Source organism: candidate division KSB1 bacterium (assembly GCA_034506255.1).
Classification (GTDB): domain Bacteria; phylum Zhuqueibacterota; class Zhuqueibacteria; order Zhuqueibacterales; family Zhuqueibacteraceae; genus Coneutiohabitans; species Coneutiohabitans thermophilus.
In genome coordinates this window covers 57672-115342 of record JAPDPX010000003.1, presented here as the reverse complement: position 1 = coordinate 115342, position 57671 = coordinate 57672, and the positions used below count along the sequence as shown (strand labels likewise).

General features: G+C 60.5%; 46 protein-coding genes (2 of these 46 cut by a window edge). 24 read left to right on the top strand and 22 right to left on the bottom strand.

What is annotated here, in order from left to right; all coding sequences use genetic code 11:
- Together ONB52_06685 and ONB52_06680 are read left to right on the top strand one after the other, a co-directional pair.
- Positions 1–2207 carry the 3' portion of a TonB-dependent receptor gene (locus tag ONB52_06685; protein MDZ7415834.1) on the top strand. The gene continues 709 nt to the left of window position 1, outside the view, so 2207 of the gene's 2916 nt are visible here — the last part of the coding sequence; its start codon lies off the left edge, out of view; it ends in the stop codon at positions 2205–2207.
- A gap of 68 nt (positions 2208–2275) precedes the next feature.
- Complete coding sequence (locus ONB52_06680; GenBank protein MDZ7415833.1) at positions 2276–3490, top strand: hypothetical protein; 1215 nt, start codon at positions 2276–2278, stop codon at positions 3488–3490.
- 181 nt (positions 3491–3671) lie between these two features.
- On the opposite strand, the gene ONB52_06675 is transcribed toward ONB52_06680, so the two are convergent.
- Positions 3672–4910 (bottom strand): hypothetical protein, encoded by a 1239-nt coding sequence (locus ONB52_06675; protein MDZ7415832.1) that lies wholly within the window; start codon positions 4908–4910, stop codon positions 3672–3674.
- A 275-nt stretch (positions 4911–5185) separates the two neighbouring features.
- Here ONB52_06675 and ONB52_06670 point away from each other — a divergent pair, with 275 nt between their 5' ends.
- Complete coding sequence (locus tag ONB52_06670; protein ID MDZ7415831.1) at positions 5186–7732, top strand: DUF3536 domain-containing protein; 2547 nt, start codon at positions 5186–5188, stop codon at positions 7730–7732.
- A gap of 174 nt (positions 7733–7906) precedes the next feature.
- On the opposite strand, the gene ONB52_06665 is transcribed toward ONB52_06670, so the two are convergent.
- The gene (locus ONB52_06665; GenBank protein MDZ7415830.1) at positions 7907–8242 is read right to left on the bottom strand and encodes a hypothetical protein; all 336 of its coding nucleotides are present in this window, start codon (positions 8240–8242) and stop codon (positions 7907–7909) included.
- 629 nt (positions 8243–8871) lie between these two features.
- On the opposite strand from ONB52_06665, the gene ONB52_06660 reads away from it, so the two are divergent.
- On the top strand, positions 8872–10215 hold the full coding sequence (locus ONB52_06660) for a glycerate kinase (protein MDZ7415829.1): 1344 nt from the start codon (positions 8872–8874) through the stop codon (positions 10213–10215).
- 370 nt (positions 10216–10585) lie between these two features.
- Here the strand turns inward: ONB52_06660 and tnpB are convergent, their stop codons facing one another.
- Both tnpB and ONB52_06650 read right to left on the bottom strand, forming a co-directional pair.
- Positions 10586–11218: an IS66 family insertion sequence element accessory protein TnpB gene (gene tnpB / locus ONB52_06655; GenBank protein ID MDZ7415828.1), complete on the bottom strand. Its 633-nt coding sequence runs from the start codon at positions 11216–11218 to the stop codon at positions 10586–10588.
- The gene (locus ONB52_06650; GenBank protein MDZ7415827.1) at positions 11215–11472 is read right to left on the bottom strand and encodes a hypothetical protein; all 258 of its coding nucleotides are present in this window, start codon (positions 11470–11472) and stop codon (positions 11215–11217) included. Before ONB52_06650 ends, tnpB begins: the two co-directional genes overlap by 4 nt.
- 57 nt (positions 11473–11529) lie before the next feature.
- Between ONB52_06650 and ONB52_06645 the strand changes: the two genes are divergently transcribed.
- Together ONB52_06645 and ONB52_06640 are read left to right on the top strand one after the other, a co-directional pair.
- A complete protein-coding gene (locus ONB52_06645) occupies positions 11530–12078 on the top strand; it encodes a hypothetical protein (protein ID MDZ7415826.1) in 549 nt (182 codons plus the stop codon).
- Positions 12079–12158: 80 nt separating this feature from the next.
- Positions 12159–12737, top strand: a complete 579-nt coding sequence (locus ONB52_06640) for a DJ-1/PfpI family protein (protein ID MDZ7415825.1) — start codon at positions 12159–12161, stop codon at positions 12735–12737.
- A 493-nt stretch (positions 12738–13230) separates the two neighbouring features.
- Here ONB52_06640 and pabB read toward each other — a convergent pair whose 3' ends face one another.
- Positions 13231–15132, bottom strand: coding sequence for an aminodeoxychorismate synthase component I (gene pabB, locus ONB52_06635; protein ID MDZ7415824.1), 1902 nt, complete (start codon positions 15130–15132; stop codon positions 13231–13233).
- 413 nt (positions 15133–15545) lie between these two features.
- Between pabB and hisZ the strand changes: the two genes are divergently transcribed.
- The 8 genes from hisZ (at position 15546) to hisIE (ending at position 22968) form a co-directional block, all read left to right on the top strand.
- Positions 15546–16529: an ATP phosphoribosyltransferase regulatory subunit gene (gene hisZ, locus ONB52_06630; protein MDZ7415823.1), complete on the top strand. Its 984-nt coding sequence runs from the start codon at positions 15546–15548 to the stop codon at positions 16527–16529.
- Positions 16530–16653: 124 nt separating this feature from the next.
- A complete protein-coding gene (gene hisG, locus ONB52_06625; GenBank protein ID MDZ7415822.1) occupies positions 16654–17316 on the top strand; it encodes an ATP phosphoribosyltransferase in 663 nt (220 codons plus the stop codon).
- A complete protein-coding gene (hisD, locus tag ONB52_06620) occupies positions 17297–18580 on the top strand; it encodes a histidinol dehydrogenase (GenBank protein ID MDZ7415821.1) in 1284 nt (427 codons plus the stop codon). The genes hisG and hisD overlap by 20 nt, the downstream gene beginning before the upstream one ends.
- A 243-nt stretch (positions 18581–18823) precedes the next feature.
- A complete protein-coding gene (gene hisB / locus ONB52_06615) occupies positions 18824–19414 on the top strand; it encodes an imidazoleglycerol-phosphate dehydratase HisB (protein ID MDZ7415820.1) in 591 nt (196 codons plus the stop codon).
- A gap of 210 nt (positions 19415–19624) precedes the next feature.
- The gene (gene hisH, locus ONB52_06610; protein MDZ7415819.1) at positions 19625–20230 is read left to right on the top strand and encodes an imidazole glycerol phosphate synthase subunit HisH; all 606 of its coding nucleotides are present in this window, start codon (positions 19625–19627) and stop codon (positions 20228–20230) included.
- Between the two features lie 130 nt (positions 20231–20360).
- Positions 20361–21092, top strand: coding sequence for a 1-(5-phosphoribosyl)-5-[(5-phosphoribosylamino)methylideneamino]imidazole-4-carboxamide isomerase (gene hisA / locus ONB52_06605; GenBank protein ID MDZ7415818.1), 732 nt, complete (start codon positions 20361–20363; stop codon positions 21090–21092).
- 48 nt (positions 21093–21140) lie between these two features.
- Positions 21141–21914, top strand: coding sequence for an imidazole glycerol phosphate synthase subunit HisF (hisF, locus tag ONB52_06600; GenBank protein ID MDZ7415817.1), 774 nt, complete (start codon positions 21141–21143; stop codon positions 21912–21914).
- Positions 21915–22347: 433 nt separating this feature from the next.
- Positions 22348–22968, top strand: coding sequence for a bifunctional phosphoribosyl-AMP cyclohydrolase/phosphoribosyl-ATP diphosphatase HisIE (gene hisIE / locus ONB52_06595; GenBank protein ID MDZ7415816.1), 621 nt, complete (start codon positions 22348–22350; stop codon positions 22966–22968).
- Positions 22969–23131: 163 nt separating this feature from the next.
- On the opposite strand, the gene ONB52_06590 is transcribed toward hisIE, so the two are convergent.
- From ONB52_06590 to ONB52_06545, 10 genes are all read right to left on the bottom strand, one after another.
- Positions 23132–24310 (bottom strand): hypothetical protein, encoded by a 1179-nt coding sequence (locus ONB52_06590; protein MDZ7415815.1) that lies wholly within the window; start codon positions 24308–24310, stop codon positions 23132–23134.
- Between the two features lie 131 nt (positions 24311–24441).
- Positions 24442–25365: an ABC transporter permease gene (locus ONB52_06585; GenBank protein ID MDZ7415814.1), complete on the bottom strand. Its 924-nt coding sequence runs from the start codon at positions 25363–25365 to the stop codon at positions 24442–24444.
- Positions 25366–25528: 163 nt separating this feature from the next.
- Positions 25529–26578, bottom strand: coding sequence for an ABC transporter permease (locus tag ONB52_06580; protein ID MDZ7415813.1), 1050 nt, complete (start codon positions 26576–26578; stop codon positions 25529–25531).
- Positions 26579–26798: 220 nt separating this feature from the next.
- Positions 26799–28547 (bottom strand): ABC transporter ATP-binding protein, encoded by a 1749-nt coding sequence (locus tag ONB52_06575; protein ID MDZ7415812.1) that lies wholly within the window; start codon positions 28545–28547, stop codon positions 26799–26801.
- A gap of 904 nt (positions 28548–29451) precedes the next feature.
- Entirely contained in the window at positions 29452–29622 is a 171-nt protein-coding gene (locus tag ONB52_06570; protein ID MDZ7415811.1) for a hypothetical protein, read from the bottom strand.
- A 69-nt stretch (positions 29623–29691) separates the two neighbouring features.
- Entirely contained in the window at positions 29692–32358 is a 2667-nt protein-coding gene (locus tag ONB52_06565; GenBank protein MDZ7415810.1) for an SUMF1/EgtB/PvdO family nonheme iron enzyme, read from the bottom strand.
- Positions 32359–32391: 33 nt separating this feature from the next.
- Positions 32392–32640: a hypothetical protein gene (locus ONB52_06560; protein MDZ7415809.1), complete on the bottom strand. Its 249-nt coding sequence runs from the start codon at positions 32638–32640 to the stop codon at positions 32392–32394.
- A 435-nt stretch (positions 32641–33075) separates the two neighbouring features.
- The gene (locus ONB52_06555) at positions 33076–34734 is read right to left on the bottom strand and encodes an amidase (protein ID MDZ7415808.1); all 1659 of its coding nucleotides are present in this window, start codon (positions 34732–34734) and stop codon (positions 33076–33078) included.
- A 172-nt stretch (positions 34735–34906) separates the two neighbouring features.
- Positions 34907–35077, bottom strand: a complete 171-nt coding sequence (locus tag ONB52_06550) for a hypothetical protein (protein ID MDZ7415807.1) — start codon at positions 35075–35077, stop codon at positions 34907–34909.
- A gap of 318 nt (positions 35078–35395) precedes the next feature.
- The gene (locus ONB52_06545; GenBank protein MDZ7415806.1) at positions 35396–38050 is read right to left on the bottom strand and encodes a DEAD/DEAH box helicase; all 2655 of its coding nucleotides are present in this window, start codon (positions 38048–38050) and stop codon (positions 35396–35398) included.
- Positions 38051–38289: 239 nt separating this feature from the next.
- On the opposite strand from ONB52_06545, the gene fbp reads away from it, so the two are divergent.
- The 7 genes from fbp to ONB52_06510 all read left to right on the top strand — a co-directional run bounded on the left by fbp (position 38290) and on the right by ONB52_06510 (position 43162).
- Positions 38290–39300 (top strand): class 1 fructose-bisphosphatase, encoded by a 1011-nt coding sequence (fbp, locus tag ONB52_06540; GenBank protein MDZ7415805.1) that lies wholly within the window; start codon positions 38290–38292, stop codon positions 39298–39300.
- Positions 39301–39502: 202 nt separating this feature from the next.
- Complete coding sequence (locus ONB52_06535; GenBank protein MDZ7415804.1) at positions 39503–39940, top strand: single-stranded DNA-binding protein; 438 nt, start codon at positions 39503–39505, stop codon at positions 39938–39940.
- A gap of 116 nt (positions 39941–40056) precedes the next feature.
- The gene (gene cdd, locus ONB52_06530; GenBank protein ID MDZ7415803.1) at positions 40057–40461 is read left to right on the top strand and encodes a cytidine deaminase; all 405 of its coding nucleotides are present in this window, start codon (positions 40057–40059) and stop codon (positions 40459–40461) included.
- Positions 40454–41098, top strand: coding sequence for a uridine kinase (gene udk, locus ONB52_06525; GenBank protein ID MDZ7415802.1), 645 nt, complete (start codon positions 40454–40456; stop codon positions 41096–41098). Before cdd ends, udk begins: the two co-directional genes overlap by 8 nt.
- Before the next feature lie 109 nt (positions 41099–41207).
- A complete protein-coding gene (locus tag ONB52_06520; GenBank protein ID MDZ7415801.1) occupies positions 41208–41765 on the top strand; it encodes a thymidine kinase in 558 nt (185 codons plus the stop codon).
- A 101-nt stretch (positions 41766–41866) separates the two neighbouring features.
- Positions 41867–42721 (top strand): purine-nucleoside phosphorylase, encoded by an 855-nt coding sequence (locus ONB52_06515; GenBank protein MDZ7415800.1) that lies wholly within the window; start codon positions 41867–41869, stop codon positions 42719–42721.
- A gap of 60 nt (positions 42722–42781) precedes the next feature.
- Positions 42782–43162 carry a co-chaperone GroES family protein gene (locus tag ONB52_06510; GenBank protein ID MDZ7415799.1) on the top strand — a complete coding sequence of 127 codons (381 nt, stop codon included), beginning with the start codon at positions 42782–42784 and terminating at the stop codon, positions 43160–43162.
- A gap of 38 nt (positions 43163–43200) precedes the next feature.
- On the opposite strand, the gene ONB52_06505 is transcribed toward ONB52_06510, so the two are convergent.
- Positions 43201–44163 carry an MBL fold metallo-hydrolase gene (locus ONB52_06505; protein ID MDZ7415798.1) on the bottom strand — a complete coding sequence of 321 codons (963 nt, stop codon included), beginning with the start codon at positions 44161–44163 and terminating at the stop codon, positions 43201–43203.
- A gap of 420 nt (positions 44164–44583) precedes the next feature.
- Here ONB52_06505 and ONB52_06500 point away from each other — a divergent pair, with 420 nt between their 5' ends.
- Positions 44584–44790, top strand: a complete 207-nt coding sequence (locus ONB52_06500) for a cold-shock protein (GenBank protein ID MDZ7415797.1) — start codon at positions 44584–44586, stop codon at positions 44788–44790.
- Between the two features lie 162 nt (positions 44791–44952).
- Here the strand turns inward: ONB52_06500 and ONB52_06495 are convergent, their stop codons facing one another.
- The 6 genes from ONB52_06495 to ONB52_06470 all read right to left on the bottom strand — a co-directional run bounded on the left by ONB52_06495 (position 44953) and on the right by ONB52_06470 (position 54787).
- Entirely contained in the window at positions 44953–45702 is a 750-nt protein-coding gene (locus ONB52_06495; GenBank protein ID MDZ7415796.1) for an SDR family oxidoreductase, read from the bottom strand.
- A gap of 265 nt (positions 45703–45967) precedes the next feature.
- Positions 45968–49114 (bottom strand): efflux RND transporter permease subunit, encoded by a 3147-nt coding sequence (locus ONB52_06490; protein MDZ7415795.1) that lies wholly within the window; start codon positions 49112–49114, stop codon positions 45968–45970.
- Positions 49115–49358: 244 nt separating this feature from the next.
- Positions 49359–50444 carry an efflux RND transporter periplasmic adaptor subunit gene (locus ONB52_06485; GenBank protein MDZ7415794.1) on the bottom strand — a complete coding sequence of 362 codons (1086 nt, stop codon included), beginning with the start codon at positions 50442–50444 and terminating at the stop codon, positions 49359–49361.
- Between the two features lie 185 nt (positions 50445–50629).
- On the bottom strand, positions 50630–52042 hold the full coding sequence (locus ONB52_06480; protein MDZ7415793.1) for a TolC family protein: 1413 nt from the start codon (positions 52040–52042) through the stop codon (positions 50630–50632).
- Between the two features lie 60 nt (positions 52043–52102).
- Positions 52103–52711 (bottom strand): PadR family transcriptional regulator, encoded by a 609-nt coding sequence (locus tag ONB52_06475; protein ID MDZ7415792.1) that lies wholly within the window; start codon positions 52709–52711, stop codon positions 52103–52105.
- Positions 52712–53155: 444 nt separating this feature from the next.
- Complete coding sequence (locus tag ONB52_06470; GenBank protein MDZ7415791.1) at positions 53156–54787, bottom strand: SpoIIE family protein phosphatase; 1632 nt, start codon at positions 54785–54787, stop codon at positions 53156–53158.
- 303 nt (positions 54788–55090) lie between these two features.
- Here ONB52_06470 and ONB52_06465 point away from each other — a divergent pair, with 303 nt between their 5' ends.
- Both ONB52_06465 and rfbB read left to right on the top strand, forming a co-directional pair.
- Positions 55091–56773, top strand: coding sequence for a D-aminoacylase (locus ONB52_06465; protein ID MDZ7415790.1), 1683 nt, complete (start codon positions 55091–55093; stop codon positions 56771–56773).
- 215 nt (positions 56774–56988) lie between these two features.
- Positions 56989–57671, top strand: the 5' portion of a protein-coding gene (rfbB, locus tag ONB52_06460) for a dTDP-glucose 4,6-dehydratase (GenBank protein ID MDZ7415789.1). 322 nt of this gene lie beyond the right edge of the window; only the first 683 of its 1005 coding nucleotides appear in the window; the start codon lies at positions 56989–56991; its stop codon lies off the right edge, out of view.

Sequence of the window (57671 nt, the reverse complement as noted above, 5' to 3'; positions counted from 1 at the left end):
TGGTGCTGATTTCCACCAAGCGCGGCCGGCTGCAGCCGGGCGAGGGCAGTGGTCTTGCCATCGAGTATCGCATCTTTGGCGGCACCAACCGCCAGTCTTTTGAATACAAGGACTCGGATTTCGTTTCCGCCAAGGATGCCAACCGCATCTTCCGTGACGGCGATGTGCTGCAACAGACGGTGAACATCAGCGGTGGCAATGAACGATTGAAATATTTCACCTCCTACGACGACCGCAACGAGCAGGGCATCACGCGCAACAATTCGATGAACCGCAAGAACGTGCGCGCCAACCTGGACATTGTGCCCAACGACAAACTGGTCCTGCGTCTGAGCACTGGTTACACGCTCAGCAAAATTCACCGCCCCAACAACGACAATAACATCTACGGCTATCTGGGCAACACGCTGTTGCGGCCGAGATCCTATCTTTTCACCGACAGCGCCGCCATCGAGGCGATCCGCGATGTCACCAACAGCAACCGCTTTCTGGGGTCGGCGAGCGTCGATTACACGCCGGTAAAAAATCTTTTTGTGCGCGGCACGGTGGGCATCGATGATGACAACCGTCGCCAGGATCAGACCTTTCTGTTGAATTACCGCTATGGCGTGGCCCAAAACGACCAGGGCACCCGGCGCATTTACAACCGCCGCAACATCCAGTACACCTATACCCTGGACGGCCGCTATGAATACCAGTTGTTGTCCAAACTGCACGGCACCGCAATCGTCGGCGCGCAACTGCTCAACCGTCGGCTGAACACCTCCTTCTTCGACAAGTTCAATTTCAGCACCGAGCTGATCACCAACATCGGTGCCGGCGCGAACCTGGCGGGTGGTGACGAGGGCTTCGAAAACCGCCGCGAAGCCGGCATTTTCACCGAGCATTCCTTCAATTACAACGACCAGTACTTTTTCACCCTCGGCCTGCGGCGCGACTATGCCAGCGTGATCGGCAAGGAAGCGCCCAGCATCAATTATCCCAAGGCCAGTGGCGCGGTACGGCTGGATCGCTATGACTTCTTCCCCAACCTGTTCAGCCTGATGAAGCTGCGCCTGGCCTATGGCGAAACCGGCATTCTCCCGGATTTGCTCGACGGCATCCCGTTGCTGTGGCGCGCCGAGCAGGGCGGCTACGGTGCCGGCGCCGTGCTGGCAACCATCGGCAATGCTGCGATCAAACCGGAGCGCGTGCGGGAACTCGAGCTCGGCTTCGAAGCCGAGTTTCTCGAAAAATATGGCGTGGAATTCACCTACTACCTGCAGCGCATCAAAGATTCGATCATCAACTTCCGCAATTCGCCTTCGACCGGCAAAATTGCCTCCGCCGTGCCGTTCAACATCGGTAAAGTCGAGGGATCGGGCGTGGAGCTGCTGCTGCGCGCCTCGCCGTGGCAGTCGCGCAATTTCGGCGTCGATCTCACCGTGATTGCCAGCCACCAGGACAATGAGGTGAAAAGCCTGGGCGGTGCCCAGCCGATTTTCGACGGCTTCGATATCAATGTCATTAAGGACGGCCTGCCCAAGCATGAATTCTACACCCGCGTGGTCACCGGCGTGACCTACGATGCCGACGGTTATTATTCCGGCGCGGAACGAACCACCGATCGCGTCGCGCTCGGCAATCCCGTTCCCAAAAACAACGGCTCGTTCTCGGTCACCCTGCGCCTCTTGAAAAACTTCAACCTCTATGCCCTGGCGGACTGGGCGACTGAGATGAAGATGTTCAACAACACCGAGCTTTTCTCGCGGCGTTTCGGCAATGATCCCGAGTTCAACCGCGTGGCGACCCAGCTCGGCATTGCGGGTACGACCAAGGCGGGCGGTGTGGCCTCCTTCGCGACCCCGGTGGCGGGTGTCACCCCCCTGACCCCGGGTACGCCCGAGTATCGCCAGGCAGCGGAACGCTTTGCGCGCATGGATCATCGCTACAACGCCAACTTCATCGAAGACGCCGACTATATCAAACTGCGTGAAGTCAGTCTGAGCTACAGCTTGCGCGACCTGATCTTGAAGTCCTTTGCCGGCAACTATCTCTCGGACTTGACCGTGGGCATTTCCGCCAGCAACCTGTGGACCAGCACCAAGTACAGCGGCGCCGATGTGGAGATCAACTTCGCGGGCGCCCGCAGCCTGATCCGCGGCCAGGACTTTTTGACGCTGATGCAACCACGCAGCTACTATCTGTTCATGAATTTCTCATTGTAAGGCTCCTCACTGCCGGCACGGAAACGCCGTGCTCTCAGGCATGAGGCCAACCTTTTTGGGAGCATGACATGAAACGTCTCTTCTTCCTGATCGCTGCCCTCGCGGGTGTGCTGGCGGCCTTCACAGGCTGCACCCGCTTTTCCAATTCAGTGGAGCCGGTCATCAACCAGGTGCCGGACGACCGGCTCAACGATCCCTCACAGGTCAACTTTATGATCATCGGCGTGCAGCAGCGCTTTTCCACGGCGCTGGCACAGACCATGGTGCTCGCCAGCGGCCTGTCGGATGAATTTTTCTTCGATCAACGCGTGCCCAACGCCACCTTCCCCACCTTCAATGAGATCGATCTGGGCGACATTCGCACCGACAACAACTCGGTGGATGGTGCCTACAACCCTCTGGGCGAGTTGCGCTTCTTCGCGGATGATCTGGTGCGGCGGGTGGGTGCCATCACGATCACCGACGCGGCGCTGCAGAAACGGGCACTCTACACCGGTTATCTCTTTGGCGGTATCGCCCGCTATCTCTACGCCGGCTACTTCGGCCTGAATCCCACCGAAGGCGGCGGGGTGATCGACAACGGGCCGTTCATTCCCTCAGAGCAGATGTATGACCTGGCGCTGGAGAAGTTGCAGCAGGCTTTGAACAATGCCAGCAACGACGCCGAACGCCGGGTGGTCAACTCTCTGGTGGCGCGCATTCATCTCATCCGCGGCAACTTTGCCGCAGCGAGAACGGCTGCGACCGCAGGCATGATCTCCGGCGATGCCCCGCTGCAGGGCAAATACAACACACTCTCCACCAATTATTACTGGCAACAAGCCGGTTTGGGGCGGCCGCAGTATGTGGCCGATGCCCGTTTTCTGAATTATGTCACCGCCGACCCCAAGGAGAAAAACCGCATTGCCCTGTCGCCGATCACCGGCACCGGCGGTCTGGTGTTTCAACGCCAGGCCAAATATGCCACCGAATCGACACCGATCGATTTCATGAGCTGGCAGGAAAATGAGTTGATGCTCGCCGAGCTCGATGTGCGCGAGGGCAACAGCGCCGCGGCGCTCACCCATGTCAATGCCGTGCGCGCCTCCCATCAGCTCGACCCGCTGACCGCCATCGACCTGGACGGCATCTATGTCGAACGCGACAAGGAGCTGTTCGTGACCGGCATCCGCCTGATCGATCAGCGGCGTTTCAACCGTTTTCACCTGCCCGCCGGCAAATGGCAGTACCTGCCCATCACTGATGATGAACGCAACAACAATCCCAATTTGAAGGGCAAATGAGTGCCGCTCTCGGCAGCCCGACATCAAAACAAAAATGCCCCGTGCATGCACGGGGCATTTTTGTTTCAAACCGGTGTGATTCCGCCCTTTTCACCTGCCAGCAGGCCGGCCGGGGCGCGGCCTGTCGCACATGAGAAACGGCGGGGCGGGAGATTGCTGCGGCAAACTTGGTCAGCGGGACCTAGGGCTTCTCTTCCATCTCCTCGTTCTTCTCTTTGGCGGGTTCGGCAGCCCTGTCCTTTTTCTCTTCCTGGGGTGCAATTGGCGTCTCGCCTTCGTTGTTCAACAAATTGCGCAGGCGCGCCAGCATGGCTTCCATACGTTTGCGCTCGTTGCGAATGCGCTCCAATTCCTCCTCGGCACTGGCGGTTTTCTGCTGCTCGGCGGTGAGTTGCGCTTCCAGCTCGGGCTGGCGTGAGACCAGCCGGCCGCCGGAACTGACGAACAGCGGTTTGTTGTCCGGCGGGGGTGTCTGGTTGAGATTGAGCTTGACACCGAAGTTTACGCGCCAGCCGGGATAGTTGGGAATGTCGGGATGCAGACGCGGCAGGCCGCTGAGGTAGCGTGTGGTTTCCCTGCCCTGCAACAGCCGGAAGTCGAAGCCGACATGGAAGGCAGCCCAGTATTTCGGGCGGTAAATCACGCTCGGGGAGAAATAGAAGAAATCCTCCCGGGCATAGGCGGTGACCGGCGGCCGTTGTGTGAAAATGCGGCCATAAAGCTCGAAGGTGAAGTCGAATTGTGCGGTGGGAATCGCCAGACCGCCGCCCAGTTGAAACTCCTGTGACGGGCTGAGCACCGCGTGGGAATCAATCGCGGCGCCGGTGAGCAGCTTGCCGAGATCGTTGTGATGCAAAAAGCCGAAGTTGACGTGAAAGTTGGGTTCGTTTTCCGGCAGCAGCAAATCCGGGCTGTAGGAGGCGGCGGCCATCAGACCGATTTCATATCCGCCGCCGCTGTACGGCTCGAACAGAATGTTGTGGTGTCTGGCGAAGGGCACGCGTACACTGCCGCTCGCGCCAAATTTCAACGGGCTGACTTTGCTGCCGAGCGAGGCGATTTTGACGCCGAGGTAGAGATCGTCGGGCAGATTGCGCGGCGGGTTGCCGCGATGCGCATCCTGATAGATCACCTGCGTCGCCGCCCATTCCACATGCTTGCCGCTGGCGAAATGCAGGGCGAGCGCGGTTTGCACATTCCAGAAGGTGGTGCTGGTGGGGGGCAGGCCGGGCTTCACCACGGTTTGATAGTATGAGGAACCGAAGCCATGCAGGGTGAATTGCCCTTTGGGCAGCGTCCATGCCGAGTGCAAATGCGGCAGCCCGCGGCCGCCAATCAAATTGAAGGTCTGGCTGTGCGCCGGCAGGGCAACCCAGGCAGCCAGGGCCACCGTCATCGCAGCACAAAGAATTCGCTTCATAAACTTGCGTCCGTCCTATTGGTTTTGGTCAATCGGGTGCAGGGAGAGGCAACCGCGTTGTCCGTCCTCCGGGGATGCCGATGAACGTTCTGTAATCTGTTCCTCACGCAACGTTTTGACTACTATACCCGCAGAGCCCCGAAGCTGCAAGCAAATCGCGGAGAAATTGTCGGGGCCCCAGCGCCACAAAGCGCTTGCGCTTTGAGTTGAAATTCTGTAATGTCACTGCACCGCGACAGCCTGGTGACACGATTGCAACAATTCACCGCCGGTTTATGCCCCGAAAATTTCTGACGATCCACGGCCACTTCTACCAACCGCCCCGTGAAAACCCCTGGACTGAAGTCATCGAACGCCAAGACAGCGCCGCCCCGTTTCATGACTGGAACGAACGCATCGATCACGAGTGTTACACCCCCAATGCCTATGCCCGCATCAGCGATCACGACAACCGCATCACCACCATCGTCAACAATTTCGAGTGGATCAACTTCAATGTCGGGCCGACGCTGCTGAGCTGGCTGGAGAAATTCTCGCCGCGCACCTACCAGCGCATTCTCGCCGCCGACCGCAACAGCCTGCGCCGCCATCCCGGCCACGGCGCCGCCATCGCGCAGGCCTACAACCACGCGATTTTGCCGCTGTGCAACGAACAGGACTTGAACACGCAAATCCGCTGGGGCCTGGCGGATTTTCGCCACCGCTTCGGCCGCGAGCCGGAGGCCATGTGGCTGCCGGAAACCGCCGTCAATGACCGCGTTCTGCGCGCGCTCATTGCTCACCAGATGAAGTACGTGATTCTCTCGCCTTATCAAGCGCAGCGCGTGCGGCCGCTGGCCGGCGGGGAATGGCGCTCCGTCGAACAGGGCGAGATCGACACCACCCAGCCCTATCGCTGGTTTGACCGCACCGCCGGCGGCGAGCGCATCGCCGGCCGGTTTATCGACATCTTTTTCTATCACGGCGCCCTGGCGCGCGGCGTGGGCTTTGAACATCTGTTGCGCGATGCCCGGCACTTTGCCAGCCAGGTGGATGCCGCCTTCACCAACCACAACAACACTCAGCCGCAGCTCGTTTCCATCGCCACCGATGGCGAAACCTATGGCCATCATGAACGCTTTGCCGAACGCGGTCTGGCTTATTTGCTGCACCGCGCCGCACCGGAGCGCAATATCGCCATCACCACCTATGGCGCCTATCTGGCCGAACATCCGCCGCAGCAGGAGGTCGAGCTCAAACCCGGCCCCAATGGCGAAGGCACGGCATGGAGCTGTGCCCATGGCGTCGGCCGCTGGGCGCGCAACTGCGGCTGCCGCGGCGGCGGTCCGCCCGAGTGGCATCAGGAATGGCGCGCCCCCCTGCGCGAAGCCCTCGATCAACTGCGCGACGAACTCAACCGCCTCGCCCTCGAATTCGGCGAACCGTTGTTCAAAGACCTGGCAGCCGCGCGCGACGATTACATCACCGTCATCCTGCAACGCACCCCGGAACGCCTGCACAGCTTTCTCGAACGCCACCTGCGCCAGCCGCTGCCCCCCGAGCAAAGGCTCACCGCCATTAAGTTGATGGAGATGCTGCGCAATGCCCAGCTCATGTACACGAGCTGCGGCTGGTTCTTCAGCGAGATCTCCGGCATCGAAACCGTGCAGATCATTCAATATGCCGCCCGCGCCATCCAACTGGCGGAAGCGGTGAGCCACCGCCCGTTCGAAGAAAATTTTCTCCGAAATCTCGAGCGCGCGCCCAGCAACCTCCCGGCCTACCGCAACGGTGCCGGCGTTTATGACAAACTGGTGCGCCCGGCGATCGTCTCCTTCACGCGCGTGGTCAACACCTACGCCTTTCGCGCACTGTTCTTCGAAGCACCCGAACAGGAAAAACTCTATCATTATTCCCTGCAGCGGGAAGACCTCACCACCGCCGCCGCTGCCGGTGCCGCGCTGCTCACCGGGCTGGTGCAGGCCCAGTCGGGCATCACCACCGAACGCCTGCGCTACGGCTTCGCCCTGCTCAAATACGGCAGCGTCGACACCGCGCAGTGTTTCATCCGCCGCGTGACGGGGAGCTGGAACTACCACGCGCAGCGTGACGCCCTGCTGCAGCGCTTTCATGCCGGCGGCGACCTCGCCGGCTATCTGCAACGCCACTGGGCGGCGCAGGGCTACGGCCTGCAAAACATCTTCTTCGAAGAACGCCAGCAGGTGATCCATCTCATGCTGCAGGATCGCCTGGACGAAATCGGCGAAGCCTATCGCAAACTCTACGAGGACAATCGCAACCTCATCCGCAACCTGCGCGATCTGGGCGCCACCATCCCGGAAGAACTCCGCGTGCCGGCGCGCTACACCCTCAGCCTGGAATTGCGCCGTGAAATCGAACGGCTCGGCGAAACCACCGAGGCGGAAGCCTACCGCCGCTGCCTGGAAATCGCGCGCACCGCCGAAAAACTCGGCATCGCGCTCGACACCAATTGGGCGGGACAGCATCTGCAGGCCATGCTGGAAAAACGGCTGCGCGCTCTCCACAACGACTTCTCCGCCGCCTGCTGCCTGGAAATTCTCAGCCTGATCGACATCGCGCAAAAGCTCAACCTGCATCTGACCCCTGAACCCATCCAAAACACCATCTTCGAGCTGCTGCAGGAGCGCGTGCAACCGCTGATCGACACTGTCGTCGCCGACCCGCAAAACCGCCAGGCCTATGAGCTCAGCACTCTCTTTCTGCAAATTGCCTATCACTTCAATTTCGACATTAAAAACTACAAAGATCGCATGAAAACCCTGGAGGAGCAGTTGGCCGCCGACCCCAGCCTGTGGCCGTAGCGCAAGGTCTGACAATCGCCCTGCCCGGGGAATCCTCACTCCCGCAAGCATTTTGCTGGTAAGTGGGAACTGGAGTCGGGCCTTGCAACAGTTGGGTGGTTTTGCTCCGCCGGAGTTGCTTTGGTCGTGACCCGACCATGTTGTTTTTCCGAGGAGGAAGAGGCAATACCTCGGTTACGTGCGGGGACGTGGCGCAAACATCATCTTGTCTTCAGGCAGGGAGGCCTGCGCTGCTCCACAAGCTGCTGAGGGGATGAGGCTCTTAGGAGTTGACCGGTATGAAAAGGCAAAGATTTTTCCAACGGATAAAATTTCAACAGTTGGGTTCTTCGATCCGCTGGAGATTTTGGTTGTGGCTTGCCCGCGTTGGCTGTGGCCTGCAGAATTTCTCATGATCTGGCGCGGCTTTTTGAGCAGGGTCAGGCAGGTCACTCCTGACAGAGTTTTGAGAAATGCGCTATTACGACAACGTTGGGTTTTAAAATCCGCTCCGCAACCCAAAACTGTCATTCGGAGGAATCTTCCCGAGTACCGGGATTGATGCTTATTCTGACATTATCCCAAGCACTCAGGAAGATTACCACGAAAATGCCGTAGCGCAGGCTTCCAGCCTGCTGCAGACAAAATGTCTGCGCTACATTTTCATTCCGATGGGTGTCCACACGGGCATGGTAAATTCTTACAGAATGACGTTGGGGGGGGTGAGTTACCAACTGAATGTTGTACTACTATGCAGCTTCACCCAAAACAGTTCGCTCCCACCAGAGTAGACAACACGGTTGCCTGCAATTTTTTTTCATGCACCACCCCTTGGATAGCCGGACGTCACGATCAAATCGGCTTTCCCGGCGGATGGGATCATCTGGGTGCAAAATTCAGGAAGTCACAGTGCCCTGGTTGGCAACACCCCACGCCCGGCAGGGACCAGCAAGTGCCTGACCGAAAACAATCCAACCCCGGCAGAGCCGAGCTTGCTCAAAGCCGGACGCTGTTGTGAAGACTGCGAGCATTTTCAGGCGACGGCCAGGCCGCCGCAGGAAGCGTCGTTGCAAAGTGAGCGCTTCAGACGGACACGAGGAAAAAACACCACTGCGGCAAATTGCCGCGCCAATACGCCCGGTCATCGCGAGTCGGAAACCATGCACTCTCCCGAGCTCAAAAAACTGCGGCATCATGCCCGCGAGATTTTTCTCGCCGGCTTGAGTGCCGTGGATCCTGAACGCGCGGTGTTGCGCGCGCTGCGGCGCGACGGCGCCCTGCTGCATCTTGCCGGCGAAACCTTCGACCTCAACAAATTCAACCGTGTGCTCGTCCTGGGTGCCGGCAAGGCCTCACCCGCCATGGCTGCCGCGGTCGAATCCCGCCTGGCCGACCGCATCGCCGACGGACTGATCGTCACCAAGGACGGCCACGGCCGGCCGCTGCAAAAATGCCAGGTGGTGGAGGCTGGCCATCCCGTTCCCGACAGCCGCGGCGAACAGGCCGCACGCAAACTGCTGCAGCTCGCCGAGACCGCCCAGATCAACGATCTCGTCATCTGTCTCATCTCCGGCGGCGGCTCCGCACTGCTGCCGCTGCCCGCCGGTGAAATCACTCTGGCCGACGAGCAGCAGGTCACTGCGTTGCTGCTCAGTCATGGCGTCACCATTCATGAAACCAACACCGTGCGCAAGCACATTTCGCGCTTGAAGGGCGGCCAGCTCGCGGCCGCGGTTTATCCCGCCACCCTTGTCACCCTGGTGGTCTCCGACGTCATCGGCGATCCGCTCGACATCATCGCCTCCGGCCCGACAGTGCCCGATCCCTCCAAATTCTCCGACGCCGAGCGTGTGCTGGTGCTCTACGGCGTCTGGCCCAAGCTGCCGGCGCGCGTGCGCGACTATATCACTGCCGGCTGCCGCGGCCACGTGCCGGAAACGCCCAAGCCCGGCGACCCAATCTTCACGAAAAACCTGGCGCACATCGTCGCCTGCAATGCCGATGCGATTTCCGCCTGTGAAAGGCACGCGCGCAGCCTGGGTTACAACACCATGGTGCTCAGCCACCGCGTGCAGGGCGAAGCGCGCGAAATCGGCCGCTTCTATGCCGCCCTGCTGCACCATGTCGTCGATGCCGGCCAGCCCATCGCCGCGCCCGCCTGCATTCTCGCCGGCGGCGAAACCACAGTGACCCTGCGCAATCCCGGCGGCAAGGGCGGCCGCAACCAGGAAATGGCGCTCTCGGTCGCGCTCGACATTGACGGCCTGCCCAACTGTGTCTTTCTCTCCGCCGGTACCGACGGCACTGACGGCCCCACCGACGCAGCCGGCGCCTTTGCCGACGGCTGGACCATTGCCCACGCCCGCACCCGCGGCATGCGCTTCTTTTCGAGCTACCTGCGCGACAATGACAGTTACAACTTTTTCAACCAACTCGGTGATCTTTTCATCACCGGACCTACCGGGACGAATGTAATGGACGTGCAGATCATGCTGGTGAGTTGAAAAGTTAGGGGCTGTAATGCGTCAACTTTCGGTGTGACCGAGTCATCCGCTTGTCATGCCGCAGGCCTATTTTGCAAACCAGCCGAACGATTTGCTTTGCAGGAAGTCTCTGCCACCGGAGGCTGCCCGTATCCACCCGGTGAACCCATCTTGAAGCTTGCCGCAGCAAGAGGTATTTTCGAACTTTTTTCAGCGCGCGCTTTTGCGGCAACCAGCCGGAAATGGCAACCCAATGGCGATTCAGGCAACGGCACGGTGGCCGGGATAGATCTTCCGAGAAGGTATCTCTCCAGACAGGGAGCGGAATCGCAGTAGAGGAAGTGAACGAGCGACAGTGGGGGAGAATACGCTGCTGGCAGGAAATATCAAATCACCAAGCCTCTTGCGACTGGGGCAGGGCCCAATCGCAAGAAGTCGGCGTGCGCCAGTTTTGCGGAAGCAGCGCGGCGATCTGGGTGATGGGATGGTCGGGTGGGCGGCTGAGAATATCGCGCAGACAAGCCAGGGGGTCCACCTGATGCAACTTGGCGGTAGCCACCAGGGTGTAAATCATCGCGGCGCGTTTGGCGCCTGCGTGCAAGCCGGCAAAGAGATAATGCTTGCGACCCAAGGCCACCGGACGAATGGCATTCTCCACCAAGTTGTTGTCGATCTCCAAGCGGCCGTCGGTGACGGACTGCTCCAGCTTCGGCCACTGGCCCAGCAGGTAGCCAATCGCCTTCTCGTCATAGCGCAGCTCCAGCGAGGGCTGGGTCTCGAGGTTGGAGGGCAATTGCAAGGTGCCCTGCTCCAGGCGCGTGTAGAAGAGCCAGAAGCCGGTGCGATCCCAGAGCAAGAGTTTCATGCGGTCACGGCGGCGATTGCGAAACACGTGGACGTCGCCACTCATGGGATCGCGTGACAGTGCCTGAGTCACGAGTCCCGAGAGGCCATCGAAGCTCTTGCGCATGTCGGTGGTGTGGGAATAGAGATAAAATCTCAGGCCGGGAGAGAGTGCGATCATGGCTCTACTCCGGTGGCGCGCAACAGGCGGGTGAGCAGTTGCACAGCGATGTCGCCCGAGAAATGGACCAACACGCCGCTGGGAAACTCCAGGGTGCAGGACGCGGCGCGGTGCTTTCGCAGCCAGGTGAGAAACGTGGGGTAAGCCAGTTTTTCCCGCCGGCAGAATTGCTTCTGAGTCAGACCACTGGCGAGATACTTTTTGATGAGGGCAAGACGCGCCGCGGGACACACCCGCCGTCTGCGAGGTAACATGGGACTCCTCCTGGTGAATTCTGAGCGAAGAGACGCAGCGATTCACCAAGAGAAAAGATGGGTTCACCGAGGGGATACGATTTTCGCGGAGTGAAAGCCGGCAGCCGGGCTTATGCCCGGGTGTTGCAGGAGGTCGCGGATGCCGTGTCCGATCTGCGCGATGTCGGCAGCGAGCTGTCACCAATTTTCGCATGTCCCCGCTGTGTCGAGCAGGAGCTCAGTCAGGCGGAGGGATTTCACGTTTCCATCATCGACATCTTCTGCCTGGAAAATGGCATTGAGAGAGGGCAGATTTTTGATTCCGAAAAAGCAGGGGCGGGATTGTTTTTCTATCGCGGGGCGCACACGACAACGCCGGTGAGATTCAAGCTGGCGCCCTCCGACATGGCGGTGTTGGGGCCGCGTGCCCGGCCGTTGCTGTGGCGGACGTTCGGCCGGTCGGAGGGGAGAAACGGCGTTTTGAAAATCCAGTTTGCCACCGGCCGCAAGAAACACGTGCTGCTTTACTGGATCAATTATGCCATCGCGCGGTATCTGGAGGCGCGCGTGCGCGAGCTGGCGAATGACTGGGATTTCGAGGTCACGCTGAAAAAGGTGCAGCCCTGAAGCGGAAGCTGTACAACCGCCGGAGCGGGCTGCGATCATCGTAATTTGTGGGTCATTTTTCCAAGAAAGGAGTGCATGCCATGGCAAAGAAAATCCTGCAACTCGTCGGTGACTTCGCGGAGGACTACGAAGTCATGGTGCCATTTCAGGCGCTGCAAATGGTCGGGCACACCGTGCATGCGGTCTGCCCCGACAAAAAGGCGGGCGAAAAGATTCGCACCGCCATTCATGATTTCGAGGGCGATCAAACCTACAGTGAGAAACCCGGACACAACTTCGCGCTCAACGCCACCTTCGCCGAGATCAAGCCGGAGGAGTACGATGCGCTGGTGATTTCCGGCGGCCGCGCGCCGGAATACATTCGCCTCAACGCCCGCGTGCTGGAGATCGTGCGCCACTTTTTCGAGAAGAACAAACCGGTGGCTGCCATCTGCCATGGCGCGCAGGTGCTCACCGCAGCAGGAGTGGTGAAGGGCCGGACGGTTTCGGCCTATCCCGCGGTAGGTCCGGAAGTCAAAATCGCCGGCGCCGAATATGCCAACATTCGCATTGATGATGCGGTGAAAGACGGCAACCTGGTAACCGCGCCCGCCTGGCCGGCGCATCCCGCCTGGCTGGCGAAATTCCTCGAGGTGCTGGGCACGCGCATCACAGCATGAATCGCGGCGCACGGCACCGGGCAATAACGTGTGAGCACAAAAGGGCACAGGGCCGGCAGCCATGTGCCCTTTTCTGTCATCTCGCCTGCGGGAACGGCAGCACGTGAGTTGCGGAACTGGCAATCATCCCGTGCTATGTGATCTTGATTCATGCGAGGGAGGCCGGGTTCATTCCGTCAGAAAGAACGCTACGACGCACTGGGCGCCCGCTGTGAATCATCACCGGATCCTTATCCGGGTTCATCCGTGGCTGAGGCCGTAAGGCGCTCGAAGTCAGAATGGAATTCTGAAAGCCTGTGGCAGAATAGTTTGTCGGCGGAAGGATTCAAAACAATTCTGCCGACAAATCATCCTGCCGAAGTTTTTGCGACGATGCCCGGTGACTTCGGTGCATTTCGCTAGTACTACCCTGGAAAAACTATCACGACCGCGAAGAGGTTGTGGCGCAAGTTGCCGGCTTGTCCTCGTTTGCAGCCTGAAAGATGGCAACCTCTCACTCACCGCCCAGCTTCGCGGGCAGCACGCCGCGCACCGAGTTGCACAGCAGGATCTCATCCGCCGCCAGGAGTTCTTCAAGCCGCAAAACCTTCTCGCTCACCGGCAGGGTTTGTGTTGCGAGCAGATGCGCGCGGTAGATGCCGGGCAGAACGCCGCACGCCAGTGGCGGCGTGAAGTAGCGCCCGCCCTTCCTGATGATGACATTGGTGCGCGCGCCTTCGGTCACCTCGCCCTTCTCATTTTGAAAGATCACATCGAAAAATCCCGCGGCGGCCGCCTGCGCCAATTCACGATCGTAAAGGCCGCGTCGTGTTGTCTTGTGGAACAGAAAGCGATCCTGCGAATTCGTGCGGGTGGCGGCAAGGCGCACGGCAACCGGAACAACCAGCGGGGAGAGCGGAGTGTGGCTGAGGGCAAGCTCACCCTCGCGCGTGAGCGTCAGGCGGACGCGACAGGGCACGCCCTCCCGCCGGCAAATCGCAAGCCGGGCTTCCAGGCGGCGCATGATTTCTGCGGAGTCGCATCTGAAATCGAAATACGCCGCCGAATCCTGCAGCCGCTGCAAATGTGCTGCGAGCAGCAACCAGCCCTGCGCGGGATCCCAGCGCAGGGTTTCGAGCAGTTGAAATTCACCGGCCGGCTCGCCGAGGAAGCGCGCCTTCAGCAGGCATTCGTGATACTCCGCCCGGCTGTCGGAGTCCCACACGATGCCGCTGCCGATGCCCATTTCACCGGCACCGCTTCGCGTGTCGAGCGTGATCGTGCGAATGGCGACGTTGAAAACGGCACGCCGTGAGGGCGCGAAGAATCCGATGCTGCCGGTGTAAATGCCGCGCGGCTCGCGCTCCAGGGCGTGAATGATTTGCATGGTGCGCAACTTCGGCGCACCGGTGATCGAGCCGCTGGGAAACAGGCAGCGCAGCAGCTCCGGCACGGTGACCTCCGGCCGCAGCCTGGCGGTGATGGTGGAAGTGGCCTGCTGCACGGTTTCATAGCGTTCGATTTCGAAAAAGTGCGGCACCGCCACGCTGCCGGTGACAGCCAGCCGGCCGGCGTCATGCCGGAGCAGGTCCACGATCATCAAATTCTCGGCACGGTTCTTTTCGGAATGCCGCAACCACTGGCGCTGCTCTTCATCCTCGGCGAGCGTGCGGCCGCGCCGCGCCGTGCCCTTCATCGGCTTGAGGGTGAGGCGATCTTCTTCCAAACGAAAGAACAGTTCCGGCGAAAAGGAGAGGATGGCATGGCCCGGCAAAGTGAGCAGCGCGGCATAACTCACCCGTTGATTCTGACGCAGGCGGCAATAGAGCGCGGCCGGCGGCTGCGGCCAGGTGAACCGGAGTTTGAAAGTGAAATTAACCTGGTAGGTGTCACCGGCCGCGATGTGCGCTTTGATCTGTGCGAGCGCACGTTCATAATCCGGTTCGGCGAGATTGGGGTGAAGGCCGGCGGCCTGCAATGAGGCCGCCTCGCTCGCCGGCGCCGGTAATCGTTCGAGAATCTGCGGCAGCCACTGCCTGCCCGCGGTGAATTCTTCCGCGGCATGGTCATAGACAAGAGGCTGTTCATAGATGCCGAACCACAGCAGCGGCAGGGAGGCGCCCACCGCGCGCGGCAATCTTTCTTCGAAGGCATAGCCCGCTTCATAGGTCAGAAAGCCGGCGGCGTAATGGCCCTGGCCGAGTGCGTGCCCGACCTCCGCGAGCCTGGCTTCCACCTGCCCGGGCTCGTGGCAGGAGATGATGGCGAGCGGCGCGGTGAAAAGATAGCTGTGCTGATTGTCGGGATCGCGGCGGGCGCTTTCGAGGAACACGGTGTCAGGCCGGCCGGCAAGCCAGTGCACGAAGGCCGGCTGAAACACACCATATGGCGTCACGACACGTGAAAGTGCAGTCATCGCGGCTTTCTGCTGGTCGCATTGTGGGCGTGGCATGATAATTCGGCTTGCAAGCCGCAAGCGAAATTTTTGGACACGGGGAACGCGGCGCGGTGTCGATTTTTTTCTTTGCAATCCGGGGTTCCCTGCGAAAACCCGCGTTCTGAAAATTCCCGCGGTGAGGGTCGTTTTTCGCAAGCCATGCCGCAGGCACGCCTCCCGCCAGCCTGGCCGATGCCGACGGAAGGCCCGCGCGGCAACAGCTCCTCGCAGCCGTGCGGGTTGCGGCGCGGTACTTTTATATCACATCCCGGGCAAAGTTGCAACGGGAGTTTTGCTTGATATTTCGCTGCCGCCGTCCTATTTTCCTGCAGGAATTGCAATGTCCCGGCCGCGGCCCGGTCGCCGCAGCCTCATCCGTCTCAGCAAACTGCATGATGCCTTATCACCTCCGCCAACTGCCCGCCGGTCTCAAAGATTATCTCTTCGAAGAGGCACAGCGCCGGCGCAGCGTGGAACACGAGATCACAGCCGCCCTGCGGCAGCACGGTTATCGCGAGATCATCACGCCGACCTTCGAGCATTGGGAAGTCTTTGCGACTGCAGGCAGGAACGGCTGGCAGGAGAAGATCTACCGCTTCCTTGACCGCGAAGGCAATCTCGTGGCGCTGCGTTCGGATTTCACCGCGCAAGTGGCGCGCCTGGTGGCACAGAAACACGCGGCACTCTCCTTCCCGTTGCGTTTGTTTTACTCCGGAAAAGTGTTTCGTTTTGAGGAGTTGCATGCCGGCCGCAGCCGCGAGTGCTGGCAGGTGGGATTCGAGTTGCTGGGCGACACTGGTTTGCCGGGCGATGTCGAAGCCGTGGCGCTGGTGGCGCAGGCCCTGCGCGCGCTGCAACTCGGCGCGTTTCAGATCAACCTGGGAACCATCGGCTACTTCAACGGCGTGGTGCGGGAAGCGCGGCTCACCCCGGCGCAGCTCGGGGAAATCAAACGCCTGCTCAGCCACAAAGATGCGGACACGCTGGCCGGGTTCCTGCAGCAGGTGGCACCGCCGCCGGCCGTGCAGGAGGCACTCACCGGCTTAATGCAATGGCACGGCGGCCGTGAGATCCTGGAGCAGGCAGGCACAGCCGCGCCCAACGCCGAGACCGCGGCCGCCCTGGATCACCTGCGCCGGGTTTATAATCACTTGGAGGCCATGAACTGGTCGCAACATGTGGTAATCGACCTCAGTGAGGTGCAGGGTATGCACTACTACAGCGGCATCATGATCAAAGCCTATGTGCCCGGACTCGGCTATGAGGTCGGCTCCGGCGGCCGCTATGATCAGCTCCTGTCACAATTCGGCCATGATTGCCCGGCGGTTGGTTTCTCATTCGACGTCGATCGGCTGGTGGAAGCGATCGCGGGGTAGGATTCTCGTCCAACTCTAGCTCTTACTCCTACTCCTACTCCTACTCTTACTCACATTTCCATTCGAGGCGATAAGAGTAGGAGTAAGAGTAAGAGTAAGAGTATAAGAAAGATGACCATCAAAAATGTCTGAGGCCGTGCACATAACCCTTGCTCTTTCCAAGGGCAAATTGTTCGCGCCGGCGGTGGCCTTGCTGCAGCGTGCCGGTCTGATCGCCGACGCCGAGCTGTTCCGCTCACGGCGGCTGCGCTTTGCTTCCGACACCCATCCGGCGTTTCACTTTCTGCTGGTGAAGAACAGCGATGTGCCGACTTACGTGGAATATGGCATTGCCGACGCCGGGATTGCCGGCCTGGACGTGCTGCTGGAAAGCGGGGCGGAGGTGGATGCGCCGCTGAATCTTCAGATCGGGCGCTGCCGGATTGCGGTGGCGGGCCGGCCGGAAGACGCGGGCCGGGGCTACATTCTGCAATCGCAATTGCGCGTGGCGACGAAATATCCGCGCCTGACGCGCGAATATTTTGCCGGCCGTGGGGCACAGGTCGAAATCATCAAACTCGATGGCTCGGTGGAACTGGCGGTGCTGGTGGGGCTCGCGGATCGCATCGTCGATCTCGTTGAAACCGGGGAGACGCTCCGGCAGAACGACCTGCTGATCCACGAGGTCATCGGTGAAAGCACGGCACGTCTGATCGTCAACAAGGCGAGCCACAAGCTCAAACTGGCAGCGATCACCGATCTCATCAATCGTTTGCGAAAGGCGGTGCATGAGAATTCTTCACGCTGAGACGCCACAGGACTGGCAGGAATTGTGCGGGCTCTTCACGGTCGATTATGCCGCTGAGAATCGCGTGGAGGCCGCGGTCCGCGAAATCATCACGGCGGTGCGGCAGCGCGGCGATGAGGCCGTGTGCGAATACACCCGGCGCTTCGACGGCCTCGCTCTGACGCCGCAGGAGCTGGCGGTGCCGCAACACACCTGGCTGGCGGCACAGCAGCAGATCAGCGCGGCAGCACTGGCGGCGTTGCAGACCGCAGCACAGAACATCACGGCGTTTCATCAGCATCAACGCGAAACCGATTGGGAGTTCGAGCGCGAGGGTGTACGACTGGGAGAGCGGGTGGTGCCGCTGGCAGCCGTTGGACTTTACGTGCCAGGCGGCCGTGCGCTTTATCCTTCGAGCGTATTGATGCTGGCGATTCCTGCGCGGCTGGCGGGCGTGCGGCGCGTGGTGATGGTGACGCCACCGCGTGCCGGCGGTCTCGATCCGCATCTGCTGGCGGCTGCGGAACTGGCCGGGGTCCACGAAATCTATCAAGTCGGCGGGGCGCAGGCCATTGCCGCGCTGGCCTTCGGCACACCCACCATTGCCGCGGTGGACAAAATCGTGGGGCCGGGCAACCGCTTTGTGACGGCGGCGAAACGCCAGGTCTTCGGGCAGGTCGGCATCGACAGCCTCGCCGGACCCAGCGAGATTGCGATTCTCGCGGACGACAGTGCCGATCCCGAATGGCTGGCGCGCGACTTGATTTCCCAACTCGAACACGATGTCGAGGCCAAAGCGGTGCTGGTCACCGACGCGACGGCATTGGCGGAACGGGTGAGCACGCGCGTTGCAGAACTTGCCGGACGCGTGGCGCGTGCGCCGATCGTCGCAGAAGCGGCGCAGCGTTTTGGCGTGGCATTCGTGGTGCGTTCGCTGGCAGAGGGAATTGCAGCGATCAATGCGATTGCGCCCGAGCATTTGGAAATCATGACGCGTGCACCGCGGGCAGTGGCGGCAGCGATCACCAACGCCGGCGCCATTTTTCTGGGCTCACATTCTCCCGTGCCCATGGGCGATTATGCTGCCGGCCCCAATCACACGCTGCCGACGGGCCGTTCGGCGCGCTTCGGCTCACCCCTGCGCGTCGCGGACTTTTGCAAACACCTCAGCATGATCGAATACAGTGCCGCGGCTTTTGACCGCGAGCGCGGCGCCGTGGCAACGCTGGCCATGATCGAGGGCCTGCCGAACCATGCCGAAGCCGTGACCGTGAGAAAAACTTGAGGGCCCGATGATGTCGGAATCTGCGGGAGAATCCCGCCTGCTGCGGAACGCAGCCGGCAGGCAACGGTCTGCCGGCCAGTCTCCGTGCGCAAACGTTGCAGCCGGGCCCGGGGCTGCCGGGACAGCATGCGCCACGGGAACTCAACGGCTAGCGCTGCCACCACACGGCCGCCGTGAGAACGTGCCCGTCAAAGTCAGCAATTGCGCACGCACACTCACAACTTCAGCCAACGGCAACCGCAAATGACCCGACACGCTTCACTCACCCGCACCACTGCCGAAACCGATATCGCGGTGGCGCTGCAGCTCGAGGGCAGCGGCCGGCACGACATCAGCACCGGCATCGGTTTCTTCGATCACATGCTCATCCTGCTGGCCGTGCACGGTTTGTTTGATCTCACCCTGAAGGCGCGCGGTGATCTGCAGGTGGATGCCCATCACACCGTGGAGGACAGCGGCATCGCACTGGGAGCCGCCTTCAGCGAAGCACTCGGCGACCGCCAGGGTCTTCACCGCATCGCAACCAGCCACGTGCCGCTGGATGAAGCGCTGGCGCGCACGGTGGTGGATGTCAGCGGCCGCGGCTATCTTGCCTTCGAGGCGCGCTTCAGCAGCAGTCAGGTTGGTGACTTTCCCAGCGAGCTGGTGGAGGATTTCCTGCGTGCCTTGGCGAGCCACGCGAAAATCACGCTGCACGTCACACTGCTCGCCGGCCGCAACACGCATCACCAAATCGAGGTGATCTTCAAATCACTCGGCCGGGCGTTGCGCCAGGCCGTGGCCATCGATCCGCGCCAGCCCGGCATTCCCTCGAGCAAAGGGGTGTTGGTGTAAGAGGCGGTACGGCCAATGCATCTCCCGCCGGCACCCCGGTGAAACGCACCGGCGCAGGCGTGCGGCGTGGGAGTGCCGGTGGCGCAGCCCGGGTTGCCTCCCTTTGATCGCCCCGGGAAGCGAACGCGGGCAAGGCGGGCAACGATTTTTTTGCTGCCGGATCACTGCAGACGAATTTGAAAGCGGGCGGGTTTTGCCCGGGAAACACAGATGGCGGACATCGGCATCATCGACTACGGCATGGGCAATTTGCACAGCGTGCAGAAGGCGCTGCAGGCGGTGGGCGCACAGGCGGAACTGGTCACCGGCGCCGGCCGCCTGACAGAATTCCGCAAGCTGATCCTGCCGGGCGTGGGTGCGTTCGGCGATGCCATGAACAATCTCACGGCACGCGGCCTGCTCCCCGGCATCCATGCCGTGCTGGCGGCCGGCACACCGCTGCTCGGCATTTGCCTGGGCATGCAACTCCTCTTTTCCGAGAGCGAGGAGATGGGGCAGCACGCCGGGCTGAACGTGCTGCCGGGCGTGGTCCGGCGGCTGCGCGTCACCGCCAAAGTGCCGCACATGGGCTGGAATCAGATCAAGCAACGCATGGCGTGCCCGCTGTTCGAAAATGTCGCCGACGGCGCGTTCGTCTATTTCGCGAACTCCTATGCCGTTCACCCCGCGCAACCTGCGGTGATCGCCGGCGAAACCGAGTATGAAACCACCTTCGCCTCCGTCATTTGGCACAACAACGTTTACGGCGTGCAATTTCACCCCGAGAAGAGCCAGCACGTGGGTTTGCAAATGTTGAAAAATTTCGTGTCACTTTGAGGCCGGTCGGGTTGCGGCCCGGCCTGTGTCTGTGCCGGCCTGCCGCCGCCCGGGTGAGTATTTCAGCGCCGGCGGAGGACAGTGCCGGACGGTGACGTTTTTGCCCAAAACCACAATCTTCTGCAAGACGATGCTGCTTTTTCCCGCCATTGATTTGAAGGGCGGCCGGTGCGTGCGTTTGTTGCGCGGTGAAGCGGCCTCCGCAAAAATTTACGGCGATGATCCCGTGGCCATCGCGCGCTCGTTCGCCGCAGCGGGTGCGGCCTGGCTGCATCTGGTCGATCTCGATGCCGCTTTCTCCGGCAGCACCGGCAATCGCACGATGATTCGCCGGATCATCGCAGCGGTGGAGATTCCGGTGCAAACCGGCGGTGGCATGCGCAGCCTGCACCACATCGCCGCCATGCTCGACGCCGGCGCACGCCGGGTGGTGATCGGCACGGCGGCGGTGAGCCAGCCGGAATTGGTCGAAGAAGCGCTCACGCAATTCGGCGCAGAGGCGATTGCCGTCGGCATCGATGCCCGCGACGGCCGCGTGGCCACCAGCGGCTGGACCGATACCTCGGAAATCGAGGCGGTCGCCTTCGCGCAGCAGATGCACCGCCTGGGTGTACGCTGGACAGTTTACACCGATATTGCGCGCGACGGCACCTTACAGGGCCCGAACCTCGCCGCCACCGCGGCCCTGGCCCGCCAAAGCGGGTTGCAGGTGATTGCCGCCGGAGGCGTGGCGCGGCTGGAGGACCTGGTGGCGCTGCGCCACCTGGAGAAGGACGGTGTCGCCGGGGTGATTGTGGGCAAGGCGTTGTATGAAGGCAAATTCACACTCGCGGAGGCGTTGCAAACAATGGCCGCCCCGTGAACGGTTTTTGTGAAAGAGCCGGGGCGGTTAAACTCACAAGAGAGACTCATGCTCGCCAAACGCCTTATTCCCTGCCTGGATGTGAAAGATGGCCGCGTGGTCAAGGGCGTCAATTTTGTCAACCTCCAGGATGCCGGCGATCCGGTGGAACAGGCGCAGTTCTATGATGCCGAGGGTGCGGACGAATTGGTGTTTCTCGACATCACGGCCTCGCATGACAAGCGTCAAATCGTGCTCGATATGGTGCGCGCGGTTGCCGGCCGGGTGTTCATTCCTTTCACCGTGGGCGGCGGCCTTCGCACCGCGGAGGATGTGCGCGACATTTTGCGTGCCGGCGCGGACAAAGTCGCGGTCAACAGCGCCGCGGTGAGGAATCCGGATTTGATTCGCGCCGGCGCCGCGGTATTCGGCAGCCAGTGCATCGTGCTGGCCATCGATGCGAAGCGCAAAGATCGCGGTTGGGAAGTCTATATCAACGGCGGCCGCATTGCCACCGGCCTCGATGCGCCGGCCTGGGCGAAACAGGGCGAGGCGCTCGGCGCCGGCGAGATTTTGCTGACCAGCATGGATCGTGACGGCACGCGCCAGGGCTATGATCTCGAGCTGTTGCGTGCCGTGGCGGACTGCGTGAAGATTCCGGTGATCGCCTCGGGCGGCGCCGGCAACCGGCAGCATTTCTGCGAGGCCTTCACGATCGGCGGCGCGGATGCCGTGCTCGCGGCCTCCCTGTTTCACTACCGCGAGTTGAGTCTGCGGGAGGCGAAGGCATATTTGCAGCAGCAGGGCATCTGCATCCGTACCGCCGTTCCCGGAAACCATTGAGCCGTGCACCCGCAGGCTGTTTCCAATATGGCGCAGAATCTTGTGAATTCCCCGACCTCCTGCGGAATCTTCACACGATCCTTCCCGGATGATAGTACAATCTCAAGTTGGCACTTCCACCCCCGGATGTCACTCTGTAAGAATCTTTTTGAGTGCCCGGGATAATGTTGGAACAGGCTGCGATCCCGGTACTGAAGAAGATTCCCACGAAAATGCCGTAGCGCAGGCTTCCAGCCTGCCTGCAGACATTTTCATCGTAATGGGTGTGCAAATGCACATGGCAAATTCCCTCGAAAATAACTTTTGTAGTAGACCCTTCAGGGTCAGAAGCTTCAGCGGCCCGGGTGGCGCAGGGTGGCTGCCGCCGCCGCGCGATGGTTTCACACATTTGTCAACCGGGATTGTTTGACGATTATTTTGGTGCCAGCACGCAATGAATCTCGACCTCCTGCAATTCGATCAGCACGGCCTCCTTCCCGCCATCGTGCAACACGCCGCAACCGGCGAAGTGTTGATGCTCGCCTATATGAATCGCGACAGCCTGCAAAAATGCCGGGAGACCGGCGAAACCTGGTTCTACAGCCGCAGCCGGCAGCAATTGTGGCACAAGGGTGCCACCTCGGGCAATGTGCAACGCATCGTATCCATGAGATTCGACTGCGACGCTGACGCGCTGCTGGTGCAAGTGCTGCCCGCCGGACCCGCCTGCCACACCGGCGAGCGCACCTGCTTTCATCGTTTGCTGGATGAAGAAAAAAACACTGCACCGCCCTTGCCGCAAATTCTCGCGGAATTGCAGGAGGTGATTCAACAACGCCGGCGCGCGCTGCCGGAAGGTTCCTACACCGCTGCGCTGTTTCGCAAAGGCGTCAAGAAGATCGCGCAAAAAGTGGGGGAGGAAGCGGTGGAAGTCGCGATTGCGGGTGTGCATGAATCCGATGACAGCGTGGCGGCAGAAGTGGCGGATCTGCTTTATCACCTGCTGGTGCTGCTGGCTGCGCGTGAGATTCCCCTGCAGCAGATCATTCAAAAGCTGGCGGAGCGGCGCGGCTGAGCCGGATGCGCAGGGCTGCGCGGCGGGCAAAGCACGCTGGCGGGCCCGGGCGCATTGTCTGTTCCAGCTTCGGTGGGAGGCACCGGCTCCGGCTGCCGGCGATTTCTTTTGAGGGGATCAACCCGACGGACTGCGCCATGCCGCGGGCAACACCCACCCTGCCTCAATTCTCCCGGCCACTGGCCTGCTTCGCCTCGAGCCATTCCACGTTGTCATGATAACGCTCGTTGAAGACCAGCGTGCGGCGGCCGTCCGCCAGCCGGAGTTGATAGCGTTCGCCGTCATCACTTTCGAACCACAGCTTGTCTTCGGCTTCGAGATGATAGCGGCCCCAGGCGCGGCGCACTTTCACCGCCACGGTGTTGCGGTCATAAGTATGGGAGTCGAGATAAACGCGGCCGTTGGCGAAAAAAATCCAGCGCATGCGGTCGCGCAATTCGGCGCCACCGAAGCGATTGCGCGGCCGGTAGTGATACGTCGAAGTCCAGAGATAGATCTGCGTGTCGAGAAAGACGACCGGCGTGATGAAAATGTTGGCGGGCATGGGGTCCTTCAGCGTGTCGCTGGAGGAGATGGCGGGCAGGGGTTTCACCAGCGTCGAAACCGGGAAACGTTTGCGCCAGCGTTCATCCTCCTGCGCTTTGAGCGCCAGCTCACGGCGCCGCTCGGCCGCGACCCGCTGCTCCGAGCCGGGCTGGCGGAGGAAGGTGGTGGCGGCTTCGAATTCGCCACCGCTGAGCAGCAGCCGGTTGCCGGTCATGACGATGGTGTAGACCAGCGGCTTTTGATTGCGCACGCGCAGGGTGAGTTGGGAGCCGGTCACGGCATACTCGCCCTGTTTGCGCGTGGTGGTGCGGCCGGCTTTCACCTCGAAGACGTAGTTGCTGTCGGGATAGAAAGTCAAAATCGCGCGCAGGAATGCCGCTTCGTGAATCCAACGGCCAAACAAGCTGTTTTTTGCGATCTGGGTCGTACTGAGCGCGGCCGGCGCGGTTTGCTTGCGGAATCGTTTCGGCTTTTCCAGATCGCCGGCCGAGAGCGTGAAACGCAGAGAATCGGCGGCGAGCACGAGTTGATAGGCCAGCGAATCATCTGCCAGCACAAGATGCAGGCGATTGTCGCGGTAACGCCACTGCCCGGAATCCGACATCGCGAAGCCGCTGATGACATGTCGGGATTTGAACGTGCCGTCACTTTCGAAAACGAACGTTTGACTCTCATTGAGGCCGGTGTTTTTCCATTCCCCCACCAGCCAGGCGGGGCGCCCACCTTGCGCGAATGCTGTCGCTGCCGGCAACAGCCAAAGCCACAACATGAGCAGAATCTTTGCGGAGTTGTGCATGCGCATCGTTCGCCCGTGGCAGGAAAATTCGGTTTGAATGACGCCGCAACTTAGCCAAATCCGCCTCGAAAGTCAAGCACGGGGAAGACGCTGTGGCGCGCAACACCGGCCGCCTGCCTGCGCCGTCGTGCTCAACTGCGGCGATAAGCTTTGCCCAATGCCGCGGGCGCCTGGCGGCCGCGCGTCGAAAACACCAGCACCAGCAGGGTGAGCAGGTAGGGCAGCATGAGGAAGAACTGATAGGGCAGGTCATAGCCGCGCGCTTGAAACTGAAACTGCAGGGCATTGGCACAGCCAAAAAACAATGAAGCGAAAAACACGCCCAGCGGTTGCCAGCGCCCGAAAATCACCAGGGCGAGCGCGATGAAGCCGCGGCCGGCGGTGATGCCTTCCACGAAGGTGTTGGCATGCGCCAGCGTGAGATAGGCGCCGGCGGCGCCCGCGAGCAGGCCGCTGAACAGCACGCAGCCGAAACGCAGGCGAAACACATTCCTGCCGGCGGTATCCGCCGCCGCCGGCTGTTCGCCGCAGGCGCGTATCGCCAGCCCCAAATGCGTGTGGTTGAGCACAAAAGCCGCCAGCGGCACGAGGCCGAGGGCGGCGTACAACAACACCGGCTGGCGCGAGAGCAGACCGCGCAGAATCGGAATGCCGGCGAAACCGGGAAGCTCGAGTGTGGGAAACGAGGTGGCCGTGAGCGCGGCACCGGTCACGCCGAAGATGTGGCGAAACAAAAAGCCGCTAAGTCCGAGCGCCACGAGGTTGAGCGCCGCACCGGTGATGATTTGATCGGCCTGAAAATGAACAGTCAACACGGCAAACACCGCGGCAAGCAACATCGCCGCCAACATGCCGGCGAGCAGACCGGGCCACGGGCTGGCGCTGAAGTAGCTCACCACCATGCCGGCAAACGCACCGGCCAGCATCATGCCTTCCAGGCCGATGTTGATCACACCCGCGCGCTCGGCATATGTTTCGCCGGTGGCCGTCAGCCAGAGCGGCGCCGCCAGCTTCACGCCCGAGGCCAGCAGATTTTCGATGAAATTGAGGATCATGCCGTCACGTCACGACTGATGAGATTCTCCGGCTTGACAGGATTGGCCGGAAGCACGGGATTTGTTGTTGCGAATCACCGGCGCCTTCTCAAGCCGGCATTGGCAGCGGCCTCCGGGGGCCGGAACGGCAACGGCTCCGGTAGCGCTGCGCGAACCGCTTTGTTCACGTCCTTGCTGCATTACTTTTGAGAGTCACGCCGCCAGCCACCGCCATGGTGAGCACCACCAATCCCTGAATCACATAACTGATCACCGCCGAAACATTGGCCTGGCGCTGCATGGCCGCGGCGCCGTTCTCCAGCGCACCGAACAGCAGCGCCGAGAAAATCACCGCCAGCGGATTGAGGCGCGCCATCAGTGCCACGGCAATGGCGGTGTAACCGTAACCGGGCGAGAAATTGTCATACACGCGATACGTCACGCCCGCCAGTTCGATCACGCCAGCCAGTCCCGCCACTGCACCGGAAATTATCAAACTGAAAAGCTGCACGCGCGCCGTGTCGATCGCAGCAAAGCGTGCGGCGCGGGGATTGGCCGCCGTTGCCTGCATCTCGAAACCGAAGACGGTGCGCTGAATGAGAAGATAACACAACACCGCGATGACCAGCGCCAGCCAGAGGCCGGCATGCAAACGCGTGGGGGGAAACAGGCGCGTCAGTCGCAGCGAAGCATCGAGGGCATCCGATTGCGGAAACTGTCCCGCGGTTTCCATGAGCGGGCCGTGCACGGCATAGCGCACCAACTCGATGGCGATGAAGTTGAGCAGAATGGTGGAGACGACTTCCGGCACGCTACGGCGAGTCTTCATCACCCCCGCCAGGCCGGCCCACAGGCCGCCGGCCACGCCACCCGCGAGCAACAGCAGCGCAATTCCCAAGACGCCGGTCATCCCACCGAAAGCAGAGAATGTCGCTGCCAGCGCACTCGCGGCCAGGGCGCCGGCCAGGAGCTGGCCTTCCGCGCCAATGTTCCACACGCCGGCACGAAACGCCAGCGCCACGGCGGCGCCGGTCAACAACAGTGGGATGGATTTGACCAACGTTTCGGAAAGCGCATAAGCGGAGCCGAACGCGCCTTCGAGCAGGGCGCGAAACGCGAGACTGATCTGATAGCCGCTCACCAACAAGAGCAGCGCTGCCAGCAGCGTGGCAACGGCAAACGCGATGACGGCGGGTGCCAGTTTGATGATCCAGACGCGCAGAAAGGCTCGCATGCGGGAGTTTGAATCGGCAGGATGGCGGTTCGAGTATTTGGGAAAAATCACAAACAAAAATGCCCGGCATGTGCTGCGGGTCGTGCTGTTCCCCCTGTGCTGCCCGTTGTAATGACGGCGCAACGATAGCAGCTTTGCCCGATAATGTCAAGGGTCCGGTTCGCGTTCCGGCGTTTGTGCCGCGCCTTCTGCGAGGGGCTGTCGCGCGGCGGCGGTTTTCTCAGTCCCGGTTGCCTGTCTTGCCCAGCATGAGCGCGCCGATTTCCTCCGGTGAGAGGTCCGGCGGAAAGATGCCGGCAAACCGGCCGCGGTACAACACCCCAATGCGATCCGCCAGCGCATAGACTTCGCCCAGCTCGGTTGAAATCAGCAGAATCGCCGCGCCCTGCGCTTTCGCAGTGAGTATCTCCTGATGAATCTTCGCGGTGGCGCTCAAATCCACGCCGCGGGTGGGATTGACCGCGACCAGCACCTTCGGCCGGCGCGCCAGCTCGCGGCCGACCACGAGTTTCTGCTGATTGCCACCGGAGAGGGTGCTCACCGGCAGGTTGGGATCCGTCACGCGCACCTCGAAGTCACGCACCAGGCGCTCGCAGTACTCCCGCAGTCTGGCCGGCCGCAACCAGCCCCCTTTGTGAAACGGGCGCTCGCGGTAAACCAGGGCGGTGGCGTTTTGCACCACCGACAGCGTGGGAAACAGTCCCATCTCGTGACGGTCGGCGGGAATGTGCGCCAAACCCGCGGCCAAACGGGCACGGGTGCTTTTGCCTGCCAGAGCTTCGCCCTCCAACTCCAGGCGGCCGTCGGTCAGCGGTCGCAAACCCAGCAGCACCTCCGCCAGCTCCGCCTGGCCGTTGCCATCGACGCCGGCAACCCCGAGAATTTCACCGGCATGCAATTCGAAGGAGAGATCAGCGAGCGCAAGCTGGCCGGCAGTGCCGTGCGCGCGCAACGCTTGCGCCCGCAGCACCACGCGGCCCGGCGCGCGGGCGGCAGGCGCGGCGGCAGGCGCAAAATCTTGCGGGGTGATCGCTGCGGCAACGATTGCGAGACTCGCTTCAGCGGTGTTGAACCGTCCGGTGACGCGGCCGCTGCGCAACACGGTGAGACGGTCGCTCACCGCCAGCACTTCGTGAATCTTGTGCGAAATGAAAATCATCGCGTAGCCTTCACTGCGCAGCCGGCGCAACAAGGCAAACAGCTCCTCGACCTCCTGGGGCGCCAGCACCGCAGTCGGCTCGTCGAGAATGAGCAGCCGGCAGTGCCGCAGCAGAATCTTGATGATCTCCACGCGCTGGCGCTGGCCCACGGAGAGCTCCGCGATTTTGCTGTCCAGGCTGAATCCCGCCGATGGTGGGCGGCTCTGGTTGTCTACTTCCCCATCTCTCTCACTTTCATAACGGCCCTTCCGCAGGAATCTTGCCACGTGCTGGATAAATCGGTTATGCTGAAAAAGTCGTAACGCAAGCTTCCAGCCTGCCTGCAGACAAGAGGTCTGCGCGACATTTTCATCGTGGTGGATGTGCAAACGTTCACGACAATCCTTCCAGAACGACCGGCGGCGGGCGGCCTGCACTTCGATGCCCAGGCGCCGGCACAGCGCCAGGACCTCGGCTTGCGCCCGCTGCCGGCGTTTGCCACGCATGCCGAAGCGGGAGTTGCCGAGCAGGAAGTTTTCCATCACCGTGAAGGTGGGCACCAGCATGAAGTGCTGGTGAATCATGCCGATGCCGGCACGGATTGCCGCAGCCGGACCCGCCGGCCGGAAGGGTTTGCCCGCGAGCTTGATTTCGCCGCTGTCCGCCCGCACCAGGCCGTAGAGAATGTTCATCAGCGTGGTCTTGCCTGCGCCGTTTTCACCGAGCACCGCGTGAATCTCACCGGCGTTGACGGTGAGACTCACGTCCGCGAGCGCGAGGGTGTCACCGAAACGTTTTTTCAGGTGGTGGATTTCGAGGAGAGGGGGCATTTTGCGCAATGTTTAGCGAGGTTTGCAGAGGTTTGTCGTGACGCCTTCAGGTGTTCAACCTAATAAGTTTCGACATGCAAGCACGGGAATGTTCAGTCACGGCTTGGCCGGGACTTTGATACAGCAGATGCCACGGCCAAGGCGTGGCAGAGCAAACCGCGGTTACTGATTTTCCAGCACCTTGTCTTTCGCTTTTGCATTTTGCCCGTTGGGCCAATTTGTCTGTGCCGTAGGATTCAACTTGACATATTATCTAGTAGTACAACGTTAAGTTGGCACCTCCACCCCCCACTGTCATTCTGTAAAAATCTTCTTGAGTGCTTGGGATAATGTCAGAATAAGCATCACTCCCGGTACTCGGGAAGATTACCACGAAAATGCCGTAGCGCAGGCTTCCAGCCTGCTGCAGACAAGATTTCTGCGCTGCATTTTCAAGATCATCCGACTCAAGCGTACCTGGCCACATGACTGTTCTTTGCATCTGATGAACTCCGCCAGGCGTGAGAGGTATATAGCCAGGTGCCGTTCGCCGAAATGAAACCCCGGCGGGGTGACATGTGTATCGTGCCTCCTCATTGATCTCATCTTGAATTGAAGGCAAACGCCGTTACATGTCACTCCTAAAGGAGTTTGAAGTTGGAGGTGTTGGCAATTACTCTAAACATTTCACCCCGGGCGGGGTTGGGCCGTTCGCTATCAAGTTGGGGCATGTGGCTCTCAGCAGAGAAGGCACGGAACTGATTTTGCGATTCTTTTCATCTTGTTGTCGCAAAATGTACGCACAATTCGGATGATCCCATTTTCATTCCGATGGGTGTCCAGACGGGCATGGCAAATTCCTCCGGAATGACAGTTCTGGATTGCGGATCGGATTTTAGAACTTAACGTTGCAGTACTAGTTTGGCTACGATTTGACGCCTGCAGGCGCTACTACGAACGCAACGCTGGCATTCTCCAGTTTTGCCGCCACGCTGAAGCGGTAACTTTTGGGAAATTTGCCGGTGTGCTGCAGCAGCCACTTCGAAAAATCATAGCCGCGCTTAATGGTTAAAAACTCTTGTGTTTTGGTGGGCACGAGACCTCCTGTAATTTCCAAAAAAATTTTCGAGGTTAGGCGATACCAACCTTTCAGAGTAACAGATGGTCAGAGTTTCAGAGTATCAAAAGAAGACTGGACGGCGACAACGCGGAACCCGACGCTGTCCCAATTGCCGTCGGGATTGACGCCGTTGCGAGCCGCGCAACGCAGATTCACTGTGGAATCGCGCCACGAGCCGCCACGAAGCGCCCGCCAATCTTCATCTTTGTCATACCAATTCTCCATCCATTCCCAAACATTGCCGGCCATATCCATCAATCCCTCTGGCGTTGCTCCGGCCGGGTAGGATCCCACCGGCGTGGTTTTGCCAACTTTTTCGTCATAATTTGCGCGGGTGTCATTCGGCTCTTCATTGCCCCAGGGATACTCTCTTTTGCCGCCGCCCGCGGGCCACTCCCATTCTTGCTCAGTGGGCAAACGATAGATCATTTTTTCATCTTGCCCCTTGCTCCCTGCCCCCTGCAACTCGCTCAACCAATAACAGTAAGCCCAGGCGGCAAACCACGTGACGCCCACCACCGGTTGATCATCCCCATTAAAACGCTTGTCATCATCGAGGCTGGATTGCAAGTTGGCTGCCCATCGCGAGGCATCACTGCCAAGATATTCCCGGAGACCTTTGATTTCTGCGGCTTGCGCCCACAGGCGATTGCCAAACTGCTTGAGCGGCAAAACGGCGAGAACTTCCGCCATGCTTTTCTCATCATCAAGATAGGCGATAAAGCGGCGATAGAGCCTGTTGGTCACGGGATATTTGGCGAAGTAGAGCGGCGGCACTTCAACTTCTTTTTTGGTCACAAAATATTTGTATTTGCCGCCGGGAATGAGAATGTATTCCGCCTGCAACTCGAAGGGATTGCGGAAGCTCTTGGCTCCCACGGCAACCGGCGCGTCCCTGGCAGCAAGCGCCGCCGGGCGAACCAGCTTCCATTCAATGAGAATCTCTTCGGCTTTCTGCCGCAGCCGCAACAAGCCCTCGGCTTGCTTTGGCTGTGCCGGCACGGCCTGGGTCTGCAGTTGTTTCCAAACTTGCTTGACCAGTTTCCTGGCCGGGTCCGAGGCGATCAGCCGCAGGCACATCAGGGCATTGTAGCGTTTTTGCCAATCCTGCCGGGGATCGCACAGGAAGCGTTCAAAGGGATCAACGGATTTTTGCCGCGCCTCTTTGATGATCAACTCGAGCAGCTCGGGGAAGCCCTCGCCATTTTTGGGATGGGGCAGAAAGAGCTGAAAAAAATCATTGAAGATGACGGGCTTGGACAGGCTCAGGCTGAACAGAATGGTTTCACGCCACCAGCCGTCCGGGGCGTTGAAGTTATCCACCAGCACCCGGCAGCGGCCGGGGTTGCGGGTGATCTGCTCGGCCAGCTCCGTCGCGGCGAGAAATTCCCGAAAGGAACCATGGCTGAAGACATATGGCCCGTCACCATAAGCCTTGAGCAAGCCGGCGCGATCGCACAGATGTGTGACGAAGTCCTCCGGCGTCAAGCCGGGCTTCACCTCTTGCAGCGGTCGTGTCATGCGTTCCGCCATCTCGGCCGCCGGGATTGCCGGGCTGCGCAACATTTCCTGCATGAACAACGCGAGCGGGCGCAGCACGATCTTGGCCCGATCGGCGGGCAGGGGCGGCGGCAAATCGCGTAGGCGGTCGCGCCGGTCGAGCAGATAGTCGGTGCATTTTTCATAGAGATTGGCGCGGCCCTCTTCGAGCGAACCATATTCCTGCCACAAGACCGCCATGATTTGCAGGAGCACCGGCGTGCCGGCGAGCTGGCGCAAGCTTGCGTTTTCTTTGCGGCCGAGATAGTCGCGCACTGCCGCCGCCACTTTCTGCGCCTGCCCGGCCCTGTCGGCGCCATTGCCTGCGGCGCTGCTGTAAACGGCTCGAAACCACTTTTGCAAAAACACCTGCTGCTGTTCGCCATTGAGCGCGAGCACATCGGCGCGCACGTGATCGCGGCGCAACTCCACCCCATCACTGACGCGATAGCCGGTGTAACGCGAGGTGATGATGAAAAAGGAGGCGCGATAATCAGTGCAGGCCTGCTCAATCCAACGGCAGACGCGGATACGCTGCTTGACTTCGCTGATCTCGTCCAGGCCGTCGAGCAATACCAGACAGCCTGGCCGGTCGAGCCAGCGCTCGAAGGATTCCGGCGGAACGGGCTTGTTCGGGCTGCAGACCTTCTCGCTCAAAACGCTGCAGAAGGGCTGCTTCTCGTCGATGTCCTTGAGCAGGCGCAGGGGCACAAAGACCGGCAGGAGGCGCCGGGGCAGGCCCAGCGTCCGCCGGCCGGCACGGTCGAGGCAGGACATGGCGTAATACTTCATCAGCGTGGTCTTGCCGGAGCCGGGGTCGCCGAGAATCAGCAGCAGACGCCCGGGGTTTTCGCTGAAAAAAGCGTATTGCAACAATTCACCGGGGGAAAACCGCTTGCTTTGCGCAGCAGCTTCGGGTGGCTGAGGCGTCCTGTGGGAACGGCGCTTTTGTTTGTTGGCGCCGGTCTGCGTGTGTGCCCCCATTGGGGCCTGCCACTCTTCCCCAAGCCGGTGATGATATTCCGCAAGCTGCAGTGCGACGAAGACATCGAGCGTGCGCACCGGGATATTGGCGTTGGCCTGAAAACCCAGCAGATTGATGCGCTCATGCTCTTCGCGCAGGCGGTGCAAGTGGCGGCGGCGTGCCAGGCGCCGCGCCAGCCATTGTTTCACGCGGGGAATTTGGCCTTGCCCGCTGAGCAGCCGCTACATGAGCGCAAGAATCGGCAGCAGGATGAAGGTGACCAGTACCGGGTGTTTTTCGATCCAATCGAGCAGGCCGTTCGAAGTGGAAACGGTATCCGGTGCCGCTGCTTTTGCAGCGGCAGGCTGTTGAGTGGCGTCTCGCGCAACACCGGCAGGCAATATGAAGGAATCCCGACTCTGTGATGACTCGCCGAAGAGCGTCGTTGCAACAAAACCGGGCAAGATTAGCGACAACGCAAAGGGTTTCATTGCGAGCACCGGAAGTTTGCCGGACTGTTTCCTGGTGTTTTGTGCGAATATAGCTCATCCCGCGCGGGAAGGCAAAGCCATTCACGCAGCAACGATCCCCACTCTTTCAGGGGAGGGTCATTCTGCAGGATCGCGGGATAACGCCACGGTCAAACCCTGCCGGAACGGTTATTCTTTGCCGAGACTCTGGCCTTGCATCTGTTGTCCCCGTTCCTCGTGGGCGGCTGTTCAAAAATGAATTTTGCTACTTCAGCAGCGACGCACAAGCGATCGGGGCTGCAAAAATTAACGTAACCGTGCACCAGGCGGTGGCCGTGAGGCAAAATCGAAAAAATTTTTCGCGGGATTGCATTTTCGTGGCAGAAAAACTTCTTGCTGCCGCATTGTATAGTGCAGGCATCCTGCCTGCATTGGTTTGCAGACAAGTTGTCTGCGTTACGGAAACAGCGGCGGATGCTTCTTATGAAAATCCGTTGCGTCTTGATAAGCCTTGGCAACAGCCAACGTGAGCGCTTCGCCGTACAAATTGCCCATGAACGTGATGCTGGTGGGACTGCCTTTGTCGTTGAAACCGTTGGGCAACGTCACGCTGGGATGGCCGGTGAGATTGGTGAGCAAAAGATTCCCGTCGAACGAGGGCGCGACGTAAACATCGATACTCTTCATCATCTCCGCCATGGCTTGAATGACGAGATGGCGCACGCGGTTCGCCTGAATGTATTCCACCGCGGGAATGAAGCGCGCGCTGCGCAAGACATTGGGCCAGGCGTTGCGAATCTGGCGCACCAGCAGATCATCCCTGCCCGAACGCGTCAACTCGTCAAAGGCCGCCGCGGCCTCCGCGCTCAAAATAATCGTGAGCGCGTCGACGGGAAAATCCGGCAATTCCAGGGGAATCAGCTTCGCGCCCAGTTCGCGCAGCTTCGCCAGCGTGGCCTCGTTGGTGGCGCGATTGGTCGAGTCTTTCTCAAAGGCGCTTTTGAGATAGCCGATGCGCAGTTTGCCCAAATCGATTTTGGGGTTGTAGTTGAACGGCAGATCAACGACGGTGGCGTCGCGGCCATCGGGGCCATAAATGGCATTGAACACCAGCGCGCAGTCTTCCACAGTGCGGCAGATCGGCCCGAGTTTGTCCATCGACCAGCTCAATGCCATGGCACCGGCGCGACTCACGCGGCCATAAGTCGGGCGCAAACCCGTCACCCCGCAGCGTGTCGAGGGCGAAACGATCGAGCCCCAGGTTTCGGAACCGAGGGCGAAGGCCACCAGTCCCGCGGCCGTGGCGGCCGCCGAGCCGGCCGAAGAGCCGCTCGAGCCCTGCTCGAGATTCCAGGGATTGCGTGTTTTGCCGCCGAACCACACGTCGCCCCAAGCCAGCTCACCGAGAGTCAGCTTCGCCACCAGCACCGCACCCGCTGCTTCGAGCTTTTTGATGACGGTCGCATCTTCGTCGATCACCTGGTCTTTGAAGGGTACCGCACCCCAGGTGGTTTTGTAACCCCTGGTGGCGAGCAAATCCTTGACGCCGTAGGGAATGCCGTGCAGCGGGCCGCGATATTTGCCCGCGGCGATTTCCGCATCCGCGCGTTGCGCCTGCTCGAGCGCCAGCTCTTCGGTGAGGGTGATCATGCATTCGAGTTTGGGTCCGTATTTTTTCAAACGGCTGAGATACATCTGCGTAAGCTGCATCGAGGTGACTTTGCGCGTGCGCAACAGTTCGGCCAGCTCACCGACCGGGGCATATGCCAGGTCTTCGAGATTGACAGGCACGGCGATTTTGGCGGGCGCGCTCCACACCGGCGGCCGGTGTTGCGTCTCGAACGTCATTCCCACCGGCACAGGATTGAAAGCGAGCGCCGGCGGCACGCTGTTGGGCAACGGTACCCGCCGGATCTTTTCATAGTTTGCGCGATGCTCCTCGAGATCGCCGCGCATGGAATCGCGCTTGGCTTCGTTGAATTGCAGGCCGAAGAGTTTTTCAGCGGCGGCGATGAGGGCCGGGGTGAGCGGCTCGGCATTTGGGGAGGGCAGCAACGCGCCCAACGCCGCCAAACCGCCAACACCAACAGCGACTAAAATCATCTTGAATCGCATGCTGAACTCCTGATGCTGGCGAGGGGAGTATGAAGAAATGAGCGTCACAGCGGTAAGAAACAGGTGAGAAACGCAGAGACAGGATGAGGCCTGCAGGGAAATCCGAAGGCGCATGAGATTACGGGGAAGGGATTGCTCCCCGCAAGCCTCAACCGCAGCGAGCCCCAGCGACCTAGACCCGCTTGTACATCGTGCCGACCGCCAGCAGGGCAAAGCCAGCGGTCACCAGCCAGAAGGCATTCTTTGTGACGAATGCGATGGTGGTGAAATTTCCCAGGATGCCGAGCACACCGAGAATCACAGCGAGCAGCCAGACGACTTGCGTGGGGGCGTTGAATTTCATTTTCCATGCCTCCGTTTCAGGGAGTGAAGGATGAGAGTGAGTTGACGCTCCTCCTGGAAAATGCTTCACCGGACAGACTGGCCGGCGGGGTCATTCCTGAGATTCTGCTGATGCCGGTCACGGCGGGTGTTAATATGTCAAAGCCAGCCGCGAGACGCAAGCAGAGTTTTGGATCGTGAACCCAATCGCACTTACTGCTTTGCGGTCATGCCGCCGGAATGATCTGCCGCCTGGCTGCCGTGCCCGTGCTGGGGAAGAGCCCTGGCAGGGGGACAGGAAAGGCTTTGGGCTCACGGCCCAACCGGACAGTGATTGGTATCACCCTCTTTGCGCGCGGTAGAACTTCCTCATCTCCTCGAACACCTGCGCTGCGGGCGCTGCCACGGTGCGGCATTCCGGCAGGGATTGCAGAAACACCCGGCCGTAGCGCTTGGTCACGATGCGATTGTCGAATATCACAATGGCGCCGAAATCGGTTTTGCGCCGGATCAACCGGCCGAAGCCCTGTTTGAGTTTGATCACCGCCTGCGGCACGGAGTATTCCATGAAGGAATTGCCGCCACTCTTGTCGATGGCTTCGACGCGCGCCTCGATGATCGGCTCGGTGGGAACCCGGAACGGCAGCCGCGGAATGATGACACACTCCAGCGCCTCGCCGTGCACGTCCACGCCCTGCCAGAAGCTGTCGGTGGCGAACAGCACCGAGCCGACTTGTTTGCGGAAGCGCTCGAGCAACTGGTGGCGGCCTTCGGTGCCCTGTTTCAACGCGAGCATGCCCCTGGCCGCCAGGTCGCCGGCGAGCGCGTCATACATTTGATTGAGCAGCCCGTATGAGGTGAAGAGAATGAAGGCACGGCCCCGGGAAATCTCCAGCACGGTGACCAGGCCTTGTTGCAGGGCGCGGCTGTAACCCGTCTGATTCGGCTCGGGCATGTCGGTGGGAATGGCGAGCAGCACCTGGCGGGCATAGTCGAACGGCGAGCTGAGCTGCACAGTGCTGCGCCGGGAATCCCTCAGGCGGTTCAACCCCAGGCGTTGCTCCAAAAAGCGGAAGGAATCACCGACGGCCAGCGTGGCAGAGGTGAGAATCACGGTGGGAAATTTTTCGAAAACGGCTTTGTGCAGGATGGGCGCGATGTCGAGCGGGGCGCTGCGCAGGCGGACGAGATTGCCGTGGCGCGAGGCTTTCATTTCCAGCCAGCGAATCAGGCCCTCGTCCTGCGACAGCAGCACCTGTTCAATCTGCCCAGCCATGTCGTTCAGCCTGTGCGCCTGCGCCTGAATGTCGACCGCCAGCGAGGCGGCTTCGCTGCCGAGATAATTTTCCGCGAGATCGCACAGCTTCACGACTTTGAGCACGGCTTCGACGCAGTCGCGCAGTTCCTTGAGGAAGAGCGGCGCCCGGCTGTGAATGATTTCGTGAAACTCCCGGTCGCGCGCCACCGCCGGGGTGAGGCGGATCTTGATTTCGTCATACTCGTTTTGCCGGCGGCCGGCGCCCCAGGCAAAGAGACGCTGCATCAAGGCGCCGAGTTGGTGCTCGAGATTTGCCAGCGCCGGCGCGCACACCTGCTCGATTTGCTCGCGAAAGCGCTCGAGCAAAGAGCGTGTCACGAGACCGGCGCGCTTTTGCAGCTTGGCAAGAGTGAAGGGCAAAACGCCGGTCTGTCTGCCGTCCTTGTTGCGGTAGAGTTTGTGAATGGTGCGCAACAGGGCATGGTAACTGGCAGCGGCGCCGAAATAGGAGGAGGCCACTTCTTCGAGATCATGCGCCTCATCGAGAATCACCCGCTGATACCTGGGCAGCACCGCCACTTCCGAACCGCCATGCTCGTCGCGCACGGCGAGATCGGCGAACAGCAAATGATGGTTGGCGATCAGCACATCGGCGGCGGCGGCGCGGCGGCGGGCATTGTAGAAGAAGCATTCATTGTAGTAGGGACATTTGGCGCGCAGCGTGGTGTCGCTCTCCGACTGGATCTTCTCCCACACCGCTTCGCCGGGCAGAAAGCCGAGGTCAGACTTGCTGCCGTCCGCGGTTTTGCGCGCCCAGTCCAGGATGCTTTGCAGCTCCGCTTTTTGATTCGCCTCGGCGAAGAGATCGGGCTGGGACTGCACCTCCAGCAACTTGCGCCGGCAGGCATAGTTGGTGCGGCCTTTCACCAGTTCGGCGCGAAATTTCACCGGCATCACCGCCTGCAACAGCGGAATGTCCTTGTTGACGAGCTGCTCCTGCAGATTGATGGTACCGGTGGCGATCACCGTGCGCTCGCGATTGCGCACACTCCATGCGATGGCGGGCACGAGGTAAGCCAGGCTCTTGCCGATGCCGGTTCCGGCTTCGATCACCGCGACCTTGTTGTCGTTGAAAGCCTCCGCCACCTGTGCGAGCATTTGCTGCTGCGGCGGGCGGGATTCAAAATTGTCCAGCCGCTGTGCCAGCGGGCCGGCGGGGCCGAGGAACGCCTGCAAGCGCGCCACTTCCAGGCGCACGAATTGCTTTTGCTTCTGCGGCTCAACGACAACGTAAATCTCGGTGACCTGGTTGTTGACAATGTAAAATCCCACCGCCTCATTGCCCAGTTCCGAGGCCAGGCTGGCATCCGGGTGGGAGGGGTGCAGCACACCGGAGGGGTGATTGTGAATGACGACGTCGCCGGCATGCACCAGGTGAACGATGGCCGGCACCATTGTTTGGTTGCCGCGCGCCACCACCTGCACGCTTTCCACCAGGCCGTTGGAGTTGGCTTTGCCGACAAAGAAGACCTCATTGCCGCCGGCCTGCTGGATGTGATGCCGCATGTAAAACACGGCCTCCTCGGCGAGATAGTCTTGCAGTTTCATGACGGACTTGGACATGGCGGCAATCGGTTGCGGTTTGAAGTTGGCTGCCAGCGTGCCGTGCGAAGCGGCTTCGGAACGAGGCAGAATATAAATCAATTTTGTTTGAAAAAGAAAAACAAACATGAACATGAGTGCAGTCCGACTTGGGCGCGGCGAGTTTTCGAATTTCGCCAAATCCGCTGCCCAGGTCGGACTTCGCCCTTTCGTTACGCGACGCACAATATCCTGCTTGACTTTTCAGCGGTGCGCGGCTAAATTGCGCCGCATTCAAGTGCGCGAAGCTTCTTGCGAAAAATCCGCCGAACGTGCTGCCTTCCCACCTGCAGGCAGCAGCGGGCCACCACCACCCCATCTCCGAGGAGCAAGCCATGGTCAAAAAACTCATGACAATCGAGCGGCACATCATCGAGCAGCAGAAATCCTTTCCCCAGGCCACGGGGGAGTTTTCCGCCCTGCTGTACGATTTGGCGTTTGCCGCCAAGATCATCTCGCGCGAGGTGCGGCGCGCCGGCTTGATCGACATTCTGGGCTACACCGGCGCCACCAACGTGCAGGGCGAACTGGTGCGCAAGCTCGACGAGTTTGCCGATGACGTCATCTTTCGCGCGCTCGATCACACCGGCCGCCTGTGCTGCATGGCGAGCGAGGAGCGCGATGAGCTGATTCCCATCCCCGCGGAATTCAAATGCGGTCATTACGTGCTGCTTTACGATCCGCTCGATGGTTCCTCCAACATCGATGCGAACGTCAGCATCGGCACCATCTTCTCGATTCTGCGCAAGATCAGCCCGGGCGAGCGTGGCACGCTGGCGGATGCCCTGCAACCCGGAATCAAGCAGGTGGGCGCCGGCTACATTCTCTATGGCTCTTCCACCCTGCTGGTCTACACCGCGGGCCAGGGGGTGCACGGCTTCACGCTGGATCCCACGGTGGGGGAATTTCTGCTCTCGCACGAAAACATCAAGACGCCGCGGCGCGGCCAGATTTACAGCACCAATGAGGGCAACAGCGGCCGCTGGAGCGAGGGCATGCGCAACTACATACAATACCTCAAGCAGAGCGACAAGGCCACCGGCCGGCCCTATTCCTCGCGTTACATCGGCTCGCTGGTGTCGGATTTTCACCGCAATCTGCTCTATGGCGGGATTTTTCTCTATCCGGCGGACTCCAAGAATCCCAACGGCAAGCTGCGGCTGCTTTATGAAGCCAATCCGCTGGCGCTGCTGGCCACCCAGGCGGGCGGTGCGGCGAGCAACGGGCAGCAGAGCATCCTGACCATCACGCCGACGGAATTGCACCAGCGCACGCCGCTGATCATCGGCGCGGCGGAGGACGTGCAGGAGGCGGAGGAATTCCTGCAGGGCAAACGCACCGTCTGACAAACTGCTTGACAAGAGGAAAAAAATTTTCTACTCTTGGTCACAATTCACATACGCGCGCGATTCACTCCAACGCTCCTTGACGACGACGCCGTCTCACGGTCACGACCAGCCCCAATCGCGCCGTCTGCCCAGCAGGTGTCAGCCCCTCGCACAGGCCCTGGGCGGCACCTGAGACCATCAAACCCGAAAGGGGGAGCGCATGGCATCTCGTGGACTCAACAAGGTGATGTTGATCGGCCATGCCGGCCGCGATCCTGAAATCAAATATACCCCGGGCGGCCTGGCCGTGGCGACCTTCAGTGTTGCCACCAACGACAGCTACAAAGACAAGGACGGGAAGCAGCAGGACCGCACGGAATGGCATCGCATCGTGACGTTTGGCCGGACCGCGGAGGTCATGGGCGAGTATCTCAAGAAGGGGCAACTGGTCTATGTCGAGGGCCGGCTGCGGACCCGCTCCTGGGATGATGACAAGGGCCAGAAACGTTACATCACCGAGGTGGTCGCGCTCAATGTGCAGTTTCTCGGCCGTAAAGGCGATGGGGCCGAGGCGGGCGGCGGCCCCGAAATTCCACCCCCCGGTGATGACTATGTGCCGCCCGCGGCCGCGGAGCCCGCGGAAGATCTGCCATTCTGAAGGCCGGAGACCGCCAATGCGCCGTGCCAATTTTGTTTGAAAATTTTGAATCCGGGTCCGCTTGGGCTCGGATTTTTTTTCGCCGAACAAACGCGGGACCGGAACGAGGACAGGGCATGAACGCAGACGTCCAGGAATTGCTCGCGGCGGCCGTGCGCGCCAAAGCCAGGGCACTGGCGCCCTATTCTAAGTTCCACGTGGGCGCCGCCATTGCCACGCGCAGCGGGCGCATCTATGACGGCTGCAACATCGAGTCGAGCTCGTACGGCCTGACCTGCTGCGCGGAACGGGTGGCGCTCTTCAAGGCCCTTTCGGAAGGCGAACGGGACTTCTGCTGTGTGGCGGTGGCGGCTGACACCGAGGATTTCACCACACCCTGCGGGGCGTGCCGGCAAGTGCTGTGGGATTACGGCCGCGATCTCGAGGTCATTTTGGTCAACCGTGCCGGCGCAACGCGCCGGTTCAAACTGAAAGACCTGCTGCCCGAGGCTTTTGACGAGCACATGTTCAACCATGCATAAGAATTGGACAAAACGAGGCATCTTGATCGGCATTGCCGGCGGCTCCGGCTCCGGCAAGACCATGGTCACGCAGAAAATCGTTGGCCAGCTCGGCAGTGATCGCGTCGTCATCATCGAGCAGGATTCCTACTACCGCAATCTCAACCATCTGTCCCTCGAGGAGCGCGCCACCTACAATTTCGACCATCCCTCGTCGATCGACACCGAGCTGCTGGTCCGCCACATCAAGGAGCTGTTGAGCGGCCATTCCGTCGACATCCCGATCTATGATTTCACCACGCACACGCGCCGGCCGGAAACCCGGCGCACCGGCCCGCATGACGTCATCGTGCTCGAGGGCATTCTCATACTCGACAACCCCGAGCTGCGCGAGCTGATGGACATCAAAGTCTACGTGGATACCGATGCCGACCTGCGCTTCATCCGCCGGCTGAAGCGCGACACCACCGAACGCGGCCGCACGGTGCAGTCGGTGATTGAGCAGTATGAAAAAAGCGTGCGGCCCATGCATTTGCAGTTTGTCGAGCCGAGCAAACGCTACGCCGATCTCATCATACCGGAGGGTGGTTACAACCTGGTGGCCATCGATCTGCTGCGCACCAAGATCGCCGCGCTGTTGAAGGAGAGGCAATCATAAGCGGCGCCGCCGTTTCACGGCCGGAGGGCGGACCGCCAGCGACCCCGTGCGCAGACGGGCGGCCACGAGAGTATTCCTGCCTTCATCGCAAAGCGGAATTTACGATCTCATGCCTGCACACTCTGAAATGGGTTCGATCGAAGTGATATGCGGCGGAATGTTCAGCGGCAAAACCGAGGAACTGATCCGCCGGCTGCGCCGGGCACAAATCGCCAAGCAGCGTGTGATGATTTTCAAACCCGTGATCGACGATCGCTACGCCAGTGATCACATCGTGTCGCACAATGAACAAAAACTGCGCTCGCTGCCGGTGAAAAACGCGCAGGAAATTCTCGCCAATGCCGGCGATGCCCAGGTCATCGGCATCGACGAGGGCCAGTTTTTCGACGCCAGCCTGGTGCAGGTCTGCAACCTGCTGGCGCAGCGCGGTGTGCGCGTCATCGTCGCCGGGCTGGACATGGATTACCGCGGTGTGCCTTTCGAGCCCATGCCGCAACTCATGGCCATCGCCGAGCAGGTCACCAAAACGCAGGCCATCTGCATGCAATGCGGCGAACCGGCCAGCTACACGCAGCGCCTCACCGCGGCACGCGAGCGCGTGGTGGTGGGTGCCACGCAAATCTACGAGGCCCGCTGCCGCAAATGCTTCGTGCCGCCCGAGAGCTGACCCGCGCGAACCGCAGGTATTCACCGCTTTCGCAAACCGACTGGGACAACCCAATTCCGCCCCGCCGTCGTCTCGCGGGGTCGGGAAATAATGTGCCTGCCATGACTCCCATGCAAACCGAAATGGCGCCGCCTCTGCTCGACGCGGAGCGCCTGGCCACCGCCAAAGCTTTCGTGCAACAGCGTTTTGCCAGCCTTCCCCGACTGGCCATCATTTTGGGTTCCGGCCTGGGAAGCTTTGCCGACAGCATGCAAGACACCGAGATTCTGCCCACCGCCCAAATTCCGGAATATCCGCGCTCGACCGTCGCCGGTCATGCCGGCTGCTGGATTATCGGCAGGGTGGGCGGCAAGAGGCTGCTGGCCCTGCAGGGCCGGGTGCACACATATGAGGGTTATCCCGCCTCCGTGGTGGGTTTCCCGGTGCATTTGATGGCAGAGCTGGGCGTGAAACGCCTGATCGTCACCAATGCCGCCGGTGGCCTCAACCCGCTGTTCCGACCCGGCGATCTGATGCTGATCGATGATCACATCAATTTCATGTTCACCAATCCGCTGCGCGGGCAGCATCGCAGGGAATGGGGCGAACGCTGGCCGGACATGCACGCACCCTACGATCCCGGCCTGCAAGGCGTGGCACTGGAGGCGGCACGCCAGCTCGGCATTCCCCTGCGCCGCGGCGTGCTGTTTGCGTCGAAGGGGCCGAGCTATGAGACAGCAGCGGAAGTGAGGATGGCGCAACGCCTGGGCGCCGATGCCGCCACCATGTCGACCGTACCGGAGGTGCTGGTGGCGGTTGCGCGCCGGCTCGAAGTGCTGGGGATTTCCTGCATCACCAATCTGTGCACCGGCTTGACGAGCCAGAAGCTCGATCATGCCGAGGTCACCGAGGTGGCCAACCGCATCAGCACGACATTTCAGAAATTGTTGCATGCCATTATCAAACAAATCGGCTGAACCAACGCCGGCCGCGCGGGACTGGCAGGGTGCGGTTTGACACATGATCACTGACTGGCCATGAGACGAGCAAAAACGGGAAAACGCACGCGTCTGCTGGTGGTGGGGGATCGTGTTCTCATCGAACCGGATGAGGGGGAGGAGCGCACCGAGGTCGGGTTGTATTTGCCCAAATGGGCGGTGGAACGGGAATCGGTTCAGGGCGGCAGGATCGTGGCCACCGGGCCGGGCACACCGCTGCCGGATTTTGGCGAGGTCGACAGCGAGCCCTGGAAGCCGGCCCGCCGGGAATCGCGCCATCTGCCGATGCAGGCGCGCGAGGGTGATTATGCCATTTTCCTGCGCAAAGCCGCGGTCGAAATCAAGATCGATGATAAAAATTATCTGGTGGTGCCGCAGGGCGCCATTCTGGTGTTAATGCGCAACACCGGCTCAGAATGAGGGTGCGCGGGGAATGCGCCGTGCCGGATGCCGCAGGATCAAAACAACTCGCCCTGGGGGTTGGCGCGCAGCGGCCGGGCATCGTAGCCCAGTTGCCGCAAATGTACGGCAAAATCCGCGGGGCCGTGGGTCACGAAAATTTTGGCGGGATTGACCCGCCGGACAAACTCCAGCAGTCCCTTGAAATCCGCGTGATCGGAGAGCGGCAGGGCTTCATCCACCCCGCAGCGATATTTGAAACTTTCATGCACCGCCCAGCCTGAGAGGAACAGCGTGCGCTTGTTCGGAATGCGGGTAATCAGCCTGGTCAACTCCGCCCGTCGCGGCAGAATCAACACCTTGCCGGCCAGGTCAGAGGTGCGGCGCAAGGGCTCGACCCGTGTGAAGCGGTAGCCGAACTGCTCGTAGACGCGCGCGAGCTTGAGGATGGTGCCGTGCACGCAGAGCGCAAAACCGTTGTCCGTGAGAATTTTCATCGCTTCCTGCGATTTTCCCAAAGGGTAGCCAATCACGACCGGCACGCGGCCTGCTTTCAAGTTGCCGGCGGTCCAGTCACACAGTCTTGCCACCAATTCCGCGCGCGGCGGGAATTGGTAGCGTGGATGGCCATAGGTGCATTCCATGATCAGCGTGCTCGCGGGCACGATTTCCAAACGCTCAGCCGCTGCACTGGCCTCGGTGTTGAAATCGCCGCTGTAAAGCAGGCGCTCGCCCTCACGCTCTGCCAGAATTTGCGCCGAGCCGAGAATATGGCCGGCGGGATGAAAGGAAATGCGATAGCCCTCGATCTCCATCGTTTTGCCGAAGGGTACCGGCGTGATGGCCGATTTGCCCAGACGGGCGTGCATGAGTGCGGCCGTGGCAGGCGTGGCATAGGTGAGGTGATGTGTGCGGGCGTGATCGGCATGGGCATGCGAGATGCAGACCAGCTCATTGCGGGTGCGGGCATCAAACGTCAGGCGCGAGCCCCGCAGACGAATGACACGGTCGTAGACGAACATGAACTTTCCGTAACCGGATAACTCAAACGCAACAGGAGCCTGGCTGCGATTACAAAATTTACCGGGAAGAAATCAGCACTTGCATTTCAAAAAATTTGCACTTATCTTTTTGGCACTTTGTACACAGTTTTTGCGCCCTTTGTCGGGCGACCCCCGCAGCGCGGGTCAGCTATATCTGGATTGCGGTCTGCTGTTGAAGCCTTCCTGAAATTCCACACCGAGGATCACGGCTACCAAGGATGTTGCAGTCAACCAGCGATCCATCCGGTTCTCTGCCCTCCCACAAATTTCGTTGTCCCCGTTGACATCCGAAGTTTGGGTAACAGGTGCGGCAAAAGCTGGTTGTACGCCTCAATCCCTCCTCGCGGGCTTCCGGCCCACGAGGGCAAGCTTTAATATTTTGAAAGGACCGTCCAGAGTATGGAAACGGGAACAGTCAAGTGGTTCAACGAAGCCAAAGGATATGGTTTCATCCAGCGCGAAAACGGCCAGGATGTCTTCGTCCACTTCAAGGCCATCAACGGTGAAGGTTTCAAAACCTTGACAGAGGGCGAGAAGGTGCAATTCGAAGTCCAACAGGGCCCGAAAGGCTTGTCGGCTTCCAATGTCATTCGCCTGGGCAAATAACTGCCCCCACTTTGACGCAGAAAACTTCACCCCGACTGGTTTCGCCCCGCGAAATCGGCCGGGGTTTCTTGTTTTCGGCTCCGCGCCCGTAGAACGCACCCCGCAGCCCCGGGGCCGACCATGCCAACACCGTCGCCCGGGAACGCACCCCCGATTGTCTCCTCAGCTTGCCTGCTCTGTCGGCCGCACGAGGATTTGATTGACATCGACGTGCGCGGGTTGCTGCAGGGCATACAACACGGCAGCCGCAACATCCTCCGGCTTCATGAACGCGATGCGGGGATTGTTGCGAAACACTTCCAGGATGCCGCGATCGGTGATGTGTGTGGCCAGCTCGGTGGCCACCGCCCCCGGCATGATGGTGGTCACCCGCACCGGCATCTTCTCCCGCGCCAGCTCCGAACGCAAGCCCTCCGCAATCCAATTGATCGCCGCCTTGGTGCCGCTGTAGACCGCCGACCCGGGAAACACCTTGCCGGCAGCGTCCGAGGAGATGTTGAGGATGTGCCCGCGCCGCTGTTCCCGCATGATGGGCAGCACCGCGGCAATGCCATACAACACGCCCTTGACGTTGGTGTCGATCATGCGCATCCATTCCCCGATCTGGAGATTGCGCATGTAGGAGAGCAGCATCACGCCGGCATTGTTGACCAGCACATCGATCCGCCCCCATTTCTTCATGGTCTGCTGCACCGCCGCCTGCACCGCCGCCTGATCAGTGACATCGGTTTGTACCAGCAGCGCCTCACCGCCCTGGTCGGTGATCTTCTTCTTCAAGTTGCCCAAACGATCTTTGCGCCGTGCCGCCAGGGTTACTTTCGCACCAGCCTGTGCCAGCGCCAGGGCAGTTGCGAACCCAATGCCGCTGCTGGCGCCGGTGACGATGGCCACCTGATCTTGCAGTGGCGTCATCAGCCCACCTCCCGTTTTTCACACTTGTTCCGCGCACACAATATTGCCCGATGGCATGTGCCTCCGGCGGCACTGGCAGCAAGCCCGGTATTCTGCCGGGGCGCCGCGTGGAAGATGCAAAAACGTTCCGCCCGCAAGAGTGAACACCGGCAGGAATTATCGTGCCTCTGTCGCAATCAAGGTTGCATGCCGGTGGGCGGGACGATTTGTCTTCCATGCCATGCTGCCGGTGCAATTGAATTTCGTGAGCGCGCAAGCGCACGCTTCATGCGGTTTCTGCCGCCAGGGTGTGCGTATGCTCAAGGCGGCCATTGCCCTCCTCCGCCTGACGGCGCGCCAACCGGCGGCGAAAACCCTCCACATAGGTGTAAATCACCGGCACCAGGACCAGCGTCAACAACGTGGAGCTGATCAATGCGCCGATGACCACGATCGCCATGCTCTGCCGGATCTCCGAACCGGCGCCCAGAGCCAGGGCGAGCGGCGTCATGCCGAGCACCATGGTGAGTGTGGTCATGAGAATCGGCCGCAATCGCGTCGGCCCGGCTTCCAGCAGGGCCTCCCGTACAGACAAACCGCGACTGCGTTGCTCGTTGGTGCGATCGACCAGCAGAATCGCGTTCTTGGTCACCAGGCCCATGGAAAGCAGGATGCCGATCATCGAAAACATGTTGAGCGTCTGGCCGGTGAGTGCCAGCGCGCCCAGACCGCCAACCAATGCCACTGGAATGGAGAACATGATGGTGAAGGGATGGGCATAGCTCTCGAACAGCGCCACCATGATCATGTAAACGAACAGGGCGGCAAAGCCGATGGCGATCATCATGTCCCGGAACATGTCCTGCATGTTCTGCACATCGCCGGCGTAGGCGATCGTGACACCCGACGGCAGCACGATCGCGGCGCCCCGGCGCTGGATCTCCTGGGTGATCCGGCCGAGCGGAACCGTGCCGTCCAGGTTGGAAGAAACCGTGATCAAACGCTCGCGATCCTTGCGGCTGATGATGGTCGGACCCTTGCCCTGGTGGACCTTGGCCACCTGTCCCAGAAGGATGCGCTCGCCGCGATAGTTCACCAGCGTCACCTTCTCCACATCCGCGGGATTGCTGCGGTTGGCTTTGGCGAGCACCACGCGCGTGTCGAATTCGCTGTTGCCGTCCTTGAACTTGGTGGCAATGTCACCCTCCAGGGCGGTGCGCAGCGCCACGCCAATTTCGCCGAGAGTGAGGCCGAAGTGCGCGGCACGCTCGCGATCCACCGCGATCTGGATCTCGGGCTGGCCTTCCTCCCACGAGCTTTTCACGTCGCGCGTGCCCGCCACATTCGCCGTAATGTTCGCGACTTGCTCCGCCACGCGCGCGAGCGTCTCCAGGTCCGGCCCCTTCACCTCGATCTGCAGCGGTGCCTCCTGGGCGGCGCCAAACATGCTGATTGGGCTCATCCGCACCACCAGACCCGGGATTTTTGCCGAGGCAGCGGCGATCGCATTCATCACTTCCGCCGTGCTGCGTTCGCGCTCGCGCTTCGGCTTGAGGGTAACGGCGATTTGCGCCACGTTGGGCCGCTGCGTGCTGCTCCATTCACTTTGCGACTTGCCCACGGTCGCCAGATAGCGCGTGACTTCCGGCATGCCGGCCAGCAATGACTCGACGCGGCGCGTGGCCTGGTCGGTGAGGTCAAGCGCGGTGCCGATCGGCATTTCAAGATTGATGGCGAATTCGCCGCGATCGGCTTCACTGATGAATTCCGTGCCAATCGCGCCCAGCGGCACGAGCGCCAGACTGGCCAGCAGCAGCGCAAAGCTGGTCGCCACCACGGTCTTGCGATGATCCAGGCTCCAGGCCAGCAGGTGACGATAACGCTCGTTGAGATTCTGCTGCCAAGTTTCGAAAGTATCAATGATCTTGTGCAGCCACGGCCAGCGGAAGGAGGTGCGGCCGGCACGCGACCACTTCGCTGCCAGCATGGGCGTGAGCGTGAAGGAAACGAAGAGCGACAACAGCGTGCTCACCACGATGGTGAGACCGAACTCCTTGAAAATCTTGCCGACAATGCCGCCAATCAAGGCGATGGGCAGGAACACCACCACGTCCACCAGGGTGATGGCAACAGCGGCGAAACCGATTTCGTTGCGCCCCCTGAGCGCCGCCACCTGCGGCGCCTCGCCGTGTTCGAGATGACGGTGGATGTTTTCCAGCACGACGATGGAATCATCCACCAGGATGCCGATCACCAGTGCCAGCGCCATCAGCGAAACTAAATTGATGGTGAAAGCGAAGGCCTGCATCATGATGAAGGTGGTGATCAGGCTGGTTGGAATCGACAGCAGCACAATGAACGAATTGCGGAAACTGTGCAGGAAGACGAACAGCACCAGCGCCACCATCAACACCGCCAGGCCGAGATCGCGCTTGACTTCGTTGACAGAGTGCAGGGTGAATTGCGTGATGTCCTGCGCCACCTCGAAGTGAATCCTGCCCTGTTGCTCGTTCTCGATCTTCGCCAGCTCGGCGCGCACCAGGCCGGCCACCTGCACCGAATTGGAGCCGGATTGCCGCTGCAGATACAGGCCCAGCGCCGGCTCGCCGTTCAAACGGGTGTAGGTCACGTCTTCATTGAAGGTGTCCAGCACCTGCGCGACATCGCGCAGATAGATGCGGCTGTCGCCGTGGGCGGCCAGCACAATGTTGTTCATGGCCTGCGGCGAGGTGAATTTGCCGGCGACACGCACGAGGTATTGATTTTCACGTGAATTGATCTTGCCGGTGGGGAAATCCAGATTTTCGCGCTGCAGTGCCTGACTGACCTGCACGATGGAGAGGTTGTAGGCGCGCAGCCGGTCATTGTCCACCTCGATGCGGATCTCACGCTGCCGGCCGCCAACGATGGTGACGCTGGAGACGCCGGGCAACTGCTCCAGCCGCGGGGCGACATACTCGTCGGCAAACTGATACAATGCCCGGCTGTCGAGCTGGCGGCTGCTCAATGCGATGCGCACAATTGGAAAGTCGTTGATGTCCGACTTGGTTACTGTGGGGGTGTAAATATCCTTCGGCAGCTCCGCGCGCACGCCGTCCACCTTGCGCTGCACTTCATTGGTGGCAACCTCGACATCCGTGGTAAACGAAAACTCCGCCAGCAGCACGGACACACCTTCGTTGGAAAACGAGCGGATGTGCTTCAAGCCGTTCAGGCTCGACAGCGCCTCTTCGATGGGCTTGGAGACCTCGCTCTCCACTTCTTTCGGACCGGCGCCGGGATAGATGGTGACCACCGACACCATCGGCCAGTCCATCTTGGGCAACAGATCCACGCCCATTTGCGAATAGGCGAAGATCCCGAGTGCGGCCAGCGCAGTGAAAACCATGGTAATAAAAGCCGGCCGTTTTATCGAAACCTCGGTGAGGGTCATGGCTTTTTCCTGAATTCCATTTGTGCCTGTTTACTCTCCGGACACATTGCGATGGTGCACCGCAACATTGGCAAACCACTTGCCCGGCCTTTTCGGGCAAGCAGGCACATCGAACATCGCGGCGGAGTTTTGCTGCATTCCGTCCATGCGGTGGTCCAACACCGCGAAGCGTCCAGGCAGAGACGTATTGTCCGGGCATGGCATCGTCATTCACGCCGCAATGCCCGGGCCGTCAGACATGTTACTATTCCTGCACGATGACTTTGTCACCATCCGACAAGCGCTGTTGTCCGGAGACCACCAGATGTGCGCCCGCGGCCGGGCCGCTGACAATTTGCACCCGCTCCGGCTCCTGCAGTCCGAGTGCAACCGGCACACGGCGGGCGATGCCGTTTTCCTCGACAAAAACATGGTGCCCGGAAAGATCGGACAAGAGCGCGGCGCGTGGCACAACCAGGGCGTTCTCCGCCCGCGCCACGCTGATGACACTGCGGCCGAACATGCCGCTTTTCAAAGATTCGGCCGCATCATTCTCCACCAAAATCTCGACCGCATAGGTCCGCTCACTGTTGGCTTTTTGTGCCACGGCAACCACTCTGCCATTGAAAGTTCTGCCCGGCAGGGCATCGACGGTCACCACCGCGGGCTGGCCGTGGCGCAGCAGGGCCACTTCGCTTTCCGCCACACTCGTTTTCAGCTTCATCCTGCGCGCATCCACCACCACGCCAACACGGTCACCCGGCCGCACCAGCACGGCTGCGTCAACGTAGCGGTCTGCCAGGCGGCCGGCAAGCGGCGTCTTGATGAAAGTATCATCGTACTGGCGCTGCGCCAGTTTCAAAGCCGCTTCCGCGCTCTTGAGTTGCGCCAGTGCCGCGCGCTCAGCCAGGCGGGCATTCTCCAGCACACTCTGTGTGGTGATTTGTTGCTGAAACAGTTCTTCATATCTTGCCCGATCCTTGACCGCCTTCTCATGATTCGTCTGCGCGGTCAGCAATTGTGCGCGGGCCTGCTCCACAGCGACCAGCTTGAGATCATTTTCCACCTGCACGATGGTCGCACCCTTGTTGAGCCATTCTCCGACTTGCGCGCGCACGGCCACAATGGTGCCATGCGTCTCCGAAACGACCGTCGCTTCGTACTCACCGGCCAGCGTGCCGGAGACTGCCAAAGTTTGCGTCATTTCGGCGGGAGAGAGGGTGATGGTCCTGACCGCAACCGGCCGGGCCTCGGCAACAGGCGCATTTCTCTCGCTGTGCCAGCGGCTCCAGGCTACGAAACTGATGAACACCGTTACGATCAACAGTGCGATGACCTTTTTGGATAACATATCGTCCTCACTTTATCAAGACAGACTTGTCCAGCGCTAAAAAATGTAGTGCCATTCATGAGGAATGACGCATGGCAGGCTGGTGCTGTAAAATGACCCTAAAGCGACAGACAAACACGCCGGCAGTGGAACCTGCGGCATGTTCAGGTGCACCGCGCGCACGAGCTGAAGCCGTATGATGCGGGCTACCGTCCCAGAACACCCATCGCACGCGCCAGTTGCGCTTTGGCGAGGAAGAAATCATAGCGCGCCTCGATCCGGCTGGCCTTGGCCTGGGTTGCGGCGACTTCGGCATCGACCACATCCAGACTGGAAAGCAGGCCGACTTCATAGGAGTTGTTGACGATGCGCAGATTCTCATTCGCCTCTTCCACCGCCTTCTCCGCGATGGTGATGCGCTTTTCCGCTGCGGCCAGGTTCAGCGAGGCCTGCTTCACCTGCAATTGCAGGCCGCGAATGAAATCCTCCTCCATCTTTTGCGCCTGCTGCAGCGCCGAGCGCTCGCGTTGCAGTCCGGCGTAATTCTGAAAACTGTTGAACACCGGCAGCGAGGCCGAGATGGCGAGCGACCAAGTGCGGAAACTGTCGAAGGCCCAGGTATCGTTCGCCTCCCAGGAGTAATTGTAGGCCAGACCCACTTTCGGCAGGAAACCCGAGCGCGCCACACCCACCGCTGCCCGTTGTGCCGCAACATTCGCCTTCATCATCTGCACGCCGGGATGGCGGCGCAACGCAATCTCGGTTTGTTCGGCCAGGGTGCGCGGCGCCTGCCAACTGAAATCATTCACCGGCTGCAGCGTCACCTCCTGCTCCAACGCCACGCCCATCACCTGATTCAGCGCGGATTTGGCCAGTTCCAGATTGTTCTGCGCCACCACCACGGCATTCTCCGCGCTGGCGAGCGCGACTTCGAAACGCAAGACTTCGGTGCGTGCCCGCAAGCCGACTTCCAGCATCTTCTTCGAGGTTTCGAGATGCCGCTGGGCGGAGCGGCGCGATTCCTCCGCCAGTGCCAGCAGCTCCTGCGCTTTCAGCACTTGAAAATAGGCATTGTGCGTGTCGAAGATCACCCGTTGCCGGGTTTCCTCCAGGCTGGCCTGCCCACGACTGTCCAGCGCCCGTGCCAGGTTCAATTGTGACGACAAAACCCCGCCGGTAAAGATCGGCTGCACCACACTCACCGAAGGGCCATAGGAATTGCGCCAGGCGCCGGGGCGCACATTGCGGCGCAGTTCCTCCGGCAGAAACTGACTGTTGGCAGGATCATTCACGAAGTTGTAAAACGCATTGGCGCGATCGAGCGTGCCCTGATCGAGCCGGAGATATTGAAAGCCGAAACTCACTTGCGGCAGATAGTCCAGATAGGCCTTCTTCAAGCCCCACTGCGAGGAGCGTGTACTTTGCCTGGCTGCTTGCAATGAAAGATTTTTTTCCAGGGCCGTGGCCACCGCCTGCTCGAGGGTCAATGGTGTCCCGTTCGGCCGGGAAGCCGGTGTGCTTTCGCCCTCCGCCGGCTGGGCGGCGGCCTGCTGCGTCACGGCACTCGTCAAAACCACAGCCATCATCCAGAAAAGCAACTCTCGCTTGAAAGCGAACATTGCGGTTCCTCCGTTGAAAGGTATTTCTCACATCCAGGCTGGTATGGCAAAGGCTGGAGATCACTCCGCCCTGCTCGCCGCGCAAGTGCGCAGCTTTTGCTGTTTCACCTGCGCCTCGGCAGGCCAGTCCAGTGTCCAGCGCTCCTCGGCCTGCACCTGCAAGGCGAGCTGCTCGAGCCATTCCAGTTCCAACTTCATGTGCTTGTGGGCATTTTCGATCAACATGAACCAATTAAAGGGAATGCGGTCTTTCAGCTCGACCAAATGAGCCTGCAAATCGCGATCACATTGCAGCAACTTTTCGCGGCGGTGCTGCAACGCTGCCAGCACGCGTTCGCGCGAAGCGCCCTGAATGAAGGCCACCCCCAGACCAAACGGCCATTCCGGCCGCTCGTCCTCGCGCAGGAAATATTCCACCATTTCGCTCAACTGCTGACGGCCCTCTTCGGTGATCGAATAAACCGTGCGCTCCGGTGTGTTGCCGACTTTCTCCTTTTCGGACTTGATCAAACCAGCCTCCTCGAGCCGCGCCAGCGTGCTGTAGATCGACGCCAGCTTGATCTTGGCCCAATAATCCATCTCGCGCCGGGTGATCTCCTGGTGAATCTGATAACCGTGCATGGGAGATTCCGACAACAACCCCAGAATGGCAATTTCATTCTTCGACATGCTGCTCTCCAAAAAAGTTGGGGAGTTTTACTATTCAAAGTTAGAATAGTTGCAGCCAGAATAGATTAAATTTCACGGGAGCTTTTGTTCACTTGCAAACCAGAGGCTTATTGCCTGGTGACTTGGAAATTAAGCTGAAACAATTGTCTTCACCAAAAATCAAAGACAAAGATTCATAGCCAGCAATACCTTGCGATAAGACAAGCTCCCGCAAAAAAACGGCAAAGCCGCCGCTCGGAAGATGAGTTATTCATTTAATGGCAGGGCGTTCGGCAGGTGGTTTGACAGGCCGGACTTGGGAGGGTTGCTGCCCCGTGCGTTCCGCATGCTTCTCATGCGATAATTTTTAAGAGGACATTCATCACTGCATACTGTCCGACCGGAATGAGGCGCCGGGCCCGTAACAATTGCCGGTCTGGACCACCTCGGCAGACGGATTGGCTTTCACTTCACAGCAACTGCCATCAGCGTGGTGTCATCTTCGAATTGCCGGCTGCCGGTGAAGCGTTGCACGGCGGCGAACACTTCCTTCACCAGCACGGCGAGGGTCAGAGGCGTCCTGCTTTGAGTCGCCAGCCAGCCATCGACCACGTGCCTGAGTCCCGCCACGCCAAACTGTTTGCGGTCCTTGGTCCTGGCTTCGGTGATGCCGTCGGTGTAGAACAACAGCAGGTCGCCGGCTTGCAAATCGAGTGTTTCGACGAAGCGGGGCGTGGTGGGATCGAGTCCCAAGGGAATGCCCTCCGCCCGCACCTCTTCCCACTCCTTGCCGGGCAGACGGCGCAACAGCGGGGGATTATGACCGGCGCTGGAGAACTCCAGCCGTTTCGCCTCGACATCCAAGATCCCGAGAAAAAATGTGACGAAGACTTTGCCCTGGGCATATTCGTAGATGAGGCGGTCGAGATTGCGAATCATCGCCGGCAGTTCCTGACGATGCGAAATCTCCGAATACAATCCGCCGTGCAGCGTCATCACCACCAGGCCCGCGGGCAGGCCCTTGCCCACCACATCGCCAATCGCTATCAGAAAGCGGGTCTCACTCAACGGAATGAAATTGAGGTAATCTCCGCCAATCTGCTGCGCCGCGGCAAAGTGAAACGCCATCTCGAAGCCGGGATGGGAGTATTCGGGATCGGGAAAGAGGCGCTGCTGCACCGCTCTGGCGGCGCGCATCTGCTTCTTGAGGCGCTGCTTCTCGGCCATTTCCCGCTGCAGCAGGGCATTTTCAATGGCGAGCGAGGTTTGATCCGCCAGCACCTGCAGCATCGTGCGGCGGTGCTCGGGCAGGCCTTTGAGCGGCCGGCGGCTGTCGAGGTAAAGCACGCCAAAGATCATGCCTTTGGCAAAGTGGCCGGTGGTCTCGGCATCATGCGCGGTGGAGGCCTCGAGCGCATGCGGCGATTTCAACGGCAGGCAGATGATGGTGTGCAGGTTGAGTGCGATCATGCTGTGATTGGCGCTCTGCCGGTCAGGCTCCCGGATCACCAGTTCGCCGGTGCTCAGCGCCTGCTCGATGGTCGAACGGCTGACTGCGAATTCGTCACGCTGCAACTCCCCCCTGGAGACATTGTGAAACACCGCCGGTTTCAAGTTCAGGCTGCGATCATAGAGAAAGATGATGGCGCGCTCGGCGCGCGTGAGGGTGACGGCGAACTCCGCGGCGATTTCGAGCACACGCTGGGAGAGCGCGGCCGACTTGGCGCTGTCCCCGATGTCTTTGATGGCCGCGAGAAACCTGTCCTGGGTGAGCAGCACGCGATTCTGCCCGCTTTTCGCCAGCTCGGTGGTGCGGAACAGCAGCATGATGTTGCCGATGGTGAGCAGGTCAAAATCCTTCAATTCGCGACGGTCGACTTTGCTGTCGTTTACCAGCACGCCGTTGCTGCTGCCCAGGTCTTGAATGTAGAACCGGCCGTCGCGGAACTCCAGGCGCGCATGCGTGCGCGAGACCGAGGGATCAAGCAGGACGATGGTATTGTCATAATGGCGGCCGAGCGTGGCGCCCTCGGCATAAATGTAGTAAGTGGCGGTCTCCTCTTTCTCCCCCACTTCCTTGAGGGCCGCGAGGAACAACGGCGCTCCGCAATTGCCGCAATGATGAAATTGGGTGGGATTTTCGGCTTGACACTGAGTGCAGCGCATGGCTTGCCCCTGGCAATTTCGTGGCTGGCGGCTGGACAATAAGATAGGCACAGAATCCAAATCCACAAGATGTATTTCGCTGGATTTTTTCTCGGTCAGATTGCAGCCGCCCTCCTGCCCTCAGGATGATGGTGCTCTCCGTCATACATCACGCCCGCGCAATTGTGCCGGAAATGCCCTTGCTTCTGCAGCGGGCTGCGGCTATATTGCGCCAACTTTGTCACGGGAGGAAAGATGGCCAAACAATATTCCCGCCGGGAGTTCCTGCAAACCGGCCTGGCCGGCGCGCTGGCGACGACGCCGTTGCTCGCCGCAGCCTGCGCCCCCTGGTACGAATTCGACCTGCTGCTGATCGGCGGTTTGCTTTATGACGGCAGCGGCCGGGACGGCATGCGCAGCGACCTGGGCGTGCAGAATGGCCGCATCACTGCGATCGGCGATCTGCGCGACCGCAGCGCCAAACACAAGCTCGACGTCAGCGGGCTGGCGGTGGCGCCCGGCTTCATCGACTTCCACAGCCACAGCGATGAAGAGCTGCTGCTCGGCGGTGAAGCACAGTCGAAAATCCGGCAGGGCGTCACCACGGAAATTCTTGGGCAGGACGGCGATTCGCTGGCACCGTTGAATGAAAAAATGCGCGCCGAGCTGCATGCCGAGCTCAGCAAGCGCTTCGGTCTCACGGTCGACTGGCAGGATTTCACCGGCTACTTTCGGCGCCTGCAAGCCGGCGGGCTGATCAGCAACGCCGCCAGCATGGTGGGGCAGGGCACGCTGCGCCAGCTCGTGGTCGGCCTGGAGGATCGTCCTGCCACGCCGGAGGAAATCGCGCAGATGCAGACGCTGCTGCGTACGGCCCTGCAACAGGGTGCCTGCGGCATTTCTTCGGGATTGGAATACACCCCGGGCAGCTTTGCCAGCACCGAGGAGATCATTGCGTTGTGCCGGACCGCTACGGGCCGGACGATCTACTCCACCCACATGCGCAATGAAGACGACACCCTGCTGGAAGCAGTGGCGGAAGCGATTCGCATTGCCCAGGAGGCGGGCGTGGCGCTCAATATTTCCCACATCAAGGCGTCCGGCCACCAAAACTGGCACAAACAACCGGAGATGCTGGCCATGCTGGCGGCCGCGCGGCAGGCCGGCCTGCGTGTAACCTGCGATCGCTATCCCTACACCGCTTATGCCACGGGATTGTCCTCGCTTTTCCCGCTGTGGGCGCGTGCCGGCGGCAATGAAGCGTTCCTGCAGCGCCTGCAGGATGCGGAGACACGCGCGCAATTGCGGCCGCTGGTCCAATACGAAGCCGACAAGATCGGCGGCTGGCAATCGGTAATGATCTCCAGCCTGCCCAATCATCCGCGCCGCAGGGAGTATGAAGGTATGAATCTTGCCGAACTGGCGCGCTCAGGCGCGGATCCCTTTGATCTGCTGGTGCAATTTCTTCTGATTGAAAAGGGCGGAGGCGGGATGGTGGGCTTTGCCATGCCAGAAGAGGATACCGCCCGACTGCTGGCGGATCCCTACTGCATGCCGGCCAGTGATGGCGCGGCGCTGGCGGAGCAGGGCGTGTTGCACAGCGGTCACCCCCATCCGCGCTCCTATGGGACTTTTCCGCGGGTGCTGGGCAAATACGTGCGCGAGCAGGGCATCATGACGCTGGGCGAAGCGGTGCGCAAACTGACCGCGCTGCCCGCGCAAACCTTGCGGCTGGCCGAGCGCGGCATGCTCAAACCCGGATACTGGGCCGATGTAGTGGCTTTTGATCCCCAAACTGTTGCGGATCGCGCCACCTGGTCGCAGCCACATCAGTATCCGGCTGGCATCCCTTTTGTTGTTGTGAACGGCCAACTCGTCATCGACCGGGAAAAATTTACTGGCGCGCTGGCGGGCCGCGTGCTGCGTGCACCAGCCTAACGCGATGATGATAAAATACCTGACACTCCAGCCAGCGGGCGGCCAGGGCGCCCGCTGCTGTCCGCCCGCCTGTCACAGTTTCTCATACTGGAACGGTCAAGTGAAGCCACTGTTGACTTTCGAAACAGTCGTGTTTAAATTCGCCACCCTTTTGCAAGCCCGGCAACGGGAGCGCTTCCGTGACGGCAGTGGCGAACTCAACCAAGGAAGGGATCATGCATAAAATCCTCGTGACCGGCGGTGCCGGCTTCATTGGCAGCAATTTCATTCATTATCTCCTGCGCCGGCATGACGACGTCGCGGTCATCAATCTCGACAAACTCACTTATGCCGGGAACCTCGAGAATCTGCGCGACCTCCAGGGCCATCCCAACTATCATTTCGTGAAGGGCGACATTTGTGATGCCGGCCTGGTGGATGAACTGTTGCCGGGCGTCGAGGTGGTGGTGAATTTTGCGGCGGAAAGCCACGTCGACCGTTCGATCGGCAGCCCGGATGCATTCATCCGCACCGATGTGTTCGGCGCCTTCGTGCTGTTGGATGCCAGCCGCCGCCACGGCGTCAGCAGGTTCATTCAGATTTCCACCGACGAAGTCTACGGCAGCATCGCGCAAGGCTCGTTCAAGGAGACCGATGCGCTGATGCCCTCCAGTCCCTACTCGGCCTCGAAAGCAGGGGCCGACCGGCTGGCCTATTCCTACTTCGTCACTTACGGTCTGCCGGTTATCATCACGCGTTGCTCCAACAACTTCGGGCCGTATCAATATCCCGAGAAGCTGATTTCGTTGTTTGTCACCAATGCCATCGAGGACAAGCCGCTGCCGATTTACGGCGACGGCAAAAATGTGCGTGACTGGATCTATGTGGAAGATCATTGCGATGCCATTCACTTTCTGAT

Bases quoted from the DNA above. Each gene is read 5' to 3' on its own strand.
- ONB52_06560 (MDZ7415809.1), bottom strand. From the start codon at position 32,640: ATGAAACCCTTTGCGTTGTCGCTAATCTTGCCCGGTTTTGTTGCAACG.
- ONB52_06535 (MDZ7415804.1), top strand. From the start codon at position 39,503: ATGGCATCTCGTGGACTCAACAAGGTGATGTTGATCGGCCATGCCGGC.
- ONB52_06575 (MDZ7415812.1), bottom strand. From the start codon at position 28,547: ATGCCCCCTCTCCTCGAAATCCACCACCTGAAAAAACGTTTCGGTGAC.
- ONB52_06555 (MDZ7415808.1), bottom strand. From the start codon at position 34,734: ATGCGATTCAAGATGATTTTAGTCGCTGTTGGTGTTGGCGGTTTGGCG.
- hisF (MDZ7415817.1), top strand. From the start codon at position 21,141: ATGCTCGCCAAACGCCTTATTCCCTGCCTGGATGTGAAAGATGGCCGC.
- hisG (MDZ7415822.1), top strand. From the start codon at position 16,654: ATGTCTGAGGCCGTGCACATAACCCTTGCTCTTTCCAAGGGCAAATTG.
- ONB52_06650 (MDZ7415827.1), bottom strand. From the start codon at position 11,472: ATGTTACCTCGCAGACGGCGGGTGTGTCCCGCGGCGCGTCTTGCCCTC.
- ONB52_06670 (MDZ7415831.1), top strand. From the start codon at position 5,186: ATGCCCCGAAAATTTCTGACGATCCACGGCCACTTCTACCAACCGCCC.
- ONB52_06660 (MDZ7415829.1), top strand. From the start codon at position 8,872: ATGCACTCTCCCGAGCTCAAAAAACTGCGGCATCATGCCCGCGAGATT.
- tnpB (MDZ7415828.1), bottom strand. From the start codon at position 11,218: ATGATCGCACTCTCTCCCGGCCTGAGATTTTATCTCTATTCCCACACC.
- ONB52_06510 (MDZ7415799.1), top strand. From the start codon at position 42,782: ATGAGACGAGCAAAAACGGGAAAACGCACGCGTCTGCTGGTGGTGGGG.
- hisIE (MDZ7415816.1), top strand. From the start codon at position 22,348: ATGAATCTCGACCTCCTGCAATTCGATCAGCACGGCCTCCTTCCCGCC.
- ONB52_06475 (MDZ7415792.1), bottom strand. From the start codon at position 52,711: ATGTCGAAGAATGAAATTGCCATTCTGGGGTTGTTGTCGGAATCTCCC.
- cdd (MDZ7415803.1), top strand. From the start codon at position 40,057: ATGAACGCAGACGTCCAGGAATTGCTCGCGGCGGCCGTGCGCGCCAAA.
- ONB52_06465 (MDZ7415790.1), top strand. From the start codon at position 55,091: ATGGCCAAACAATATTCCCGCCGGGAGTTCCTGCAAACCGGCCTGGCC.
- ONB52_06505 (MDZ7415798.1), bottom strand. From the start codon at position 44,163: ATGTTCGTCTACGACCGTGTCATTCGTCTGCGGGGCTCGCGCCTGACG.
- ONB52_06500 (MDZ7415797.1), top strand. From the start codon at position 44,584: ATGGAAACGGGAACAGTCAAGTGGTTCAACGAAGCCAAAGGATATGGT.
- ONB52_06680 (MDZ7415833.1), top strand. From the start codon at position 2,276: ATGAAACGTCTCTTCTTCCTGATCGCTGCCCTCGCGGGTGTGCTGGCG.
- hisA (MDZ7415818.1), top strand. From the start codon at position 20,361: ATGCTGCTTTTTCCCGCCATTGATTTGAAGGGCGGCCGGTGCGTGCGT.
- hisH (MDZ7415819.1), top strand. From the start codon at position 19,625: ATGGCGGACATCGGCATCATCGACTACGGCATGGGCAATTTGCACAGC.
- fbp (MDZ7415805.1), top strand. From the start codon at position 38,290: ATGGTCAAAAAACTCATGACAATCGAGCGGCACATCATCGAGCAGCAG.
- hisZ (MDZ7415823.1), top strand. From the start codon at position 15,546: ATGATGCCTTATCACCTCCGCCAACTGCCCGCCGGTCTCAAAGATTAT.
- ONB52_06640 (MDZ7415825.1), top strand. From the start codon at position 12,159: ATGGCAAAGAAAATCCTGCAACTCGTCGGTGACTTCGCGGAGGACTAC.
- ONB52_06585 (MDZ7415814.1), bottom strand. From the start codon at position 25,365: ATGATCCTCAATTTCATCGAAAATCTGCTGGCCTCGGGCGTGAAGCTG.
- ONB52_06485 (MDZ7415794.1), bottom strand. From the start codon at position 50,444: ATGTTATCCAAAAAGGTCATCGCACTGTTGATCGTAACGGTGTTCATC.
- ONB52_06520 (MDZ7415801.1), top strand. From the start codon at position 41,208: ATGCCTGCACACTCTGAAATGGGTTCGATCGAAGTGATATGCGGCGGA.
- hisD (MDZ7415821.1), top strand. From the start codon at position 17,297: ATGAGAATTCTTCACGCTGAGACGCCACAGGACTGGCAGGAATTGTGC.
- ONB52_06490 (MDZ7415795.1), bottom strand. From the start codon at position 49,114: ATGACCCTCACCGAGGTTTCGATAAAACGGCCGGCTTTTATTACCATG.
- ONB52_06580 (MDZ7415813.1), bottom strand. From the start codon at position 26,578: ATGCGAGCCTTTCTGCGCGTCTGGATCATCAAACTGGCACCCGCCGTC.
- pabB (MDZ7415824.1), bottom strand. From the start codon at position 15,132: ATGACTGCACTTTCACGTGTCGTGACGCCATATGGTGTGTTTCAGCCG.
- udk (MDZ7415802.1), top strand. From the start codon at position 40,454: ATGCATAAGAATTGGACAAAACGAGGCATCTTGATCGGCATTGCCGGC.
- ONB52_06515 (MDZ7415800.1), top strand. From the start codon at position 41,867: ATGACTCCCATGCAAACCGAAATGGCGCCGCCTCTGCTCGACGCGGAG.
- ONB52_06590 (MDZ7415815.1), bottom strand. From the start codon at position 24,310: ATGCACAACTCCGCAAAGATTCTGCTCATGTTGTGGCTTTGGCTGTTG.
- hisB (MDZ7415820.1), top strand. From the start codon at position 18,824: ATGACCCGACACGCTTCACTCACCCGCACCACTGCCGAAACCGATATC.
- ONB52_06495 (MDZ7415796.1), bottom strand. From the start codon at position 45,702: ATGACGCCACTGCAAGATCAGGTGGCCATCGTCACCGGCGCCAGCAGC.
- ONB52_06545 (MDZ7415806.1), bottom strand. From the start codon at position 38,050: ATGTTCATGTTTGTTTTTCTTTTTCAAACAAAATTGATTTATATTCTG.
- ONB52_06645 (MDZ7415826.1), top strand. From the start codon at position 11,530: ATGGGTTCACCGAGGGGATACGATTTTCGCGGAGTGAAAGCCGGCAGC.
- ONB52_06550 (MDZ7415807.1), bottom strand. From the start codon at position 35,077: ATGAAATTCAACGCCCCCACGCAAGTCGTCTGGCTGCTCGCTGTGATT.
- ONB52_06480 (MDZ7415793.1), bottom strand. From the start codon at position 52,042: ATGTTCGCTTTCAAGCGAGAGTTGCTTTTCTGGATGATGGCTGTGGTT.
- ONB52_06665 (MDZ7415830.1), bottom strand. From the start codon at position 8,242: ATGACAGTTTTGGGTTGCGGAGCGGATTTTAAAACCCAACGTTGTCGT.
- ONB52_06675 (MDZ7415832.1), bottom strand. From the start codon at position 4,910: ATGAAGCGAATTCTTTGTGCTGCGATGACGGTGGCCCTGGCTGCCTGG.